Annotated in this window: 35 protein-coding genes and 2 pseudogenes; 15 read left to right on the top strand and 22 right to left on the bottom strand. The window is 68.7% G+C overall.

Annotated features, from left to right (window positions below; translation table 11 throughout):
• Together VLK61_RS06045 and VLK61_RS06040 are read left to right on the top strand one after the other, a co-directional pair.
• A pseudogene (locus tag VLK61_RS06045) lies at positions 1-240 on the top strand (transporter substrate-binding domain-containing protein); the annotation flags it as partial.
• A 51-nt stretch (positions 241-291) separates the two neighbouring features.
• The gene (locus tag VLK61_RS06040) at positions 292-1386 is read left to right on the top strand and encodes a type II asparaginase (protein WP_325419270.1); all 1095 of its coding nucleotides are present in this window, start codon (positions 292-294) and stop codon (positions 1384-1386) included.
• Between the two features lie 17 nt (positions 1387-1403).
• On the opposite strand, the gene VLK61_RS06035 is transcribed toward VLK61_RS06040, so the two are convergent.
• The 10 genes from VLK61_RS06035 to VLK61_RS05990 form a co-directional block, all read right to left on the bottom strand.
• Positions 1404-1673, bottom strand: a complete 270-nt coding sequence (locus VLK61_RS06035) for a hypothetical protein (protein ID WP_325419268.1) — start codon at positions 1671-1673, stop codon at positions 1404-1406.
• Between the two features lie 271 nt (positions 1674-1944).
• Positions 1945-2361 (bottom strand): cupin domain-containing protein, encoded by a 417-nt coding sequence (locus tag VLK61_RS06030; RefSeq protein ID WP_325419266.1) that lies wholly within the window; start codon positions 2359-2361, stop codon positions 1945-1947.
• A gap of 8 nt (positions 2362-2369) precedes the next feature.
• On the bottom strand, positions 2370-2849 hold the full coding sequence (locus VLK61_RS06025) for a carboxymuconolactone decarboxylase family protein (protein ID WP_325419264.1): 480 nt from the start codon (positions 2847-2849) through the stop codon (positions 2370-2372).
• Positions 2850-3109: 260 nt separating this feature from the next.
• Complete coding sequence (locus VLK61_RS06020) at positions 3110-3979, bottom strand: hypothetical protein (RefSeq protein ID WP_325419262.1); 870 nt, start codon at positions 3977-3979, stop codon at positions 3110-3112.
• Entirely contained in the window at positions 3966-5000 is a 1035-nt protein-coding gene (locus tag VLK61_RS06015; protein ID WP_325419260.1) for an HlyD family secretion protein, read from the bottom strand. The genes VLK61_RS06020 and VLK61_RS06015 overlap by 14 nt, the downstream gene beginning before the upstream one ends.
• Before the next feature lie 6 nt (positions 5001-5006).
• Entirely contained in the window at positions 5007-6533 is a 1527-nt protein-coding gene (locus VLK61_RS06010; RefSeq protein WP_325419258.1) for an MFS transporter, read from the bottom strand.
• Positions 6530-7996: an efflux transporter outer membrane subunit gene (locus VLK61_RS06005; protein ID WP_325419256.1), complete on the bottom strand. Its 1467-nt coding sequence runs from the start codon at positions 7994-7996 to the stop codon at positions 6530-6532. Before VLK61_RS06005 ends, VLK61_RS06010 begins: the two co-directional genes overlap by 4 nt.
• A 39-nt stretch (positions 7997-8035) precedes the next feature.
• Entirely contained in the window at positions 8036-9421 is a 1386-nt protein-coding gene (locus VLK61_RS06000; RefSeq protein WP_414636776.1) for a cytochrome b, read from the bottom strand.
• A gap of 17 nt (positions 9422-9438) precedes the next feature.
• Positions 9439-9936 (bottom strand): Ohr family peroxiredoxin, encoded by a 498-nt coding sequence (locus VLK61_RS05995; RefSeq protein ID WP_325419252.1) that lies wholly within the window; start codon positions 9934-9936, stop codon positions 9439-9441.
• A 44-nt stretch (positions 9937-9980) separates the two neighbouring features.
• Positions 9981-10736, bottom strand: coding sequence for an SDR family oxidoreductase (locus VLK61_RS05990; RefSeq protein ID WP_325419250.1), 756 nt, complete (start codon positions 10734-10736; stop codon positions 9981-9983).
• 372 nt (positions 10737-11108) lie between these two features.
• Between VLK61_RS05990 and VLK61_RS05985 the strand changes: the two genes are divergently transcribed.
• Positions 11109-11330, top strand: coding sequence for a hypothetical protein (locus tag VLK61_RS05985; RefSeq protein ID WP_325419249.1), 222 nt, complete (start codon positions 11109-11111; stop codon positions 11328-11330).
• 3 nt (positions 11331-11333) lie between these two features.
• Here the strand turns inward: VLK61_RS05985 and VLK61_RS05980 are convergent, their stop codons facing one another.
• The gene (locus VLK61_RS05980) at positions 11334-13007 is read right to left on the bottom strand and encodes an electron transfer flavoprotein-ubiquinone oxidoreductase (protein ID WP_325419274.1); all 1674 of its coding nucleotides are present in this window, start codon (positions 13005-13007) and stop codon (positions 11334-11336) included.
• Between the two features lie 260 nt (positions 13008-13267).
• Here VLK61_RS05980 and VLK61_RS05975 point away from each other — a divergent pair, with 260 nt between their 5' ends.
• The gene (locus tag VLK61_RS05975) at positions 13268-14287 is read left to right on the top strand and encodes a LysR family transcriptional regulator (protein ID WP_325419247.1); all 1020 of its coding nucleotides are present in this window, start codon (positions 13268-13270) and stop codon (positions 14285-14287) included.
• A gap of 39 nt (positions 14288-14326) precedes the next feature.
• On the opposite strand, the gene VLK61_RS05970 is transcribed toward VLK61_RS05975, so the two are convergent.
• On the bottom strand, positions 14327-16954 hold the full coding sequence (locus VLK61_RS05970; RefSeq protein ID WP_325419245.1) for an ATP-binding protein: 2628 nt from the start codon (positions 16952-16954) through the stop codon (positions 14327-14329).
• 117 nt (positions 16955-17071) lie between these two features.
• Complete coding sequence (locus tag VLK61_RS05965; protein WP_325419243.1) at positions 17072-17572, bottom strand: endonuclease V; 501 nt, start codon at positions 17570-17572, stop codon at positions 17072-17074.
• A gap of 97 nt (positions 17573-17669) precedes the next feature.
• Here VLK61_RS05965 and VLK61_RS05960 point away from each other — a divergent pair, with 97 nt between their 5' ends.
• The 4 genes from VLK61_RS05960 (at position 17670) to VLK61_RS05945 (ending at position 21727) form a co-directional block, all read left to right on the top strand.
• Positions 17670-18893, top strand: coding sequence for a PP2C family protein-serine/threonine phosphatase (locus tag VLK61_RS05960; protein ID WP_325419241.1), 1224 nt, complete (start codon positions 17670-17672; stop codon positions 18891-18893).
• A 102-nt stretch (positions 18894-18995) separates the two neighbouring features.
• The gene (locus tag VLK61_RS05955; protein WP_325419239.1) at positions 18996-19337 is read left to right on the top strand and encodes an STAS domain-containing protein; all 342 of its coding nucleotides are present in this window, start codon (positions 18996-18998) and stop codon (positions 19335-19337) included.
• A gap of 4 nt (positions 19338-19341) precedes the next feature.
• Positions 19342-19803 (top strand): ATP-binding protein, encoded by a 462-nt coding sequence (locus VLK61_RS05950; RefSeq protein WP_325419237.1) that lies wholly within the window; start codon positions 19342-19344, stop codon positions 19801-19803.
• 118 nt (positions 19804-19921) lie between these two features.
• The gene (locus VLK61_RS05945; RefSeq protein ID WP_325419235.1) at positions 19922-21727 is read left to right on the top strand and encodes an EAL domain-containing protein; all 1806 of its coding nucleotides are present in this window, start codon (positions 19922-19924) and stop codon (positions 21725-21727) included.
• 6 nt (positions 21728-21733) lie between these two features.
• Here VLK61_RS05945 and VLK61_RS05940 read toward each other — a convergent pair whose 3' ends face one another.
• Positions 21734-21949, bottom strand: a complete 216-nt coding sequence (locus VLK61_RS05940) for a hypothetical protein (protein ID WP_325419232.1) — start codon at positions 21947-21949, stop codon at positions 21734-21736.
• 150 nt (positions 21950-22099) lie between these two features.
• Positions 22100-24184, bottom strand: coding sequence for an esterase-like activity of phytase family protein (locus tag VLK61_RS05935; RefSeq protein ID WP_325419231.1), 2085 nt, complete (start codon positions 24182-24184; stop codon positions 22100-22102).
• A gap of 237 nt (positions 24185-24421) precedes the next feature.
• Between VLK61_RS05935 and VLK61_RS05930 the strand changes: the two genes are divergently transcribed.
• Both VLK61_RS05930 and VLK61_RS05925 read left to right on the top strand, forming a co-directional pair.
• Positions 24422-25261 (top strand): hypothetical protein, encoded by an 840-nt coding sequence (locus VLK61_RS05930; protein ID WP_325419229.1) that lies wholly within the window; start codon positions 24422-24424, stop codon positions 25259-25261.
• Between the two features lie 92 nt (positions 25262-25353).
• Positions 25354-26187, top strand: a complete 834-nt coding sequence (locus VLK61_RS05925; protein WP_325419227.1) for a metallophosphoesterase family protein — start codon at positions 25354-25356, stop codon at positions 26185-26187.
• Positions 26188-26234: 47 nt separating this feature from the next.
• On the opposite strand, the gene VLK61_RS05920 is transcribed toward VLK61_RS05925, so the two are convergent.
• Both VLK61_RS05920 and VLK61_RS05915 read right to left on the bottom strand, forming a co-directional pair.
• A complete protein-coding gene (locus VLK61_RS05920) occupies positions 26235-26762 on the bottom strand; it encodes a hypothetical protein (protein WP_325419225.1) in 528 nt (175 codons plus the stop codon).
• A 104-nt stretch (positions 26763-26866) separates the two neighbouring features.
• A complete protein-coding gene (locus VLK61_RS05915) occupies positions 26867-27235 on the bottom strand; it encodes an ArsR/SmtB family transcription factor (protein WP_325419223.1) in 369 nt (122 codons plus the stop codon).
• Positions 27236-27406: 171 nt separating this feature from the next.
• Here VLK61_RS05915 and VLK61_RS05910 point away from each other — a divergent pair, with 171 nt between their 5' ends.
• From VLK61_RS05910 to VLK61_RS05900, 3 genes are read left to right on the top strand one after another with little or no spacing between them, the layout of a single operon-like run.
• On the top strand, positions 27407-28459 hold the full coding sequence (locus VLK61_RS05910) for an efflux RND transporter periplasmic adaptor subunit (RefSeq protein WP_325419221.1): 1053 nt from the start codon (positions 27407-27409) through the stop codon (positions 28457-28459).
• Between the two features lie 21 nt (positions 28460-28480).
• On the top strand, positions 28481-31831 hold the full coding sequence (locus VLK61_RS05905) for an efflux RND transporter permease subunit (protein ID WP_325419219.1): 3351 nt from the start codon (positions 28481-28483) through the stop codon (positions 31829-31831).
• Positions 31828-32037 carry a YgaP family membrane protein gene (locus VLK61_RS05900; RefSeq protein WP_325419217.1) on the top strand — a complete coding sequence of 70 codons (210 nt, stop codon included), beginning with the start codon at positions 31828-31830 and terminating at the stop codon, positions 32035-32037. The genes VLK61_RS05905 and VLK61_RS05900 overlap by 4 nt, the downstream gene beginning before the upstream one ends.
• Before the next feature lie 58 nt (positions 32038-32095).
• Here VLK61_RS05900 and VLK61_RS05895 read toward each other — a convergent pair whose 3' ends face one another.
• Both VLK61_RS05895 and cysK read right to left on the bottom strand, forming a co-directional pair.
• Positions 32096-33601: a pyridoxal phosphate-dependent decarboxylase family protein gene (locus tag VLK61_RS05895; protein ID WP_325419215.1), complete on the bottom strand. Its 1506-nt coding sequence runs from the start codon at positions 33599-33601 to the stop codon at positions 32096-32098.
• A gap of 2 nt (positions 33602-33603) precedes the next feature.
• Positions 33604-34668 carry a cysteine synthase A gene (gene cysK, locus VLK61_RS05890; RefSeq protein WP_325419213.1) on the bottom strand — a complete coding sequence of 355 codons (1065 nt, stop codon included), beginning with the start codon at positions 34666-34668 and terminating at the stop codon, positions 33604-33606.
• Between the two features lie 117 nt (positions 34669-34785).
• Here cysK and VLK61_RS05885 point away from each other — a divergent pair, with 117 nt between their 5' ends.
• A complete protein-coding gene (locus VLK61_RS05885; RefSeq protein WP_325419211.1) occupies positions 34786-37785 on the top strand; it encodes an ATP-binding protein in 3000 nt (999 codons plus the stop codon).
• A gap of 104 nt (positions 37786-37889) precedes the next feature.
• Positions 37890-39098 carry a vanadium-dependent haloperoxidase gene (locus VLK61_RS05880; RefSeq protein WP_325419209.1) on the top strand — a complete coding sequence of 403 codons (1209 nt, stop codon included), beginning with the start codon at positions 37890-37892 and terminating at the stop codon, positions 39096-39098.
• A 24-nt stretch (positions 39099-39122) separates the two neighbouring features.
• Here VLK61_RS05880 and VLK61_RS05875 read toward each other — a convergent pair whose 3' ends face one another.
• The 3 genes and pseudogenes from VLK61_RS05875 to VLK61_RS05865 all read right to left on the bottom strand — a co-directional run.
• Positions 39123-40523 (bottom strand): aldehyde dehydrogenase family protein, encoded by a 1401-nt coding sequence (locus tag VLK61_RS05875; RefSeq protein WP_325419207.1) that lies wholly within the window; start codon positions 40521-40523, stop codon positions 39123-39125.
• Positions 40520-41641: an NAD(P)-dependent alcohol dehydrogenase gene (locus tag VLK61_RS05870; protein ID WP_325419205.1), complete on the bottom strand. Its 1122-nt coding sequence runs from the start codon at positions 41639-41641 to the stop codon at positions 40520-40522. The genes VLK61_RS05875 and VLK61_RS05870 overlap by 4 nt, the downstream gene beginning before the upstream one ends.
• 35 nt (positions 41642-41676) lie before the next feature.
• A pseudogene (locus tag VLK61_RS05865) lies at positions 41677-42160 on the bottom strand (2,4-dienoyl-CoA reductase); the annotation flags it as partial.

Genomic DNA, 42160 nt, shown 5'->3' with positions numbered 1-42160 from the left:
TACGTGGTCACCGGCGAGTTCCTGTCCTACGACCCCTACGGCATCATGTTCCGCAAAGGCGATGCGCCACTGGCCCGCGTGGTCAACAACACGTTCCGCCTGCTGGCCGAAGACCAGGAGATCGAACGCCGCTACAAGCGCTGGTTCCTGCGCAAGCTGCCCTCGGGCGTGAGCCTGGACCTGCCGATGAGCCCGCAACTCGAAGCCGTGCTGCAGGCCGTGGGCTCGCGCACCGAATAAGGCGCCCGCCGGGCCGCCGCGACACATCCCATCCCCCAGGAGAAAACCCCCATGTTCAAGATCGATCGATGGATCCACGCCGCGGCTGCGCTGCTGTTGTCGAGCGCACTCAGCGCCTGCGCGCAGACGCCGGCTGCGGCCCCGGCCCAGGCCACCGCCAAGGCCAATATCGTGGTGCTGGCCACCGGCGGCACGATCGCCGGCGCCGGCGCGTCGGCGGCCAACAGCGCCACCTACCAGGCGGCCAAGGTGCCGGTCGACAAGCTGATCGCCGGCGTGCCCGAGTTGGCCGAAGTCGCCAACCTGCGCGGCGAGCAGGTGTTCCAGATCGCCTCCGAGAGCTTCACCAACGAGAAGCTGATCACGCTGGGCAAGCGCGTCGCCGCGCTGGCCAAGGACCCGGGCGTCGACGGCATCGTCATTACGCACGGCACCGACACGCTGGAGGAGACCTCATTCTTCCTGACGCTGGTGGTGCGTACCGACAAGCCGATCGTGCTGGTCGGCTCGATGCGGCCCGGCACGGCGATGTCGGCCGACGGGGCGCTGAACCTGTACGACGCGGTGGTGCTCGCCGCCGACAAGAGCTCGCGCGGCAAGGGCGTGCTGGTGGCGATGAACGACGACATCCTGAGCGGTCGCGATGCCAGCAAGCGCATCAACATCAAGACCAATGCCTTCGGCAGCCAATGGGGCGCGCTCGGCTCGGTGGTCGAGGGCAAGACCTACTGGTTCCGCGCGCCGGTCAAGCGCCACACCAACGACAGCGAATTCGACATCGAGAAGATCGACGCGCTGCCGATGGTCTCGATCGTCTACGGTTCGGGCGAGATGGGCACGGCCTTGGCCGAAGCTGCGGCCAAGGCCGGCGCGAAGGCCATCATCCATGCCGGTACCGGCAATGGCTCGGTGCCCGACTACGAAGTGGCGACGCTGCGCAAGCTGCGTGCCGACGGCGTGCAGATCATCCGCTCGGCGCGCGTGCCGGATGGTTTCGTGCTGCGCAACTCCGAGCAGCCCGACGACAAGTACGACTGGGTCGTCGCGCATGACTTGAACCCGCAGAAGGCCAAGATCCTGGCGGCCTTGGCGCTGACCAAGACCGGTGATACCAAGGAACTGCAGCGCATCTTCTGGCAATACTGAGCGCGTCGCGTTCTGGGTCAACGGAAGTCAAGCCACGCGCAACGCTCAATGGCTTCCATCGTGGCGCGCCGGAAGCGATCGGCCGAAGCGCGCGCGCGTTGGCTCGGCGCCTGGATCGAACGAGCCGCTCGCGCGTTGCGAGCGGCTCGACCCAGCAGCGCGTCGGCATCAAGACGGCAGTGCTGTCCGAATTGAAGATGTCGCTGGTGAAGTCGGGCGCTTTGATAGCGAAGCCACGCGTCACCCAGATCAGCATAGGCGTCGGTTCGGCTCAGATTCATGGGCATGACACACTCCTTGTAGGCACCGCCGGAGCAAGGCCCGCCATCGCACATGGCGCATCGCCCCGGTCCCATCCCGCCCGTCGCATCACCGTGTAGCTGGCCGGACTTCGCGGGGACACCGCGCCGGCGTGAGTTGTCCCGTGCACGAACGGGTGGAAAGTGCACGCCCTCGTACAGCCTCCTCGGTGAGCTGACACCCGTCATCTTCGTTGCGACGGGCGGGCAGCAAGCGGCCATCACGCCGCCTAATACGAATCGTGAGCGGCGATGCCGCTCACTTCACCGGCTTCACCGCCGGCGCGCCCTTGTCCTTGACCAGGAACACGACGAACTTGGCGGGCTTCGTGCTGCTCGCATTGCGGCCGACGAGATGAATGTCGGAGGGGCCCTCGTAGAACGTCTGCCCCGGCTTGAGCGTGACGGGCGGGCTGCCCTTGACCTGCATCACGATCGACCCCTCGAGCAGGTAGACGAAGGCGTGTGCGTCATGGCGATGCACCTCGTCGGCGCCACCCGGCGGATAGGTCACGGTGAGCATGAGCCCCTCCTTGCCCGGCAGGTCCGAGAGCTCCTTCACCAGGATCTCGCTGACATCCTTGCCGTCGTGCGAAGCTGGCGCGGCCATCGCGGGCGAAGCCGTCAGCGCGGCCATGCCGACCACGGCGGACATGACATGCATCTTCATGTGCATCTCCCGCGTCAGCTCAGCTTCGACTTGTCGAGACCGAGCGCCGCGTCGAAAGACCCCGGAACGGTCTTGAATCCGACATTGATGCGATTCCAGGCGTTGATCGACATCACCAGGAAGCTGAGGTCCGACAGCTCCTTCTCCGACAGCTGCGTGCGCACTCGCTCGTAGATGTCGTCGGGAACGCCCTGCTCAGGCAACCGGGTCAGCACTTCGGTCCACGCCAGGGCCGCGCGTTCCCGCGGAATGAACAGCGTCGAATCGCGCCAAGCCGCCACGTGGTGGAGGCGAAGCTCACGCTCGCCGTGCATCCTGGCCTGCTTGACATGCATGTCGAGGCAGAAGGCGCATCCGTTGAGCTGCGATGCGCGAATCACGACCAGGTCGCGAATCGATTCCTCGATACTGCCGTCCTTGATGAGATTGCCGAACTCGATGAACTTCTTGAACAGTTCCGGCGATTGCTGCATGTAGTTGATACGCTGCGTCATTCATGGCTCCTGGGTTGAATGGACACTGTTGTCCGTGATGCACTCGACTCGATGTCGTGCGTGCTGATGTGAATCTTAGGAATCGAGGACAAGCTGCACTAGATCTGTTCGACGGACCAGTCCGTTGAGCGGCAAGCACCAATCGAATCAGCGGCGCCACGCTCTTCAGCGACTCGCCATCAACTTGCCCAGCAAGCGCGGGTGCCGCAGCGCGATGTCCAGCAGCCCATACTTCCTCAAGTGATAGCGCAGGGCATTGATCACGGTCGATCACCCGTCAGCGATGGCGCGAAGAACGGAGACCTGCCGGCCAGCCACAGCGCGACGTTCCGGACGTACTGCTGTGTCGAGCGAACGGCTTCCGGGAAGTGCTCGAGACCGTCACCGGGCACGTCGTTGACGAACGACGGGGCGCCCTTCGCGAGGTTCCAGTTGTAGTCGCAGAAGTGACGAAAGCTCGACTGCGCAATCGCGGGCCCGCGCTCGGCGGAGCGCTCGATGGCAACAGCGAGATTGAAGTCCGCTCCGCTGGCGAAACTGTGGCCGCGGAGAATCACGCGCGCGCCCGGCTCGTTGTCGGGCGCCATCACCATGCCCTCGTGCGGATGCGCCGGCAAGTAACGCACAAACCCGCCAGGGGCGAGCGGATCGTGAAGCACGGCATGCGGTTCTCCGACCACTCGCACCGACTGGTAATCGCCATTGACGCCGGAGTGGTAAGCGGGCCGGCGAGTGGCAGCCGCAGGAGCCCTGCGGTCGCAGGTGAGCATCAGCCCGCCGCCGCGTTGGCGGAACCGGCGGATGCCTTCGCAGTCTTCCGGCATCAGGCCCTCTTCGGTGCCCACCGCAAGCAGCCACAGCTCGTCGAACGCGGAGCCGTGCAGCGCCGACAGGACCGGATCCGGCCTGCCGACAGGACCCCGATCTCGCGCAATCACATTGAACAGCGGCCGGCCATCGCTGCCACGCGAACCGGACAGGAACTGACGGAGCAAGCCGAAGCGCTCGATGCTCCAGTCGTCGGCGTCGGGAGCGATGGTGGTCTGCAGAAGTACGCTGATCAATGGCTGCTCCTTCGGCTGAAGGCCGCTCAGCCGCCGCGCGCCAAAGGCAAAGTCATCGGTCGACATGGATCGTTGGCGTGACGGACATGCCGACGCGCAACCTGGCCGCCGCCGGCTGACCCGGATTGATGCAGATCCGCACCGGCAGGCGCTGGACGATCTTCGTGAAGTTGCCGGTGGCGTTGTGGGGCGCCACGGCGGCGTAGCTGACACCGCTGGCCGGGCCCAGGCTTTCCACCGCCCCTTTCAGCATCTCGCCCGGGAGGGCATCCACCTCGATCTCCACGGCCTGGCCGGGCTGCACACGTGCCAACTGGGTCTCCCGGAAGTTGGCGGTGATGTAGATGTTGTCGAGCGGGACGATCGCAAGCAGGGGCTGGCCGACAGTGACGAAGGCACCGATACGAACCGACTTATGCCCGATCGTCCCGTCGACCGGCGCCGTGATTTGGGTATGGGACAGCTTGAGTTCCGCGCTGGATTGTGCTGACCGTGCCTGGTCCAGCGCCGCCCGCGCGTTGTCCAGATCCGCCTTGAGGATGTTCACCTGCTGCCGAGTGGCGAGCCATCCCGCCTGGTTCTTTTCCCGGCTGGCCACTTGAATGCCGAGCTGTGCATCGGCCTGCTGCAAGGCCTGCAGCGTTCCGGACCCATCCAGGGACAGATTGCGATAGCGCTGCTGATTCTCCTTGGCCAGTTGCAGCGAAGCATCGTCCGCGGCAAGCGCCGCTTGCGCCTGGCGAATGGCGGCTTCCTGCCGAAGCAGCTGCCCCTGCAGGCTGGCAATGCCCGCCTGGGCACTGGCGACGCGGGCCTTCGCTGCATTCACGGCCTCGACCAGCTCACGGTCGTCGAGCATGGCAAGCAGCTCGCCTGCCCGGACGGACTGATGGTCCTGGACCAGCACCTTGTTCACGATGCCGGCCACTTGCGGCGCCACCGTGGTGAATTCCGCTTGGACGTAGGCGTCGTTCGTCGACTGCGTCGATGCGCTGGAATCGGGACGATTGAGATAAAACGTACAGCCGGTCGCCACTGCGAGCAGCAGCGCAGCGCCGGTGATGCGGGCCGTCTTTGGCAATGCCATGGTGGATCATCCTTGCGAAGGCGATGGAAGGGGCAAGGCCGCAGAAGCCTTGCCCGAATCGGGCGGTGGAACGTAACTGAGCTTCAGGGCCATCGGAATCAACAGCAATGCCAGCACGCCCAGCACGAGATAGGCATCGCCGACCGACAGCACCAGGGACTGGTGGCCGATGATTCCCATCAGTTGCAAAGGAGGCAGCGCCTCCGGAATCGCGTGGGCCGCGCCCGCCGCGTGATCGAGCAGCATCTCGCCATGGAAGCGGCTGCGCACGATCATGAATTGCGCCACCACCGCGGCGCCGGCCAGCGACCCGAAGGCACGCAAGGTGTTGATCAAGCCGGACACGTAGGGCCCCTCCTGGGGCTGCACCACGCTGGTGGCCAGGAACAGCATGGCCACGACGGCCATCGGTTGGCCGACGGCCTGCAGGGCCTGCGCCAGGATGAACTGGTCCCGATGCCAGTCGGACGTCAGCTGCATGCCGGCGAAACAGGCCAAGGCAATGAGGGCCAGTCCGGACGCGAACACGATGCGTGCATCAACCCATTTCTGATACAGCAACAGCGCCACGGCGGACCCCAGGATCAACTGGGGCAAGGCGACGAGCAACGCGACAGGCGCCATCTGCATGGGGCGGTAGCCCTGGACGTTGGCCAGGTAGTGGGCCGGCAGCAGCGAACCGGATGTCAGCGTCACCAGCAGGAACAGGAACACCGTGAATCCCAGCCCCAGGTTGCGCCGCTCCAGGATCTGCAGCTTGATGAACGGAGATGCGTGGTACCACTCCGTCAGCAGGAAAACGAGCAACAAGGCCAGCCCGCCGGCCAGCGACACGGTGATCAGCGGCGACCGGAACCAATCCAGCCGCACGCCCTGGTCCAAGGCCACGACGAGCAGGCCAAGGCCGAGCGCACCAGGGGCCATGCCGGCCCAGTTGGCTTGCCGGAAGCGTGCGGTCTGGATCGGTTCGCGCGGCAGACCCCAGGCCATCAGCGATGCGGCCAGGGCTGCCAGCGGCACGATCTGCCAGTACACCCAGCGCCAATCGAACAAGCTGTCTGTCCACTGCCCCGCCAGCCAGGTCGACAGCTGGGGCGCGAACGTGGCCGTCAAGGCATAGAGCGCCAGTCCGTGCAGGCGTATCGACAGCGGCAGGAACTTCAAGGCCACCATCATCAGCAAGGGAATCATCGTGCCGCCGGCAACACCCTGCAGGAATCGCAGCGCGAGCAACAGATCCAGCTTGTGGAGGAAGGGAAGCATCACCGCAGCGGCCGCGCAGACGCCCAGCATCCAGAGGCTGAAGCGCCGGACCGACAGCGTGATGGCGAACCATGCAGCGAAAGGCATCGCGATCAGCTCCCCGCCGCTGTAGGCCGTGCTCAGCCAGGACGCTTCATCGAGGCCGAGGCCGAGTGCACCGCGGACATCGGCGAGCGCCAGTGCACCGACCCGGCCGTTCAAGCCCGCCATCATGGCGGCCAGCAGAATGCCGGCGAGCCCGGCCATCGCCCTCGTCTTGGCACTGCTCATGGCCGCGCCTCGACTGCCTGCGGATCCCAGCCACCTCCCAGCGACTTGTAGAGCTGGACCAGCGCCAGCGTCGCGCCGGTCGCACTGGCGTTGAGGCTGGTCTGGCTGGCCAGCACCTTGCGCTGCGCGGTCAGCACGCCCAGGTAGTCGGCTGCGCCTTGCTGGTAACCGCGCTCGGCCACTTGCAGGGCTTGCCTGTTCTGCTCATACGACACCTGCAGCTCGGTGTGCTGCCGCTGTCGGGCCGCCAAGGCATCCAGTGCGTTGTCCACTTCGTGCCAGGCGCGCAGCACCGTTTGGCGGTACGCGAGCGCGGCTTGCCTTTGCCGCGATTCGCTGAGCGCGAGGCGCTGCACCAAGCGTCCGCCCTGGAAGACGGGGAGATGGACGATGGGTCCGATGGAGAAGAACCGCGCGTCCCAGCTGGCCAGATCGCCAGGCTCGAAGGCTTCGACACCCAGCCGGCCACGCAAGCCGACGCGTGGGTAGAAGTCCGCCGTGGCGGCGCCGATGGCCGCCACGGCGGCATGAAGCTGGGCCTCGGCGCGCTGGATGTCGGGCCGGCGACGCGCGAGTTCGGAAGGCATGCCGACCGGAATGCTGGCCGGCAGCGAGGGCAGCGGCATGGCCTGGCGCAGTTGGGCATCGAGTGCGCGCGGCTCCTCGCCCAGCAACAAGGCCAGGGCATTCATCAGGACGTTGCGATGCCGAGTTAGCTCCGGCAGCGTGGCCTGGATCGCCCCCAGCTGGGCCCGGGCGGACGCCGTCTCGAAGCGCGTTGCAATGCCGTGACGCTCGCGGCTTTCCGCCAGGCCGACGATGCGTTGCGCGACGGCCAGGTTCTGCCCCGCGATGTCCAATTGCGCCTGCGTCCCGCGCAGCGCCAGGTAGGTTCGCGCCACCTCGGCGGCAAGGGCCACCCGCGCGGCCTCGCGCTCGTACACCGTGGCTTCCAGCGTGGCGGCGGCTTGTTCGCGCGTGCGCCGTGCACGGCCCCACAGATCGATCTCCCAGCTGGCGTCGAAGCCCAGCTGCCAGAAGTCGGAGGGTCGGGTCGGTGCGCCCAGCGCCGCGAACTTTCCGTGCGCGCTGAGCGCCTCGCGCGCATGGCCGGCGCCGGCGTCCACGCTCGGCAAGCGCTGGGAGTCGGCGATGCCCAGCTGGGCCCGGCTTTCCTCGATCCGTTCGAATGCCATGCGCAGATCGAGGTTGCTGAACCGCGCGCGTGCTTGCAGCTGCGCCAGCACGGCGTCGTTGAACAAGGTCCACCATTCAGTGGGAACGCCGGCGTCGGACATCGGCGTGAGATCCGCGTCGTCCGCACGGGCTTCGAGCCGGACTTCGCCCAGCCTGTTGCCTGGCGGGACGAAGTCGGGGCCCACCGCGCAGCCGGCCAGCGACGCCGCGCACAAGCTCATGCACGCGCTTCGATGCAAGCGGGAAAGCAGGGGTAGCGATGTCATGGAAACCTCCGCGGCGCACTCAGTGATGTGACGTGAAACTCAGTGCGGCGTGAAATTCAGCCGGTTCGGCAGGGGCCGGAAGCTTCCCAGCCGGCTCCAGATCGGCATCGCGAGGAAGAAGGTGAAGTACAGGATCGTCAAGGCCTGTGCTGCATAAGTGCCGACGGCCGTGGGAGCACGCGTTCCGAGAGTGCCGAGGATCAGGAAGTCCACGACGAAGACCGCGTACAGCGCCTTGTGCCACCCCGGCCTGTAGCGGATCGAACGCACGGGGCTGCGATCCAGCCAGGGCAGGAAAAACAGCAGCAGCACCGAGGCACCCATGACGACGACGCCCCAGAACTTCGCATCGAACATGCGCAGCAGAACGATCGCGCCCAGCAAGGCGATGGCGGCGAGCGCCTTCGTTCTCTTGCCGAGACCGCGCCGGACGAGAACAATGACGCCGAGCGCCGCGAGGATGACGCAGAACACATCGACCATCAGGTCGGTGGTCGCGCGCAGCATCGAATAGAACGGCGTGAAGTACCAGACCGGCGCGATGTGAGACGGCGTCTTCAGCGGGTCGGCCTCGATGAAGTTGTTCGCCTCCAGGAAGTAGCCGCCGCCGTTCGGGGCGAAGAACACGACCGCGAAGAACACCATCAGGAAGACCGAGACGGCAAAGATGTCGTGCACCGTGTAGTAGGGCTGGAAAGGAATGCCGTCGAGCGGAATGCCCTTGGCATCCGTGTTCGCATCGATGTCGATGCCATCCGGGTTGTTGGACCCCACCTGGTGCAGCGCCATGATGTGCGCGACGACCAGTGCGATCAGCGCCAGCGGCACCAGCACCACATGCAGGCTGAAGAACCGGCTCAAGGTCGCGTCGCTGACGACGTAATCGCCACGGATCAGCAAGGCGAGGTCGGGTCCGATGACCGGGATCGCATTGAACAGGTTGACGATGACCTGGGCGCCCCAATAGCTCATCTGGCCCCAGGGCAGTAGATAACCCAGAAAGGCCTCGGCCATGAGGGCCAGGAGAATCGTGCAGCCGACGATCCACACCAGCTCGCGCGGCCGGCGGTAGGAGCCATACAGCAGCGCGCGGAACATGTGCAGGTACATGACGACGAAGAACGCGCTGGCGCCCGTCGAGTGCATGTACCGGATGAGCCATCCCCACGGCACATCGCGCATGATGTACTCGACGGAAGCGAAGGCACGCGCGGCATCCGGCTTGTAGTGCATCACGAGGAAGATGCCGGTGACGAGCTGGATGGCGAGCACCGTCAGGCCGATGGATCCGAAGACGTACCAGATGTTGAGGTTCTTCGGCGTGTAGTACTGCTTGAGGTGATCGTTGTAGAGCGCGCTCAGGGGGAACCGGCGGTCGACCCAGTCGAGGATTGGCTTGGCGGGGGGCTTGGACATGATCCTCATGCTCCTGTGAGGCAAGGTCAGACGAGCACGCGGACGGAACCCTCGATGCCCTGGCGAACCAGCTTGGCGTAGGGGCAGATGCGCTCGGTGGCCCGCACCAGTTCCTCGGCCACCGTCAGCGCGAGGCCGGGCAGCCGCACGATGACGTGCGCCGTCAGCGTGTGCTGGCCATCCACCGGGTCGCGGCCGAAGGCGACCTCCACTTCCACCGAGAAGTGGTTCGGGATCGCAATGCCGTGCTTGGTGGCCAGCAGGCTCAGCGCGCCATGGAAGCACGCGCCGTAGGCCGCGGCGAACAACTGCTCCGGATTCGTGCCGCCGCCCTCCCCGCCCATCAACACCGGCAGCCGCAGGGCGATATCGAGCTCGCCATCGTCGGACCGGACATGGCCCGAGGCACGGCCGTGCCGGGCCTCTCCGCCGGTGACGGTGACCTTGCTTGCATAGACAGGCTCGAAGGTCGAACCGCGGTATCGGTCCAGCAGGCTGACGGGCGGGGGACTCAGCTTCTTCATCGCGTCACCTCGTGGGCAGCTTGGCGGTGGCGAACGATCCGCTCTCAGCGCGGCGCTTTGGGAAGGGCGAACCAGGCGTCGAAGTCGAGCGCACCGATGCGCGGCTTGTCGCCCGGCAGCAAGGTGTCGTCCTGCAGAACCGCGCCGAAGTAGCGCGCCTGCGCATCAGGCACCACGCTGCGCGAATCCTTCGTGCGCAGGAGGAATCGCTGGACGAGGTCCGCCAGGCGAACGCGCTCCGGCCCGGCGATCTCGACCACGCCGTTGACAGGCTCGCCCAGCGCATAGTCGGCCAAGGCGGCGGCCACATCGTCGGAGGCGATGGGTTGCACCAACGCGGCGGACATCCGCACCTGCTGGCCCTGGGTGGCCGACTGCGCGATGCCGCCGAGGAACTCGAAGAACTGCGTCGAGTGGACGATGGTGTACGGAATGCCCGATTCGCGAATCAGCTTCTCCTGCGCGATCTTGCCGCGGAAATAGCCGCTCTCGGCCAGGCGGTCCGTGCCCACCACGGACAGGGCGAGGTGATGCTTCACGCCGGCAGCGGTCTCGGCCGCGAGCAGGTTGCGCCCCGAAGTCTGGAAGAAGTCGAGCACCGCCTGGTCTTCGAAGGATGGCGAGTTGGCGACATCCACCACGACCTGAGCACCGCGCAAGGCCTCGGCGAGCCCTTCACCGGTCAGCGTGTTCACGCCCGAGTCCGGTGACGCCGCGATGAGCTCGTGTCCCCGAGCGCGCAGCAGGGTGACGAGCTTGCTTCCGATCAGGCCGGAGCCGCCGATGACAACGATTTTCATGATGCTTCCTTGAAGGGTCCGCGAGGGACCGGTGGGTGAGGAAAGTGGCTGGAGAAATCCTAGGTGTCGTGTCTGCGTCGCGGTAGGTCCGCAAGAGGCGTCGTGGTGTTGATCACCACGCACCAATGCGCTCTGCATGCGCCAGACATGCCGGACGATCCACCGTGTCGTTAGCAACGCACCAACCGGCCCACCGATGCGCAGCGGGCAACACGGTGGTCCGTGCGGAGGACCTACTCGCATGCCCACGCGCTACCTACGATGACTTGACGCCGATTCGCACGGTGCTGCCGACACGCTCTTGCGGAGGCGGTGCATGCGCCGGCGCCTGCCCTGCGAAGTCCTCGTCCATTCACTCAAGAGGTAGCGACCATGACCAAGACGCTGTCGACGGCGGTTCTCGCCATCCTTGCCGCGTTGTTTCTGCTGCTGCTCATCCCGCCTGCCGGCACTGAAGCGGCGGCCCAGACGCCCACCCGGGCCGGGCCATCAACTGCAGCGGACGAGGCATGGCCTGCGCCGCAGGAGCCCCTAGACACGACACCGATCACGCCGGTGGAATCGGCCGGTGCGCCGATGCACGAATCCTTCTGATCACTACATCGCGTCGTAGCTCGGACCGTCGCCGCCTTGCGGCGCGGTCCATACGATGTTCTGCGTCGGATCCTTGATGTCGCAGGTCTTGCAGTGGATGCAGTTCTGCGCATTGATCTGCAGCCGCGCCTCGCCGCGCTCGTTCTCCAGGAACTCGTACACGCCAGCGGGGCAGTAGCGACTCTCCGGGCCCGCATAGCTGCGCAGGTTGACGGCGACGGGCACGGTGGCGTCGCGCAGGGTCAGGTGCACGGGCTGGCCTTCCGCGTGGTGCACGTTGGTGAGGTCCACCGAACTCAGCCGATCAAAGGACAGTCGGCCATCCGGCTTCGGATAGGCAATGGGCTGGCAGGCATCCGCCGGGCGCAGGCTTGCATGGTCCGCCTGCCGGTTGTGCCGTGTCCATGGCGGCGTGCGGATCCCGAGTCTCGGCAGAAGCCATTGCTCGATGCCCGTCATCACCGTGCCGATGACAGTCCCGTGCTTGAACCAGAGCTTGAAGTTTCGCGAAGCCTGCAGTTCCGAATGCAGCCAGCTGCGTTCGAATGACGCGGGATACGCCGTGAGCTCGTCGCGCGAGCGCCCTTCGTGCAAGGCGGCACAGGCGGCCTCGGCCGCGAGCATGCCCGTCTTGATGGCGGAGTGGCTGCCCTTGATCCTGGCCGCATTGAGGTAGCCGGCGTCACAGCCGACCAGCGCACCGCCTGGAAACACGGTCTTCGGCAGGCTGTGCGGCAGCCCGTTGTTGATGGCTCTCGCACCATAGGCGATGCGCTGTCCGCCCTCGATGTGGGCACGGATCGCCGGATGGGTCTTCCACCGCTGGAACTCCTCGAAGGGGCTCAGCCATGGATTGGGGTAGTCGAGGCCGATGACGAAGCCGAGCGAGACCTTGCGGTCCTGCTGGTGGTAGATGAATCCACCGCCGAAGGTGTCGCTGCGCATCGGCCAGCCGGCCGTGTGCACGACCAGGCCGGGTCGGGCACGCGCCGGCTCGACTTCCCAGACTTCCTTGAGCCCGATCGCAAAGCTGACCGGTTCGCGCCCCTCGGCGAGGCCGAAGTGGTCGATCAACGCGCGGCCCAACTGGCCCCGGGCGCCCTCGGCAAAGAGGTTGTACTTTCCGCAAAGCTCGACGCCCGGCTGGAACGCCGCGGTCGGTGTGCCGTCGCGCGCGACACCCATGTTGCCGGTGGCGACGCCCATGACGCCGCCCTGCGCGTCGGAGAGCAGCTCGGTGGCGGCAAAGCCGGCGTAAATCTCGACGCCCAGGCTCTCGGCGTGCTGTGCCAGCCACTTCACCACCTGGCCCAGGCTGATCACGTAATTGCCGTGGTTGCGAAAGCACTGCGGCACCAGGAATCCCGGCGTGCGCAGCCAGCGCTTGCGGCCCAGAAAGAGGAACTCGTCGCTGGTCACCGGCTGATTCAGCGGCACGCCGCGTTCCTGCCAGTCCGGCAGCAACTCGCCGATGGCGCGCGGGTCCATGACCGCGCCGGAGAGGATGTGGGCACCCGGCTCGCTGCCCTTCTCGAGCACGACCACGGAAACCGCGGGATCCAGCTGCTTCACGCGGATCGCCGCGGCCAGCCCTGCCGGGCCGGCCCCCACGATGACGATGTCGTAGTCGATTCGCTCGCGCGACGCGGCGGGTGATGGCTTGTCTGAGGCGATCATGGCTGGAGCGTAGGGATGCGATCCGCCAGCGGCTAGGTCCGCCTGAGTCATCCCGGTGTTGCCCGCTGTTCACCAATCGCCGCTCTGCGGCACGGAACGCATGAGCAAATGTGGCTCTGCCACTTTGCTCATCCCCCTCGGGGGGCCTGACGCGAAGCGGCAGGTCTGGGGGCGCTCATAACGAGGATTGACAGGCATTAACTGGCGATCAGGGGCGTCTGCGATCAGAGTTGGCTGGCCTTGAACCGCGAAAGCGTCCCGTGACCCTCTCCGTTCTCCCCCTCCCCTCCAGCGCGCCCGTCAAGCCGCGCCCTGACCCGCTGGCCTCGAGCTTCGCCACGACCTATGCCGGGGTCGTGGCCTTCATTGCCGTGGCGGCGGAAGGCAGTTTCGCGCGCGCTGCCGACCGCCTGGGCGTCGGCCGCTCCGCTGTCAGCCGCAGCGTCCAGAGGCTCGAAGACCAGCTGAACGTGCGCCTGTTCTGCCGCACGACGCGCAGCACGACGCTGACGCACGAGGGCGACCTGTTCTATGCCAGGTGCCATACCGGCGTCGACCGCATCGTGGAAGCGGTCGAGGAGATGCGGGACCTGCGCGAGGGCCCGCCCCGCGGCCAGCTGCGCATCAGCTCGGCGGTCAGCTTCGGCCGCCAGGTGGTCGCGCCGCTGCTGGGCGAGTTTCGCAGGGCCTACCCGGAAGTCTCGATCGACCTGGTGCTGAGCGACAAGCCCACGGACTTCATCTCGGACCGGGTGGACATCGCGTTCCGCAACGGCCGCATGGAGGATGCCGAGATCATTGCGAAGCAGATCATTCCGATGCAGATGCTGGTCTGCGCATCCCGCGGGTACGCGCAGGCTCACGGGCTGCCGGCCACGGTGGACGACCTGGCGCATCATCAGTGCATCAACTTCCGCCTGTCCTCCGGACGCATCTGCGAGTGGGAGTTCAAGATCAACGGCCAGTTGCGCAAGTTCCTGCCGAACGCAGCGCTCACCTACAACGACGCTGAGCTGGTCCTCCAGGCCGTACTGGCCGGCCAGGGAATCGCCCAGATGTCGGGCTACCTGATCTGCGATGCACTCCGGACCGGTGCCTTGATTCCGTGCCTGGCCCAACACGCACCCGACGACAGGGCCCACTACATCTGCTACCTGAGCCGGCAACACCTGCCGTCGCGCATGCGCGTCTTCATCGACTTCATGACGGCGAAGATCCGCGCGGCGGATCTCCAGTGCCTGCCTGATCTCGCGATCCTCGCCCAGCTCGTCCCGGCCTAGGTGATACGAGCCTCAACATGCGCAACATCGCCTTCTGGTTCAGCGGGCCGGCTTCTGAAGGCTGACGCCGCGGGTTTCTCGTCCGCCACCCGGCATGGCGCACATGTCCTGTGCGCAGTGCACGGCTTCCGCCAGCGTCATCGACCGCCCCTCGTTCCATGAACGATCGAACGCGGCACCGTCGTTCAATGCGTCGCGGGCGGCGGCCACGAAACCTTCGTGCCGCGGACGATCGAGGGGCCCCGTGTTGAACGCGGCACCGACCTCCTCCCGAAAGCGCTCGGCGGCGCCGAACAATCGGACCGCCAGACGGGGGCCCGCCGCTGCGAGGGCCACGGGGCCGCACACTTCGAGCGCATAGGCCAGCGCCATACGGGCGTTCGTGACCTCCACGATCGCCAATGCTTCCCTCAGCGAGGTCTTCGCCGACGCCATGTCGCCCCGGTCATGGGCAAGCTCGGCCAGCTGAACCAAGGTCATGGCCACCCCGTAGTCGTTGCCGAACGCCCGCTCGGCGGCCAGGACTTCCATCAGCAGCGCTCGTGCCTGCACGAGATCGCCGTTGACCTGCTTCACCTGTGCCAGCGAACTCATCAGGTCGGCCGCGCTCCAGGGCCCGAGCTCGCGCGCCACGGCAATGCCTTCCTCGAGAAGCACTTCCGCGCCGGCGAGGTCGCCTGTGTCGCGCGCCACCAGTCCCAGGCATTGCAGCCCCAGCGCGATGCTGCGCCGATCGTCGAGCGCCCGCGCCAACGCCAGCGCCTGCTCGTAGCACTGGCGAGCCGTTGCGAAGTCCTCGCGCAACAGAGCGACACTGCCGAGGTTGCCGAGTGCGCGCGCAACGCGATCGCGCTGGCCGAGGTCCTGGAACATCGCGAGCGCCTGTTGCTGATGCACTTCCGCGGCAGCGCAGTCACCCTGGTGATAGGCCAACACACCCGCCGCGTGGTGCGCGACGCCGCGATCTTCCGCCGGCGCATCCACGCCCGCGGCCGCCAGCAGCCGCGTGGCCCACGCGACGCCCTCCGCGAAGCGGCTGCGAATCCGCCAGAACCACTCGAGCTTGCCGGCAAGCCGCAGGCCCATGGCGGCATGGGAAGCGCTGGTTTCAGACCAGGCCAGCGCCCCGCGCACGTTGTCGTGCTCCAGGTCCATGCGGCCGAGCATCAGCTGGCGCTGCGCATCGTCGCCGGCCCCGTCGAGCCGCTCGGCCAGCGACAGGCAGTACGCGAGGTGCCGCGCCCGCGTGCTCACTTCCTCGCCGCTCTCGCGCAGCTGCTCCCGGGCGTAGTGGCGCACGGTCTCGAGCATGCCGAAGCGCGTGGCGTCGTCATGGGTTTCAGCAACGAGCAGGTTCTTGTCGGTGAGCGAGGTCAGCAGATCGAAAACCTCTTCCCGGCTCACGCCGTCACCGGTGCAGACGGCCTCGGCCGCGTCGACCGTCACGCCGCCGGAGAACGCCGCGGCACGGCGCAGCATCGCCTTCTCGCCCGCGCTCAGCAGATCGTGGCTCCAGTCGATCAGCGAGCGCAAGGTGCGATGCCGAGGCAGTGCGGTGCGGTGCCCGCCATTGAGCAGGCCGAAACGGTCGTCGAGGCGCCGTTCCAGCTCCTCGATCGACATCGTGCGCGTGCGCGGCGCGGCCAGCTCGATGGCCAGCGCGATGCCGTCCAGACGCCGGCAGACGGAGGCCAGCGTGTCGGCGTTCTTCGACGTGATCTCGAAGTCCGGGCGATGCAGCCGGGCGCGCTCGATGAAAAGGCGCGCCGCTTCTTCGGCGGACAGCGACGGCACGCGGTACGTGAGCTCGCCGCGCACGCCCAGGGGCTCCCGGCTGGTGACGAGAATCCGCAGGCCGGCGCAACGGCGCAGCAGCGAGTCGGCCAGCGCCGCGCAGCGCTCGAGCACATGCTCCGCGTTGTCCAGCACCAGCAGCAGGCGCTTGGCCGCGAGCCATTGCGCCATCGCTTCGTCGAGCGGCCCGCTGCCCTGCTCCTTGACGGCGAGCGCACTTGCCACCGTTTGCGCGACAGTCTGCGCGACCAGCGCCGGGTCGCCCAGCGGTGCAAGCTCGACGAGCCAGCAGCCCTCGGGGAAAGCGTGCACGACCTCCCCCGCAACCTGCAGCGCGAGCCGGGTCTTGCCGCAGCCGCCCGCGCCGGTGAGCGTCAACAGCCTCGTCGTCGTGAACAGGTGCTTGAGCTGATGGATCTCCGCCTCGCGACCGATGAAGCTCGTCAGCTGGCAGGGCAGGTTGTGCTGCTGCGGCGGTGGCCTCGACGCCGCAAGCCCGGCGTCGATCGCTTCGTGCCGGACCCTTCCGTTGAAGCGATAGCCCCGCTGCGGCACGTTGGAGATCCACTCCCGGCATTCATCCTTGTCGCCCGGCTCGCCCAGGGCTTTGCGCAGCATCGACATGTGCACGCGCACGCTGCCCTGCTCGACGACCACGCCGGCCCAGACCGTGGCGAGCAGCTCATCCTTGCTCAGGAATTCGCCGGCGCGCTGGACCAGCAACAGCAGCAGGTCGAAAGAGCGCGGCCCGAGCCGCACGAGCTGGCCGGCGCGCTCCAGACGCCGCTGCGTCTGCCACAGGATGAACGCGCCGAAATGCCAGCGCACTTCTGCCAACGCGAGATCGGGCGGATCCTCGGACTGCACATTCATGGCGGCACTGTGGGGCGAGCCGGGTCGGCTCGGCGGTCAAGCGCTTGCCATCATAAAGTCAACGGCCTCGCGGCCACCGCCGACTGTGGCGGGTGCCCGCTCATGGCCGGGACCAGGTCAGCCGCCGTCTCTGGCGATTCGGGCCACCCGCTTCAACAAGGTCGGGACGCGTCGCTTGCCGTGCATCGCGCGAATCCTGGCCTTTGCCGCACCGAGGTCGATGCCGGCGCAGGTCACGATCACAGGCCGGGCCTCTTCTTCCCGGTAGACCTCGAACTGCGCCGGCAGGCCAGGCATCGATCTCGTCGAGACGCCGATGATGACGGTGCGCCCCCCGAGGGCGTCGTACAGGCTTCGGCCCAGGCCCGGCGTTTCCGCCGCGTCGAGATAGACGGCCCCGTCGAAGACGATCAGGTCGGGTGCCAGGGCGTGCTCCCTCAGCAACTGCACAAGACAGGGCAGCTGTCGCAGATCGAGTGCGCCGCGCGACGGTTTCTCCACCTGGGCGATGCGAGACACGAAGGTTCGGGACGCTTCTGGCGCATCCCATTCGTCGAAGGCCACGGCAGCGGCCCAGGCCCCGTCGCCGTGGTCGTGAACACCAACAGCCAGCTTCATGGCAACTCCCGTGTGAGCGACCGCTCGACCCGGCATGCCCAGGGTCGATAGAAGCCGCGTAGTTCGGCACGATACCTGCGTCAGACGCAGTGGACTGTTGGCACCGACGCCTGAGCGGCATGCCGACATCCGGGTGAGCCACGGTGTCACAATTTGCGGCGTGAATTTCAACGACCTCGATCGCAACTCCGAAGCCACCGGCGATCAGACGATCGTGCGCAAGAGCGCTCCGCGGGCCGCGATGGTCGCCCCCGAGGACTGGGTCCACACGCTGGTGATCGTCGAAGGCATCGATCCCGGCCGGCGCATCAAGGTTGAAGCAAGGCCGCTGGTGCTGGGTCGCAAGCCGCAATGCGACCTGGTGCTGGCCGAGGCCGATGTGTCCGGCCAGCATTGCGAGGTGCGCAGCCTTGCCGGGCAGGACGCCTTGCAGGTGATCGATCTGAACTCCACCAACGGCAGCTTCATCGATGGCCAGGCGGTGCGCGGCCCGGCGCTGCTGACCCCGGGGGCGCTGCTGCAGATCGGCCGCCAGGTCCTGCGGCATGAATTGCAGCCGCGCCAGGTCGCCGAGGCCGCGCTGGAGTTCGATCGCGACCTGGACAAGGCCAGCGGTTATGTCCAGGCCCTGCTGCCGCCCCCTCTGCGTTCGGCCGCCTTGCGGGCTGACTGGGTGTTCAAGCCCTCGACGCGGCTGGGTGGTGACGGCTTCGGTTATGTCGCGCTGGACGAGCACCGGCTGGCCGCCTACGTGATCGACGTCGCCGGGCATGGCGCCGGCGCGGCGATGCACTGTGTCTCGGTGCTCAACGTGCTGCGGCAGCGCGCCCTGCCCCACACCGACTTCACTGATCCGGCGCAAGTGCTGTCGCGGCTGAACGAGACCTTTCCGATGGACAACCACGGCGGCCTGTTCTTCACCATCTGGTACGGCGTCTACGATGCCGCGCGCCGGGTGCTGGACTTCGCCGCGGCGGGCCATCACCCGGCCTACCTGCGCAGTGCCGACGGCACCCGGCTGCAGCCGCTGCACACCCGCAATCCGATCGTCGGCGGTGTGCCGCCAGACCACCACTTCCTGGCCGCCCAGGTGGCGGTGGAACCGGGCAGCAGCCTGTATGCGTTCAGCGACGGCGTGTTCGAGATCATGACCGCCGAAGGCCGGCAATGGCGGCTGGCGGACTTTCTGCCGCTGATCCACGAAGCGCCGGCGGATCGAACCGGCGAGCCCGAGCGCCTGCTGCGCCGTGTGCTGGCGTGTGCCCGTCCCGGCCCGCTGGACGACGACTTCTCGCTGCTGCTTGTCACATTCCTGTCGTGATCGGAGCCCACGATGCGATGTTCCGGACCTCTGCCGTGACGCTGGCGGTGGAGGCCTGCCACCCACACCGCAACACCGCGCTGCACGCGCCCGAGGCCCACGATGGAACTGACGACCGACGACCTCAACCCGGACCTGGTCAAGGTGATGCTCGAAGGCCGGCTCGACACGCCCGGCGTCGACCGCATCGAGACCCGCTTCAACGCCGCGGTGGTAGCCACCGGCAAGCACGCCTTGGTCGACCTGACGCAGGTGAGCTTCCTGTCCTCGATGGGCATCCGCATGCTGATCAGTGCCGGCCGCGCGATGCAGCAGCGCAAGACCCGGCTGGTGCTGTTCGGCGCCCAGCCACTGGTGCGCGACACCTTCGAGGCCATGTCGATCGACCAGATCATCGACGTCGCGGACAGCGAGTCGCAGGCCATGGCCGTGCTGGCGGCCTGAGCCCGTGCTGGCAACGCTGCTCGACCGCTCGGCCCTGAGCATGGCCGACAGCGCTGCGCGGCTGCGGCTGCACTACCAGCACACGCCGGCGGCGCTGGAGACCACGCGCCTCGCCGTGCTGCAGTTCCTGGCGCCGCATGCGCTGCCGCCGCGCGTGGTGTACGGCGTCGAACTGGTGCTGGAGGAATGGCTGACCAACGTCGTGCGCCACGGCCATGACATCGCCGACCAGGCCCGGGTCGACATCGAACTCAGCGTGCTGCCCACAGCGGTGATCCTCGAGTTCCAGGACCAGGGCCGGGCATTCGAGCCGGGCAAGGCGCCGCAGCCGGCCCCGGCCGCATCGCTGGACGAAGCCCGACCGGGCGGCCTGGGGCTGGCCATGATCCGCCACGTGGCCAGCAGCCTGCGGCATGAACGGCGCGCCTCGCGCAACGTCTTCACGGTGACCGTGCCGCGGCGTTGAGGGCGAATGTGACCCGCGTGTGACGGCAGGCCAAGACCCCTGACCGGTGCCGGGACATGCTTCAGCGGCCGCGCCCCTGGGCCGATAGCTTCAGCATCGACGCCAGAAAGATCCTGCAATGAATGCCATGACCCTCTCGGCCGCGACTGCCGACGTTCGCAGCGTCAGGCAGCTGATTGAGCGGCATGCACTCAGCGTGCACTTCCAGCCCATCGTGTCGCTGGCCGACGCCACGGTGTTCGGCCATGAAGCGCTGGTCCGCACGCCACCCGGCGTGGCCTGGACGAATCCCGACGCGCTGTTCGCCGCGGCGCGCCGCGAGGGCGTGTTGATCGAGTTGGAGATCGCCTGCGTGCGCACCGCGATCAGGGCCTGGTCCGAACGCGGCTGTGCCGGCAAGCTGTTCGTGAACCTGAGCGCCGCCGCACTGCTGCTGGCGCTGGACCAGGCTTCGGGGCAGCTGCCGCACGGCCTGATCGGTGGTCGCGGCGTGGCGCCGGCCTCGGTGGTGATCGAGTTGACCGAGCATGAGCATGTGCGTGATGTCGATCGCCTGAACGCCGCCACCACCTTGCTGCGCCAGCAGGGCGTGGGCATCGCGCTGGACGATTTCGGCGATGGTCGGTCCAGTCTTCGCCTGTGGTCCGAGCTGAAGCCGGAGATCGTCAAGATCGACAAGTACTTCACCCACGACCTGTCGACCAGCGGCAACAAGCTGCAGACCTTTCGCGCGCTGCTGCACATTGCCGAGACCTTCGGCACCAGCCTGGTGGCCGAGGGCATCGAGACCGAGGCAGAACTGCGCATCGTGCGCGACCTGGGCATCCGCTATGGCCAGGGCTACGCATTGGGGCGCCCGCAGGCGGCCACGGCGCAGGCCGTGCTGCCGGCCGCGCACCAGGTGCTCACCAGCGATGTGATCGCAGTGTTCCCGGAGCAGCGACGCGCCGGCAACCACGGCATCACCGCCGCGCGCCTGCTGCGCGAAGTGGCGCCGGTGAACGCGCACAGCACCCACGACGAGGTGTTCGCCTTGTTCCAGGGCGACGAGTCCCTGCACGGCCTGGCCGTGGCCGAGCAGGGCCGCCCGCTCGGTCTGCTCAACCGCCAGCGCTTCATCAGCAGCTATGCCAAGCCTTACTTCCGCGAGCTCTATGGCCGGCGACCGGCACTGCTGCATGCCAATCACACCCCGCTGCTGCTGGACCTGCACACCGGCATCGAGGAACTGACCTCGGTGCTGACCTCCAGCGACCAGCGCTACCTGACCGAAGGCTTCATCATCACCGAGGGCGGGCGCTACCGCGGGCTGGGCACCGGTGAACAACTCGTGCGTGCCGTCACCGAAGCGCGCATCGAGGCGGCCCGCCACGCCAACCCGCTGACCTTTCTGCCGGGCAACATTCCGATCAGCAAGCACATCGACCGCCTGCTCGCCAGCGGCCGCAGCTTCGTCGCGTGTTATGCGGACCTGAACCAGTTCAAACCCTTCAACGACCACTATGGCTACTGGCGCGGCGACGAGATGATCCGCCTGGTGGCACGGGTGGTCGTGTCGCAATGCGATGCGCAGCGGGACTTCGTCGGCCATGTCGGCGGCGACGATTTTGTGCTGCTGTTCCAGAGCGGCGATTGGGCCGCACGCTGCGAACAGATCGTGCACGACTTCAATGCGATGGCGCGCAGCCTGTTCGACGCCGACGCGTTGGCCGCCGGCGGCATCACGGCCGAGGACCGGCACGGCGTGATGCGCTTCCATCCCTGCACTACGCTGAGCATCGGCGCTGTGGCAGTGATGGCGGGCCGCTACCACTGCTCGGACGATGTCGCCAGCGCGGCCGCGGCCGCCAAGCGCCAAGCCAAGCTCGCCGGCCTGGGGGTCTGCCTGCTCGCCGCGCCGCCGCTCGACGCACTCACGGCCTGATGCGTTTCAGTCCAGTGCGCCCCAGCCGGTGGCCAGGCGCCGGTAGCGACCATGCTGGTCAAGCTCCGACAGCGCCACTTCCTCTCCGGTCGCTTCGATAACACTGCCACCGAGCTTGCGAATGGCGGCAGGCGTTGCCTTGAAGGTGGAGACCGTCGGGTTCTCGACGTGAGCCCCATCGGTGTAGAAGCTGAAGACCTTGACCGTGGCATCGTCGTGCATGGGGATCTCCGACAGAAAGACAAGTCGGCGGCACCCTGGCGGTACGCAGCCGATGACAGTCTAAGCCGTTGCGATCCCCGGCCTGTCGAACAACCCTGATCCGCATCACGTCAGGACGAGATGGCGAATCGAGTGTCAGCGACCGGCCGCCTACGGCAGCGCGTAACTCGTCAGCGCCTTCGGAAACTTCAACAGCCAGATGCGCGTGCTGCGATCGATGTCGTTGCCGCGCGTCACGCGCACGCCGACCGCGCCGGCGGTGCAGGTGCCGTCATGGAGGATCACGCCGTTGATGTCGACGGCGCAAGCCGTCGGGTCGCCGTCGATCAATTTGCCATTGGCGTCGACCAGGCTGGTGCGCAGGCCGAAGTCGCTGTCGTTGATCAGCGCCAGCGTCTGGGCGTCGACGATGGCCAGGCCCTCGGCCTTCTCGGCCTTCCAGCCGGCGGCGTTGAGGTCCATCAGCACGGTCTTCTTCAGCTTCACGACATCGGCCCAGGCGGTGGCGCTGGCGGTGCTGCCGTCGATGCTGTTCTTCTCCAGTTCGATGCCGATGGCAGCGATGTCGGTGGCGCCTGCCGGCACTTCCACCAGCATCAGGAAGTTGCGCACCGTGCCGGTCGCATCGGCGCCCTGCTCGATGACGATGAATCGACCGCCGCCCAGCGACAACAGGTCGCCCAGCTTGGCGCTGCCGGTGCGGTTGCGGTCCCACTTGCCGCCGCTGGCGGCCAGCGGATAGGCCAACGGGTAGGCGTAGAGCCTGGAGACTTCAGTCTTCGGATCGAACTCGATCCAGCGCGCGAAGGGCGCGAAGTCGCGGATCTTGACCTTGTCGTCCTTCTTGCCGTCCTGGTCCAGGTCGGCCGCGTCGACAACTTCGATGCTCTTGCCGGCCGCGTCCAGCGGGTCGATCGGGCTTTGCAGGAAACCATGCAGCTTGCTGCTGGAGAGGTCCATCGCCAGGCCCTCCATGCCGCGGTTGGCACGGCGGTGCTTCAGCATGTCGGGAAGGCTGCCGGGCGACGTGCCTGGCGCATAGCGCTTCTGGATCACGCCGGTCGCCGCGTCGATGCGCACGATGAACGGGCCGTACTCGTCCGAGGTCCAGAACACCTTGGCGACGCTGTCGTAGACCAGGCTCTCGCTGTCCAGACCCTGGGCGTCGAAGGCGCCCTTGCCGCTGTCGTATTTCAGCGCATCGCTCAGCGGAATTTCGGCGCTGCTGCCGACACTGCCGAAGGGCAGCGGCCGGCCGCTGAGGCGGGTGTCGGCATCAGACTTCAGCGGCATCAGCGCACTCAGCACTGCGCCCTTGGTGCCGACGGTGATCGTGCCGATGGACGGCGTGAAGCTCGGTGCCGGGAACATCTTGGTGATGCTGGTCAGCACCGCGTTGTCCGGCCGCGGCGCGTTGGGGCTGTCGCCGTTCGGGCCGCGGTCGGTGATGCCCCAGAACTCCAGGCTGCCGTCGGCGGCCTTGCCCTTGAAGGCCAGGCCGGAACCCACCGCCGGGTAGAAGCCCTTGGGAAAGTCCTTGCGCGACGCGGCGTGGCTGCCCTCGTAAGGCACGTACAGGCTGTTGTCGGCGCGCAGCTGGTACTTGGTGATCATCACCTCACCACCGGCGCTGGCCTGGCTGCTGCGGCTGGTCTCGGTCTTGCCCATCTCGCTGGCCAACGTCGACTCGAAGTGCTCGACCGCCGCCAGGCGGCGCGCGGCACCGAGGCTGCGCGCGCTGTAGGCCTGGCCATAGACATCGGTCTGGCCGCCGGGCAGTAGCGCCTTCAGCGCAGTGTCGAAGGCGTCGGCCGCGGCGTTGAAGTCCAGGCTCTTGCCGACCAGCGCGTCGGCCACGGCCGCGGTGATGCGGATGCCATTGGCCGGATCGTCGTCTTCGTCCAGCGCCTGCAGGAAGACCAGCCGGTTCTGCAGTTTCAACTCGCTGAGTGTGGCGGTGCCAGCCAGGTCGGCGGCGCTGATCATCGCGCTGCAATCGGCCGTGCCCAGGCTCACGCCACCCACGCTGAAGGCCAGCTTGTCGCCCGGCTTGCAGCTCAGCAAACCGTCGGCGCCAGTGCGCCCACTCAGGCCGGACGGACTGGCGCTGTACTGCGCGCCTTCGACGGCACCGTCCAGCAGTCGGGCGCTGATGGCGGGCGTTTCGGCGTCGTCGCTGCAGGCAGTCAGTAGCAGCAGGCTCAACAGAGACAGCAGGGGCGTGCTGGAGTTCATGGTGGTGGTGGGTGGCCAGGGGCCACGAGTCGAGCAACCGGCGACGGTAGCGGCGCTCGGTGACACGCAGATGAACCGCCGGACGTGAGGCCTGCGGCCTTGCCATGCCATGCGCCTGGCAGCCGCACGTGCTTCATTGAGAAGCGGCATCAAAGGAATATACTGTTTATACAGTTAATTCGAGGTGAGCTTGTGCGCATGTTCCCCGGTGCATCGAACCCGCCGCCGGGCGGCTGAATGATGCTCAGCGTCCTGGGCTGGTGGCTGTTTCTCTGCGCCGTCAGCGCGCTGAATGTGGCGGCCTGGCTGGGCAGCGCCAACGCGCTGCGGCGGCGGCAAGCGGTGCTGCCGCCGCAGGCCTATGACATGCGCCGTTTGCAGCTGCTGCTGTCCGCTGGTTATGTGCTGGGCTGCGCCTACCGTTCGGTGCTGCCGGTCTACGACGTGCCGCGCCTGTGCCTGTTCGATTCCTGGCTGTCCAGCGTGATCGTCGGCCGCTCGGTGGCGACGATCGCCGAGTTGTGCTTCGTCGCCCAATGGGCGCTGATGCTGCGGGAAGCGTCCCGCGAAACCGGCAGCGCCTTCGGCAGGCAGGCCTCGCGCGCCGTGCTGCCGCTGATCATGCTGGCCGAGCTTTTCTCGTGGTATTCGGTGCTGACGACATCCAACCTCGGGCATGTGGTCGAAGAGTCGCTCTGGGGCTTCAGCGCCGCGCTGTCGGTGGCCGCGCTGGTGCTGATCTGGCCGCGCTGCGACGCGCGCCAGCGCCCGCTGATGGCGCTGTGGTGCGTGGCCGGGCTGGGCTATGTCGGCTTCATGTTCGCGGTCGACGTGCCGATGTACTGGTCGCGCTGGCTGGCCGACGAAGCCAGCGGGCGCAGCTACCTCGGCCTGCTGCAGGGCGTGCTCGACACGTCCGGGCGCTGGGTGGTGTCGCACCGCTGGGACGACTGGAAGAGCGAGATGCCGTGGATGACGCTGTATTTCAGCGTCGCGGTATGGCTGAGCATCGCGCTGGTGCACGCACCGGTGCCGGGTGCCGGCAGCCGTCCGCCCGGGCCCCTTCGTCACACCTGAACCCATCCGAGAGGCCCGGCCGACATGTGCATGTCATCTCGGCGCCCTAGGCTGCAGGGTCGATCGCGGGATGGTCGACAGGAACCGACACCATGCGCATCGCCCTGATTGCAGACACGCACCTGTCCGCCCGCTCACCCGAGTGCGTGGCGAATTGGCATGCGGCACGCCGCGCAGTAGAACGGCTGGGGGCGGACCTGACCGTCAATCTGGGCGACATCACGCTGGACGGCCAGATGCACGGCGACGAGCTGGCATTCGCCTCGGGTCACACGCGGCAATGGCCCACCGAAGTGCGCTGCGTGCCCGGCAACCACGACGTGGGCGACGGCTCGGGCGAACAGCCGCTGGACGAGCGGCTGCTGGCGGCCTACGAGCGTGTGTTCGGCCCCGACCGCTGGGTGGTCAAGGCCGGTGACTGGAAGCTGCTGGGCATCAACGCGCAGCTGCTGGGCACCGACTCGGCGCAGGAGGCGGTGTTGTGGGAGTGGATCGCGAAGCAGGCCGCCCCCGCGGCTGACCATGCGCACACCGCCCTGTTTCTGCACCGCCCGATGCTGCGCCCGCAAGCCGGCGAACTCGCGCGCAAAGGGCGCTATGTGAGCCGTGCTGCCGCCGAGCGCCTGCTCCAGGGCCTGTTGCAGCCGACGCTTCGACTGGTGGTGTCAGGGCACACGCATCAGTACCTGGACACCGCGGTCGATGGCGTTCGCCACCTGTGGATGCCATCGACGGCCTTCATCCTTCCGGACGACATGCAGACCCGGATCGGCGAAAAGCTGGTCGGCATCGGCCTGCTCGAGCTGAGCGGCAGCGCCGCCGGGTTCGACCTCTGGTGTCCCGACGGGATGAGACGACACGACGTCAGCACGCTCGAATTCTTCCGGGCCATGGCCCACGACGTGGCGACGGCGAAAGCAGCCTAGCCAAGCGCACCGCCGCCGCCAGCGGCAACAGCCGGTGCGATGCCGCTTTACTTGGCCTTCTTCGGCCGGCCGGTCTTGATTTCCGGCACCACGCCCAGCGCTTCCAGCAGCGCCGCGTCCGGCAGCGTGGCCAGCAGCTTGATGCCGGCGCGCAGCACCTCGCTCTTCTTGGCCGGGCGGGCCAACTGGACCAGACGCTGCTTCAGCGTGTCCAGCACCGCGTATTCGGCGCGCGGGATCGTGAAGCTGTCGCGCACCAGTTTCTGCTTGGCCGGCTTGGGCGCCGCAGCCGCCTGGGGCTTGGCTGCCTTGGCGGGAGCCGCTTTCTTGGCAGCCACCGGTTTCGGCTCGGTGGCCGGCTTCAGTTTGACCGCCGGTTTCGGCTTGGCGCCTGGCTTCGGCTTGGTGGTCGCTTTCGTTTTGGCGGCCGGCTTTGGCTTGGCGTTCCGGTTCGGCTTGACTACCGGCTTCGGCTCAGCGGCCGCGCCTGTATCCACGGGCTTCATCGCCGCGGGCTGCTCGGCCGCCGACGCCTGGGTTTCCGGGGCCGCGGGGGAGGTCTGGGCATTGGCCATGCGCGGTGATCCTTGAACAGAGTAAACGGTATAAACAGTATATCCATACCCATCCACTCCGATCGAGTGGCGCTCACTTCGCGCCGACCCGCGCCCAGTGCCCATCACCTTGACGATCGCGATCGCGCGCTCTTCGCGGCGGGGGCCATGAACGCCGACCGCCCCTTGGCCATGCGCTCCAGCTGCCGGGCGATGTTGCCGCAGACCAGGTCGCACAGCGCATAGACCGACGCGTCGGCGATGCTGTAGTAGGCACTGTTGCCGCGGCTCTCGCGGCGGACCAGGCCACGCTGGGTCAGCAGTGCCAGGTGGCGCGAGATGTTGGCCGAGCTGTAGCCGCACAACTGGGCCAGTTCGCCCACGCTGCGCTCGCCCTGGCGCAGCAGGTTGAGGATCTGCAGGCGCGTCGGCTCGGACAGCGCCTGGAAGTACGCCGCCACCTGGGCCAATGCCTCTTCGGGAAGACCTTCCATGGGAGGACAAGCCGGATGTTGAACAGTCGCCATGATGCCTCGCTGCGCCCTGCTTTGCTCGCTCTTTGCGTAATATCCTACTTGACTATTTAGCTATGTACGCAAATACTATCGACATCCCGTGATCTTGATCCTGGCCTGCGAGGCCCGGCACAGCTTGGACGAGGCCCCATGCAAGCGATTCCACTCCGCCATCTCGCCATCGCCGCATGGCTCGGCCTGGCCGCGCCGACTGGGGCGCTGGCGGGGGAGCTCGCTGCCGTGGCCGCCCAAGCGGCTACGGGCAGCGCCGCTTCGGCTTTTGATGGTGTGGTCGAAGCGCTGCGCCAGACCGTCGTCGCCGCGCAGGTCCCTGGCGCCGTGGTCCGGCTCGATGCCAAGGCCGGCGACCGCGTGGCTGCCGGCCAGGTGCTGCTGCGCATCGATGCACGCGCGGCGGATCAGAACGCCGCCGCCACGGATGCGCAGGTGCAGGCCGCGCGCGCCTCGCTGGAGGTGGCCAGCAAGGACTTCGATCGCCAGAAGCAGCTCTTCCAGAAGAACTACATCAGCCAGGCCGCGCTGGAGCGAGCCGAGTCCGAGTTCAAGTCGACCCAGGCACAGGTCAATGCCCAATTGGCGCAAGCGGGCGCTGCGCGCACGCAGAGCGGCTTCCACATCGTGCGGGCGCCCTTCGCCGGCGTCATCGCCGAGGTCCCGGTGTCGCTGGGCGACATGGCGATGCCCGGTCGCCCACTGCTGACCCTGTACGACCCCGCCGCCCTGCGGGTCACCGTCGCGGTGCCGCAAACGGTCGCCGCCCGCATGGCCGCGGGCCAGTTGCCCCGCGTCGAGCTGCCGGGCCTGCCGGCGGGGAGGCAGTGGGTGACGCCGGTGCGTTTGCAGCTGCTGCCGACGGTGGATCCGGGCACGCACACGGTCCAGTTGCGCGCCGACCTGCCTGCGGGCGTGGCCGGCGTGGCGCCAGGCATGTTCGCCCGGCTGTGGCTGGCCGTCCCGGTGGGCGGGGCCGCAGCGGCCGGTGCGCCCCTGCTGGTGCCGTCACCGTCCATCGTCCGCCGCGCCGAGATGACGGGCCTTTACGTGCTGGACCCCAACGGCAGGCCGGTGCTGCGCCAGGTGCGCCTGGGCCGGGCGGACGGCGACAAGGTCGAGGTCCTGTCGGGGCTGATGCCCGGCGAGCGTGTCGTCACCGACCCGCAGGCCGCTGCCCGCATCCGCTGAAGCTGGCAGCCCGTCCCGACCATGTCCTCACCGTCCCATCCCGCGGCCCTGGGCGCTTCCGGCCGCATCGCGGCCTACTTCCTGCGGGCGCAGATCACGCCCTTGCTGGCGCTGGTCGCGCTGCTGCTCGGCCTGTTCGCGGTCGGCGTGACACCGAGAGAGGAAGAACCACAGATCAACGTCACGATGGCCAACGTGCTGATCCCCTTTCCGGGTGCGGCGGTGCGGGATGTCGAGCAAATGGTGGCCGGACCGGCCGAGCAGGTGCTGGCGCAGATTTCCGGCGTCGAACACGTGATGTCGGTGTCGCGCCCGGGCCTGGCCGTGATCACCGTGCAGTTCAAGGTCGGTGTGTCGCGCACCGAGGCGCTGGTTCGCCTGTACCACACGGTGAACTCGAACGCCGACTGGCTGCCCAAGGGGCTGGGCGTGCTCGATCCCATCATCAAGCCCAAGGGAATCGACGATGTGCCGATCGTCACCTTGACCCTGTTCAGCACGAGCCCGGCTGCCGGTCCCTTCGATCTGGAGCGGGTGGCCCACAGCGTCGAAGCCGACCTCAAGCGTGTGCCCGGCACGCGCGAGGTCACCACCATCGGTGGTCCGGGCCGCGCGGTGATGGTCGAGCTCGACCCGGCCGGCATGGCCAGTGTCGGCATCACGGTGGCCGAGCTGCGCCAGGCGCTGCTGTCGGCCAACCTCGGGCTGCCGGTCGGCGAGCTGATCTCCGGCAACCGCTCGGTGGCCATCGAGGCCGGGCCGTTCCTGCGCCAGGCCAGCGAAGTCGCCGACCTGGTGGTGGGCGTGCGCGGCGGCAAGCCGGTCTTCCTGCGCGACGTGGCGCAGGTGCACGATGGGCCGCTGCCGCCGAGCCGCTACGTCTGGCATGGCGTGGCTGGCAAGCACGCCGCAGCCCCTGCGGCCCCGGCGGTCGAGTACCCGGCGGTGACGCTCTCGGTCACCAAGAAGCCCGGCGAGAACGCCATCGATGTCGCCAACGCGGTCATGCGCCGCGTCGACGCGCTGCGCAACACGGTGATCCCAGGCGACGTGCAGGTCGCCGAGACCCGCAACTACGGCGCGTCGGCCAACGACAAGGCGCAGAAGCTCATCACCAAGCTGCTGTTCGCCACCGCTTCGGTCGTTGCGCTGGTGTTCCTGGCACTTGGCCGGCGCGAGGCCGCCATCGTCGGCAGTGCCGTGATCCTGACGCTGACGGTGACGCTGTTTGCTTCCTGGGCCTGGGGTTTCACGCTGAACCGGGTGTCGCTGTTCGCGCTGATCTTCTCCATCGGCATCCTGGTCGACGACGCCATCGTGGTGGTGGAAAACATCCACCGGCACCAGGCGCTCCATCCGGGCCGCACGCTGACGCAGATCATCCCGGGCGCGGTGGACGAAGTCGGCGGTCCCACGATCCTGGCCACGCTGACGGTCATTGCCGCGCTGCTGCCGATGGCCTTCGTCTCCGGGCTCATGGGCCCGTACATGAGCCCGATCCCGATCAATGCCAGCATGGGCATGCTGCTGTCGCTGGCGATTGCCTTCATCGTGACGCCATGGCTGGCCAGGTTGTGGATGAAGGCCTCGCCCGACGTCGCCGCTCCCACCGATCTGCAGGGCAGCCCCGCGGCGGCCCACCACGGCCTGTCGGCCCGCATCGCGCCGGCTTTCGAGCGCCTGTTCCGCCCCCTGCTCGACGAACGGCGCGGCGCGCGCCATCGTGGCCTGCTGGGCCTGGGCATCGCCGCGCTGATCGCCGTGTCGTTGGCACTGCCGGCCACCGGCGGGGTGCTGCTGAAGTTGCTGCCTTTCGACAACAAGTCGGAGTTCCAGGTCATCGTCGACATGCCGGCCGGTACGCCTGTCGAGCAGACGGCCGCGGTGTTGCACGCGTTGGGCAACTACCTCGTCAGCGTCCCGGAGGTGAGCGACTACCAGGCCTATGCCGGTACTGCCGCGCCGATCAACTTCAATGGCCTGGTGCGCCAGTACGACCTGCGCGCCGGGGGCGACGTGGGCGACCTGCAGGTGAACCTGGTCGACAAACACCTGCGCAAGGACCAGAGCCACGCTATCGCCACACGTGTGCGGCCCGAACTGCAGCGCATCGCCAGCCGCTTCGGCGCGAACGTCAAGGTGGTCGAAGTGCCGCCCGGCCCGCCGGTGCTGTCGCCGATCGTTGCCGAGGTCTACGGCCCCGAAGCCGCCGGCCGCCAGCAGGTGGCGAAGGCCGTGCGCGCGGTGTTCGAGAAGACGCCGGGCGTGGTGGACGTCGACGACAGCAGCCTCGCTGCGGCGCCCAGGACACTGCTGCTGGTGGACCGCCGCAAGGCCGCGATGCTGGGCGTGCCGCAGCAGGCCATCGTCACCACGCTGCGCGCCGGGCTGGCGGGCGAGGCCACCGCCTATCTGCATGACCAGAGCAAATACCCGGCCGCGGCAGTGCTGCGGCTGCCGCCGGAACGCCAGGGCGACTTGAACGCCTTGCTGCAGCTTGCCGTGCGCAGCGCCGAGGGCAAGCTGGTGCCGATTCGCGAACTGGTGAGCGTGAGCGACACGGTGCGCGAGCAGCCGCAGTACCACAAGGACCTGCTGCCGGTGAGCTTCGTCGTTGCCGACATGGCCGGCGCGCTCGACAGCCCGCTCTATGGCGTGTTCGCGATGCGCGGCGAGATCCAGAAGATCGCCACGCCGGGCGGCGGCACGCTGCAGGAATACTTCATTCGCCAGCCCGAGGAGGCCTACCGGGACTACGCCATCAAGTGGGACGGCGAATCACAGATCACCTACGAGACTTTCCGCGACATGGGCGCGGCCTATGCAGTCGGCCTGGTGCTGATCTACCTGCTGGTGGTGGCGCAGTTCGGCTCCTACCTCACGCCGCTGATCATCATGGCGCCGATCCCGCTGACCATCATCGGCGTGATGCCGGGCCACGCGCTGCTGGGCGCGCAGTACACGGCCACCAGCATGATCGGGATGATCGCGCTGGCCGGGATCATCGTGCGCAATTCGATCCTGCTGGTGGACTTCATCAACCTGCAGGTGCGCGACGGCGTGGCCTTCAAGGACGCCATCGTCGCTTCGGCGATCACGCGCGCCCAGCCCATCGTGCTGACCGGCCTGGCCGCGATGCTCGGTGCCTTCTTCATCCTCGACGACCCGATCTTCAATGGGCTGGCCATCTCGCTGATCTTCGGCATCTTCGTCTCCACCGTGCTGACGCTGGTGGTGATTCCGGTCCTCTACTTCATGGCCTATCGCCACCGTCTGGACGCCATCACCGGGTCCGGCGACGCCGAAGCCGACGCGGCGCAAGCCAACGCTGCCAAGCCTTCCAAGCCCTCAACTCACGGAGCAATCACATGACTTCCTGGCAAATCGTCCGTCTCGTCGCCGGTACCTTCATCCTGCTGTCGCTGGCGCTGGGCATCCCCGGCAGCCCGGTCTTCATCAGCCCATGGTTCCTCGGCTTCACGGCCTTCGTCGGGGCCAACCTGTTGCAAAGCGCGCTCACCAAGTGGTGCCTGATGGAAACCATCGTGCGCAAGCTCGGCGCCCGCGAGGGGGCGTGAGACTCGCTCGATCGGCGGCTTCTCAAGCGCGTGCTAGGGCAACTGCGAGAGCAGGTGATCAGGCCTGCACCGCCGACACCGCGCCCTCGCGCACCAGCGCATCGCCCAGCCGCAGCACGTCGGCCACCAGCTCGCGCGCCTGCGCCATGCCGGTGCGCGCGCCGACGAAGCAGGGCCGCAGCGCGAGCCGGCCGCCGACGCTGGTCGTGCTGGGCATGTTGCGGTTCTCTCGCATCAGGCGGCGGTGCAGCTGGCGGTTCAGCGCGTCGAGGTCGTCGATGTCGGGCGCGACGTAGCGGAAGCAGCAGATCGACAGCGTCGGCTCCAGCAGCAGCTCGAGGTTCGGGTGCGCGCGCGCCATCTGCGCGACGGCGGTGGCCATGTCGTTGTGGCGGCGCACGCGCTGGCGCAGGCCCTCGACGCCGATCTCGCGCAGCAGCGCCCACACCACGACACCGCGGCTGGGCGCGCTCAACTCGACGCCGAAGTCGAAGTACGGGATGCCGAAATCGTCCATCGAGTGCAGCGTCGCGGGCTCGGCCGCCGGCCCGGTCACCGACCCGATCGCCGGAGTCTGCACGCTGCCCTCGAGGTAATGCGCCGGCTCCTGCGTGAACGCGCGCTGCAGCAGCGCGCGGTCGCGCACGAAGGTGGCGCCGATGCCGACCGCCGCGCCCAGCCACTTGTGCGGATCGACGATCACCGAGTCGGCGTGCTCCACGCCCTTGTAGAGCGCGGCGATGCGCTCGTCCAGCACGCCGGGCAGCCCGTACGCGCCATCGACGTGGAACCACAGCCCCTGCGCCCGCGCGAGCTCGCCGAGGCTGGACAGCGGATCGATCGCGCCGGTGTTCGTCGTGCCCGCGTTGGCGACGATGGCCATCGGCAGCACGCCGGCGCGGCGGTCGGCCGCCAGCGCTTCGCGCAGCGCATCGACGCGCAGGCGGCCGCCGCTGTCGCAGGCGATGGCGCGCACCGCGCGGCGGCCCAGTCCCAGCACGCCGGCGGCGCGCTGCACGGTGTGGTGGGTCTCGCTGCTGGCATAGATCGCGACTGGCCGGTCGAGGCCGTCGGCCGCCGGATCGCGCCCGCGCTGTTCGAACAGGCGCTGCCGTGCCGCGCCCAGCGCCAGCAGGTTGGCGGTCGAGCCGCCGCTGCTGTAGACGCCCTGCATCGCGCCGAGCCCGAAGGCTTCAGCCAGCCAGCGCAGCGACAGCTCCTCGAGGAAGTTGAACGCCGTCAACCCGTAGCGCTGCGGCGACGCGACACCGGCTGCCGTGGCGGCGAGCGTCGCGACGCTCGTCGCGCCGGTGGTGATGAAGCCGCTGAAGCCGGGCCGCGGTATCGCGGAGCCGTAGGGCACGACCTCGTGCAGCAGCTCGTCGACCACCGCGTCGGCGCCGATGCCGGCCTGCGGCAGCGGCGTGTCCAGGCGCGTGCGCCAGCGTGCGCTGTCGTGCAGCGCGTCGGGATGCTGGAAGCTCAAGTACGCGTCCAGCCCGGCGCCCAGGCGCTCGAGCAAGGGCCGCAGGCGGCCGGTTTCGGCGGCGTCAGCAGACGACATGCTCAGGCCGGCACGGTTTGCGGCACCGGCGCGGGGGCGGCCGAGATCGACGCGGCAATCGCACGCTCCTCGTCGTTCATCTCGATGTCGATGCCCTCGAACAGCGGCGTCGACAGGTAGCGCTCGCCGGTGTCGGGCATCATGCAGACGATGTGGCTGCCCGCGGGCGCACTGCGCGCAACCTCCAGCGCCGCGGCCAGCGTCGCGCCGCTGGAGGTGCCGACGAAGATGCCTTCCTGCGTCGCCAATGCGCGCGCCAGGCGCATGGCCTCGGCGCCGTTCACCTTCACGATCTGGTCGACCAAACCTTCGTTGATCGCGGCCTCGGTCAGGCGCGAGATGAAGTCCGGCGACCAGCCCTGCATCGGGTGCGGCTTGAAGGCCGGATGGCTGGCGCTCGGCTGGCCGTCGGCGCCGCGGGGCTGCGGGATGCCGCTGGACAGCACCGGCGCGACGTCGGGCTCGGCGGCGACGATGCGCACCGCGGGGTCGGCCGCCTTCAGTGCGCGCGCCACGCCCAGCAGCGTGCCCCCGGTGCCGAAGCCGGAGACGAAGGCATGCAGGCGCTCGCCGGCAAAGTCGTCGAGGATCTCGCGCGCCGTCGTGCGGGTGTGGATCTCGGCATTGGCCTCGTTGTCGAACTGGCGGCACAGGAACCAGCCGTGCTGCTCGGCCAGGGCGATGGCCTTGTTCAGCATGCCGGTGGCCTTCTCGGCCGCCGGCGTCAGCACCACGCGGGCGCCCAGGAAGCGCAGCAGCTTGCGGCGCTCGACGCTGAAGCTCTCGGCCATCGTCAGCACCAGCGGGTAGCCCTTCTGCGCGCAGACCATCGCCAGGCCGATGCCGGTGTTGCCACTGGTGGCCTCGATGACCGTCTGGCCCGGGCGCAGCAGGCCGCGGCGTTCGGCGTCCTCGATCACCGCCAGCGCCAGCCGGTCCTTGACCGAACCGAGCGGGTTGAACGACTCCAACTTCACGTGCAGATGCACGCCTTGCGGAGCCAGCTTGTTGAGACGGACGATCGGTGTGTTGCCGATGGTTTGCAGGATGTTGTCGTAGCGGGGCATGAAGAGTCCTCGACGGGTGGAAGGAAGCGCCGGAAGCGTCCGGCGGCAGCGCACTGTGCGCAGCGCCGCGTTCCACGCGCGTTCCTCGGCGCCCGCCGGGGGATACTTCGGCGCACCATGGCGGACCTGCGCTTCCAGCTGTTCGGCGTGCCGGCGGTCGAACACGGCGGCCGCACGCTGGTGCTGCCTTTCGAGCGCCGCAGCCAGCTGGCGGTGCTGCTGGCGCTGCGGCGCCAGTGGGTGCCGCGCACCGAGGTCGCGGCGCTGCTGTGGCCCGAGCTGAGCGACAAGCAGGCCTTCGCGAACCTGCGCAAGACGCTGTTCCGGCTGCCCTTGCTGCCCTGGGCGCAGGCCGTCGTGACCGAGACGGTGGCGCTGCGCTTCGACGTGCCCACCGATGTCGCCGCCTTCGAGACGGCCCTGCACGAGGGCCGTGCGGCCGAGGCCCTGGCGGCCTATGGTGGCGAGCTGCTCGACGGCTTCGACGACGGTCAGAGCGAGGGCTGGACGCGCTGGCTGGGCTTCGAGCGCGACCGCCTGCGCGCGGCCTGGCGCCATGCCGCGCTGGCTTGCCTGGAGGGCGGCGCCCTCGATGCGGCGGCGGCGCTGGCGCTGGCCGCGCGCTTGCTTGAATCGGACCCGCTGGACGAAGCCGCGCTGCAGCACCGCATGAACGCGCTGGCCGCCAGCGGCCAGGCCGGCGCGGCCCGTGCGGCCTACCGGCAGTTCGTCGAACGCCTGCAGGCCGACCTGGGGCTGGAGCCGGGCGCCGCGCTGCGCGCCTTGCACGACAGCCTGGTCTCATCGGCCGCGCCGCACGCGAGCGCATCGACCGCACCCGCCGCCGCGCCGGCCGCCGACGACGGCTTCGTCGGCCGCTCCGGCGAGCTGGCGCGCATCACCGACCTGATGTCGCGCGACGAATGCCGGCTGCTGTGCCTGGTGGGCCCGGGCGGCGTCGGCAAGTCGCGCCTGGCGCGGCGCGCGATGCAGCTGCTGGCGCCGCAGCATGCCGATGGCGCGGCGTTCGTCGTGCTCGAGGACGTCGAGACCGCCGCGCAGTTCGGCCTGCGCCTGGCGCAGGAGGCCGGCGTGGCGACCGGCCAGCGCAGCGGCGGCGCGCTGGATCGTGCGATCGACGCGTGGCGCGACCGACAGCTGCTGCTGGTGCTGGACAACTTCGAACAACTGGCCGATCAGGCCACGACGCTGGCACTGCTGCTGCAGCAGTGTCCGCGCGTGAAGGCCATCGTCACCTCGCGCGTGCGGCTGCAGCTGGCCGACGAGTGGTTGCTGCCGATCGAAGGCCTGCCCTGCCCCGATCCGGAAGACGGCGACCGCGTCGAGGCCTTCGACGCGGTGCGGCTGTTCGTCAATGCGGCGCGGCGCGTCGAGCCCGCGTTCTCGCCCGGTCCCGACGCCGCGTCCATCGTCGACATCTGCCGCCAGGTGGATGGGCTGCCGCTGGCGCTGGAGCTCGCGGCGGCGTGGGTGCGCGTGCTGTCCTGCGCCGACATCGCGCGCGAGCTGCACCAGGGCACCGAGCTGCTGCGCGCCGCCGATGCGCGCCTGCCGCAGCGCCATGCCAGCCTCGAGACGGTGTTCGAGCACTCGTGGCGCCGGCTCGGCCCCATCGAGCGCGAGGCGCTCGCCCGGCTGTCGGTGTTCCATGGCGGCTTCTCGGTGGAGACCGCACGCGCGGTGGCCGGTGCCTCGCTGCCGGTGCTGGGCGCGCTGGCCGACAAGTCGCTGTTGGCCAAGGACCGTCAGCCCACAACCCAACGCATGCGCCTGCATCCGCTGGTGCAGCAGCTGGCGGCGCTGCGGCTGCAGGCACTGGACGCTCACGCGGCGACGCAGGACCGGCATGCGGCGCACTTCCACGGCTGGCTGCAGCAACTGGAGCCGGGCGCCGCACGCGGCCGGCGCGAGGCGCTGCGCGCGATCGACGACGACTTCGAGAACGGCCGCCGCGCGTGGATGCACTCGATCGTGCGGCACGACGCCGCCGCGCTGCTGCGCGTGCTGCCGGCCTGGCACCACTACTTCGAGCACCGCGCGCGTTTCGAGGACGGGCTGGCGCTGTGGCGCGCGGCCGCGGATTCGCCGCTGGCGGCCGCCCACGACGTGCTGCGCGCCCGCGTGCTGGGCCAGTGCGCGCTGATGGAGATGCGACTGGCGCGCTACGCCGACGCGCAGGCGACGGCAGCCGATGCGCTGACGGCGGCGCAGCCCTCGGCCGATCGGGATGCGTGTTACCAGGCGCTCGCGGTGCAGGCCGGCTGCGCGCACTACGCCGGCCGCTCGGCGCAGGCGCGCGAGACCTACCTGCGCGCGCTCGACCTGGCGCGTGCGCGCGCCCATGCCAGCGACATCGCGTCGACGCTGGACAACCTCGCGCTGTGCGAGAAGCGCCTGGGCCACTACGACGAGGCGCTCGGCTTGGCGCTGGAGGCGCTGGCCGAGCACCGCCACCACGGCGACGACGCGCGCCTGGCGGTGTGCCTGAACAACCTGGGCTCGCTGTACACCTTCCTGGACCAGGACGATGCGGCCCGGCAGCACCTGCTCGAGGCGCAGGCGCTGTGCGAGCGCCACGGCCTGGTCAGCACGCGCGCCTTCGCGCTGGCCAACCTGAGCGACCTGGCACTGAAGGCCGGCGACGTCGGCGCCGCGCGGGCGTTTGCCGAACAAGGCCTGGCCGGGGCCGAGGCCGCCGGCCTGCGCTCGCTGGCCGCCTGGCTGCAGGTGCACCTGGCGCGCATCGTGACGCGGCAAGGCGCGCTCGGCGAGGCGCGCACGCTGCTGGCGGACGCCGCCGAGGTGACGCTCACTTTGGGCATGCAGTCGGTGAAGCCGTCGGTGATGATGGCCTTCGCCGAGCTGCTCGACGCGCAAGGCCATGCACGCACCGCGCGCCGCGTGCTCGGCTTCGCAGCCGCCGAGCCGTCGCTGAGTGCACCCGATCGCGACGAGCTGCTCGCCGCGTGGACACGCCGCCGTCCGCCGCAGACGGCCGACCCGCCCTGGCCCGGATGGCCTCTGTCCGAGCTGATGCAGCGCATCGTCGCCGAAGCGCCGCTGGCGCACGCCCCGCTGATCGCCGACCTGGCTTGAACACGGGCAGCGCGCCTGCCGCGCCGCGCCGCGGCGTGGAACGCGCATGGAACGCGGCCCTGCGCACAGTGCAGGCTCTCCAAGCTTCTCATCGAGACCTCACCATGACCCCCGTTCGTTCCCCTGCCCTGCCCTGTTTCGCCGGCATCGCGCTGGCCGTCCTGCAATTCGCGTCGCCGGCCCATGCCGACGCGGTCACCGACTGGAATGTCAAGGCCGGCGAGTTCATCGCCGAGGCCAAGCTCGGCACGCCGCCGGCCATGCGCGTGATGGCCGTCGTGCAGACCGCCGTGCACGACGCGGTGCAGCAGGTGCCGCCCGCGGCGCAGGACGCCGCCGTGGCCGCCGCGAACCGCGCGGCGCTGTCGGCGTTGCTGCCGGCGCAGAAAGCGGCCATCGAAGCGAGCTACACGGCGATGCTGGCGGCCCTGCCCGATGCGCCGGCGAAGGCCACCGGCATCGCCGCCGGCGAACGTGCGGCCGCCGCCGTGCTCGCCGCACGCGCCAAGGAAGCGCCGGTCTTCGCGGCCGCCGATGCAACGCGCCCGCACATCGGCAACCAGCCCGGCGTCTACGTGCCCACCGCGCTGCCGGCCGCCACCGCGTGGCCCGCACGCACGCCGTGGGTGATGGCCAGCCCGTCGCAGTACCGCCCGGGGCCGCCGCCCGCGCTGACCAGCGACACCTGGGCCCGCGACTTCGACGAGATCAAGGCCTACGGCGGCCGCGACAGCACGCGCCGCAGCGCCGAGCAGACCGACATCGCGCGCTTCTGGGACTACTCGCTGCCGGCGATCTACCACGGCGTCGTGCGCTCGGTCGCGCTGGCGCCGGGGCGCGACATCGCGGCCAACGCGCGGCTGTTCGCGACGGCGGCGCAGGCGATGGACGACGCGCTGATCGCCGTCTTCGATGCCAAGCACCACTACCGCTTCTGGCGCCCGGTGACCGCGATCCGCAATGCCGACCTCGACGGCCACGACGCCACCACGCGCGAGGCCGGCTGGCTGCCGCTGATCGACACGCCGATGCACCCGGAATACCCGAGCGGCCACAGCATCCTGGCCGGCGCCGTCGGCGCGGTGCTGAAGGCCGAGGTCGGGTCTGGCCCAGTGACGCTGGCCACCAGCAGCCCGACGGCCAAGGGCGCGACGCGGCGCTGGACGCGCATCGACGACTTCACCAACGAAGTGGCGATGGCGCGCGTCTGGGGCGGGCTGCACTACCGCTCGACGAACGACACCAGCCTGGTGATGGGCCGCACGATCGGCGAGCTGGCGGTACTGAAAGCGCGTGCCGCCGCGGCGCAATAAACGCTGTCGGATGTGGTTTGTGTCTCAGCTGATCATGCTCGTCAGCATCTCGAGCTTGCCCGCATAGGGTGGACGACCAAAGGCCTCCATCGGGTTCTCGGCGGCCTGGCCGTAGACGCTGCGCTCATGGCTGAAGGCAAGGAACGAGTAGACCCCGTGATACGAACCCAAACCACTCGGCCCCACGCCGCCGAAGGGCAAGCCGGGCTCCGCGACATGGGCAATCACGTCGTTGATGGTGACGCCCCCCGACGACGTGCGCGCCAGGACCGCGTCGACGAACGCCGCGCGTCGGCTGAACACATACAGCGCCAGCGGCTTGCCGCGCCCGTTGACGAAGTTCACCGCGTCGTCGATATCTTCGTAGCTCAGCACCGGCATGATCGGGCCGAAGATCTCTTCCTGCATGATGGCGGCGTCGCGCGGCACGTCGACGAGGATGGTGGGCGCCAGGCGCCGCGAGGCCAGCACCTGGCCGCCCAGCGCGATGCGGGCACCCCGGCCCACCGCGTCGTCGATCAGTCCGGCGAGCCTGCGCAGGTTGCGCTCGTTGACGATCTGGCTCAGGTCCGCTTCGTTCAACGCCCCACCGACGTGCAACGATGTGCCCACGTAGTGGGCGACCTCGGCCACGAACGCGTCGCGCTGCGCGGCCTGCACCAGGACGTAGTCGGGCGACAGGCAGATCTGCCCTGCGTTCATGTACTTGCCCCAGGCAATGCGCGAGGCCGCCTGGGCCAGGTCGACGTCGTCATCGATGATGACAGGCGACTTGCCGCCGAGCTCCAGCGTCACGGACGCCAGGTGCTTGGCCGCCGCGGCCATCACCCGCTTGCCCACCTGGGTGGAACCGGTGAAGAAGATGTGGTCGAAGGGCCGTTCGAGCAGCGCCGCGGCGATCTCGGGGCCGCCTTCGACGACGGCGACTTCCGCCTCTTCGAAAGTGGCGCGCAGCAGGCGTGCGCAGACGGCACTGGTCGCGGGCGTGATTTCGGACGGCTTCAGCACGCACACATTGCCGGCGGCGACGGCGCCCACCAGCGGCTGCAGCAGCAACGCGAAGGGGAAATTCCAGGGCCCGAAGATCAGCACTTGGCCCTTGGGCTCGCGCAGGATGCGCGCCGTGGCGCCCGGCGCCGCAGAGGCGCTGGGTTGCACCTCGACCGGCTGCATCCATTGCGCGAGGTGGGCCACGACGTGGTCGATCTCGCCCAGCAGCGCGGCGACCTCGCACGCGGCCTCGAAGCCCGGCTTGCCGAAGTCCTCGGCCATCGCCGCGACCGCGGCCGGCAAGTGGGCCACGACGGCCGCGCGCAGCGCCTGGAGCTTGGCGATGCGTTGCTCGGCCGAGGTCGCGCGCACGCGGTGTTGATGCGCATCCTGACGCGCAAACAGGCGGTCGATGTCGTGGGCGGTGGCGGTCATGGTCGTCTCCTGTTGGCACCTGGCATGCAGATCACCGGCTTGATGGCGCGGCCGGTCTCGGCATCGTGGGCGGCTTCGTTGATCTGGGCGAAGTCGTAGAACTGGATCAGCCGATCGAACGGAAAGCGGCCCTGGCGGTAGAACTCGATCAGTTGCGGGATGAAGCTGTCGGGCACGCTGTCGCCTTCCACCACGGACTGGATCACCGCGCCGCTGAGCAGGTCGCCCAGCACCAGCGGCAGCGGCGCGTCCATGCGGCCCACGCCCAGCAGCGCCACCTGGCCCCCGCGCCGGACCGAGCGGATGCTCTGCGCCACGACCTCGGGCACGCCGGTGGCTTCCACCGCGCAGTCGGCGCCGGCGCCGGTGATGTCCTTGATGCGGGCCAGCACGTCGTCCTCGCGGGCGTGCAAGGCATGGGTCGCGCCCAGCTCCCGGGCCAGGGCCAGCCGGGCCGGGTGCACGTCGACCGCGATGATGGTGGTGCAGCCCGCGATCCTGGCTGCCATGACGGCCGACAAGCCCACCGCGCCGGCGCCGAACACCACCACCGAACTGCCCGGCTGCGGCTTCAGGTGGTTCAGGATGGTGCCGGCGCCCGTCTGGATGCCGCAGCCCAGCGGGCCCAGCAACTCCAGCGGCACGTCATGCGGCACCTTGACCACGTGGCGCTCCCGCACCAGCGCATGCGAGGCAAACGACGACTGGCCGAAGAAGCAGCCGTTGATGTCCTGGCCGTGCTGATGGTGAGTGCAGGAGCCGTCAGCCCGCCGGCCCATGAAATTGGCCGGCAGGAAGTTGTCGCAGCGGGCGGGCGTGCCCGCCTCGCACGCCGGACAGGCGCCGCAGGAGGCGAAGGACAAGGCCACCGGGTCGCCGACGGCGACTTTGCTCACCGCCGAACCCACCGCGATGACCACGCCCGAGCCCTCGTGCCCCAGCACGTTCGGCAGCGCCGGGAAAGGGATGACGCCGTCACGCACCGACAGGTCGGTGTGGCACAGCCCGCAGGCCACGATCTCGACCACCACCTCGTCGGGTCGCGGGGCGTCGAGCTGCACCGTCTCGATGCTGAAGGCCGCCTTGGGTTCGCGCAGCAGCGCCGCCTGGATGTCCATGTGTCGTCTCGTGTTGTGGGGGTCGCGACTGGCGCTCACAGCGTGGCCGCGAGCCGCACCGCCTGGTTGATGGCCCGCTTGGCGTCCAGCTCGGCGGCCTCGTCGGCGCCGCCGATCAGGTGCACGCGTGCCTGCGCGCCGTGCAGGCCGCCGGCGAGCGATCGTTGCGGCAGCTGGCCGGCGCAAACGATCACGTGGTCCACCGCCAGCAGCCGTTCCTGGCCGCTCACATGGATGTGCAGGCCGGCATCGTCGATGCGCCGATAACTCACGCCGGCAATCATCTCGACGCCGCGGTTCTTCAGCGCCGCGCGGTGGATCCAGCCGGTCGACACGCCCAGGCCTTCGCCGACCTTGGAGGCCTTGCGCTGCAGCAGATGGATGCGCCGCGGCGAGGCCTCGACACGCGGCGCGCGCAGGCCGCTGTGCGGGCCGGGGCGCGTGTCCACGCCCCATTCCGCGTAGAACTTGTCGGCATCGAGCGCCGCAGGATCGCCGCTGGGGCCGCTGGGGCCGCTG

The organism is Aquabacterium sp., assembly GCF_035476535.1.
GTDB lineage: Bacteria > Pseudomonadota > Gammaproteobacteria > Burkholderiales > Burkholderiaceae_C > Pseudaquabacterium.
This window is presented reverse-complemented; position numbering and strand designations above follow the sequence as displayed.

Coding starts and splice junctions, on each gene's coding strand:
- VLK61_RS06040 (WP_325419270.1), top strand. CDS start 292: ATGTTCAAGATCGATCGATGGATCCACGCCGCGGCTGCGCTGCTGTTG.
- VLK61_RS06035 (WP_325419268.1), bottom strand. CDS start 1,673: ATGCCCATGAATCTGAGCCGAACCGACGCCTATGCTGATCTGGGTGAC.
- VLK61_RS06030 (WP_325419266.1), bottom strand. CDS start 2,361: ATGCACATGAAGATGCATGTCATGTCCGCCGTGGTCGGCATGGCCGCG.
- VLK61_RS06025 (WP_325419264.1), bottom strand. CDS start 2,849: ATGACGCAGCGTATCAACTACATGCAGCAATCGCCGGAACTGTTCAAG.
- VLK61_RS06020 (WP_325419262.1), bottom strand. CDS start 3,979: ATGTCGACCGATGACTTTGCCTTTGGCGCGCGGCGGCTGAGCGGCCTT.
- VLK61_RS06015 (WP_325419260.1), bottom strand. CDS start 5,000: ATGGCATTGCCAAAGACGGCCCGCATCACCGGCGCTGCGCTGCTGCTC.
- VLK61_RS06010 (WP_325419258.1), bottom strand. CDS start 6,533: ATGAGCAGTGCCAAGACGAGGGCGATGGCCGGGCTCGCCGGCATTCTG.
- VLK61_RS06005 (WP_325419256.1), bottom strand. CDS start 7,996: ATGACATCGCTACCCCTGCTTTCCCGCTTGCATCGAAGCGCGTGCATG.
- VLK61_RS06000 (WP_414636776.1), bottom strand. CDS start 9,421: ATGAGGATCATGTCCAAGCCCCCCGCCAAGCCAATCCTCGACTGGGTC.
- VLK61_RS05995 (WP_325419252.1), bottom strand. CDS start 9,936: ATGAAGAAGCTGAGTCCCCCGCCCGTCAGCCTGCTGGACCGATACCGC.
- VLK61_RS05990 (WP_325419250.1), bottom strand. CDS start 10,736: ATGAAAATCGTTGTCATCGGCGGCTCCGGCCTGATCGGAAGCAAGCTC.
- VLK61_RS05985 (WP_325419249.1), top strand. CDS start 11,109: ATGACCAAGACGCTGTCGACGGCGGTTCTCGCCATCCTTGCCGCGTTG.
- VLK61_RS05980 (WP_325419274.1), bottom strand. CDS start 13,007: ATGATCGCCTCAGACAAGCCATCACCCGCCGCGTCGCGCGAGCGAATC.
- VLK61_RS05970 (WP_325419245.1), bottom strand. CDS start 16,954: ATGAATGTGCAGTCCGAGGATCCGCCCGATCTCGCGTTGGCAGAAGTG.
- VLK61_RS05965 (WP_325419243.1), bottom strand. CDS start 17,572: ATGAAGCTGGCTGTTGGTGTTCACGACCACGGCGACGGGGCCTGGGCC.
- VLK61_RS05955 (WP_325419239.1), top strand. CDS start 18,996: ATGGAACTGACGACCGACGACCTCAACCCGGACCTGGTCAAGGTGATG.
- VLK61_RS05945 (WP_325419235.1), top strand. CDS start 19,922: ATGAATGCCATGACCCTCTCGGCCGCGACTGCCGACGTTCGCAGCGTC.
- VLK61_RS05940 (WP_325419232.1), bottom strand. CDS start 21,949: ATGCACGACGATGCCACGGTCAAGGTCTTCAGCTTCTACACCGATGGG.
- VLK61_RS05935 (WP_325419231.1), bottom strand. CDS start 24,184: ATGAACTCCAGCACGCCCCTGCTGTCTCTGTTGAGCCTGCTGCTACTG.
- VLK61_RS05930 (WP_325419229.1), top strand. CDS start 24,422: ATGATGCTCAGCGTCCTGGGCTGGTGGCTGTTTCTCTGCGCCGTCAGC.
- VLK61_RS05925 (WP_325419227.1), top strand. CDS start 25,354: ATGCGCATCGCCCTGATTGCAGACACGCACCTGTCCGCCCGCTCACCC.
- VLK61_RS05920 (WP_325419225.1), bottom strand. CDS start 26,762: ATGGCCAATGCCCAGACCTCCCCCGCGGCCCCGGAAACCCAGGCGTCG.
- VLK61_RS05915 (WP_325419223.1), bottom strand. CDS start 27,235: ATGGAAGGTCTTCCCGAAGAGGCATTGGCCCAGGTGGCGGCGTACTTC.
- VLK61_RS05910 (WP_325419221.1), top strand. CDS start 27,407: ATGCAAGCGATTCCACTCCGCCATCTCGCCATCGCCGCATGGCTCGGC.
- VLK61_RS05905 (WP_325419219.1), top strand. CDS start 28,481: ATGTCCTCACCGTCCCATCCCGCGGCCCTGGGCGCTTCCGGCCGCATC.
- VLK61_RS05900 (WP_325419217.1), top strand. CDS start 31,828: ATGACTTCCTGGCAAATCGTCCGTCTCGTCGCCGGTACCTTCATCCTG.
- VLK61_RS05895 (WP_325419215.1), bottom strand. CDS start 33,601: ATGTCGTCTGCTGACGCCGCCGAAACCGGCCGCCTGCGGCCCTTGCTC.
- cysK (WP_325419213.1), bottom strand. CDS start 34,668: ATGCCCCGCTACGACAACATCCTGCAAACCATCGGCAACACACCGATC.
- VLK61_RS05885 (WP_325419211.1), top strand. CDS start 34,786: ATGGCGGACCTGCGCTTCCAGCTGTTCGGCGTGCCGGCGGTCGAACAC.
- VLK61_RS05880 (WP_325419209.1), top strand. CDS start 37,890: ATGACCCCCGTTCGTTCCCCTGCCCTGCCCTGTTTCGCCGGCATCGCG.
- VLK61_RS05875 (WP_325419207.1), bottom strand. CDS start 40,523: ATGACCGCCACCGCCCACGACATCGACCGCCTGTTTGCGCGTCAGGAT.
- VLK61_RS05870 (WP_325419205.1), bottom strand. CDS start 41,641: ATGGACATCCAGGCGGCGCTGCTGCGCGAACCCAAGGCGGCCTTCAGC.